This window comes from Granulosicoccus sp. 3-233 (assembly GCF_052681095.1).
Genome location: NZ_JBQYLE010000002.1, coordinates 765,486 through 823,156, shown reverse-complemented (window position 1 = coordinate 823,156; position 57,671 = coordinate 765,486). Strand labels below are relative to the sequence as shown.

Genomic DNA, 57,671 nt, shown 5'->3' with positions numbered 1-57,671 from the left:
CCAGGAGGTGTCAAGCGCAGTGCCATTCACTCGGAAGGACACGACATCCTGTTGCACCGCACTCAGGAAACCGAGTGTGGATGGAATGTCCTCTCCGGTAGCCCGTCCGTAGCCGGTAGTGACATAGCTGCCATCGCTCTGTCGCGAAGCAGCATAGGCTTCGGCAAATCCACCATCCACACGAAACGGATTGAATACTGCAACTCCCGGCTGCGCGGCAAGACCAAGTTCGGTCCCGGTGCTTTCCGGCACGATGAAGTTGCCGAAGTTGCTGTCCAGTGTACCGTCTGCATTGAGCTTGAACAGGATGACGTGATTGGCGAAGCCATCACCCAGATTGGTATAGCCCACGCTGAGCATGGATCCGTCAGATTCGACCAGACCACGACGGCCATTGTCGTTGAAATCGGCCGTGCTGTGATACGCGAAAGCCTGACCACCGTTGAAGGCATTATCCGGTGTGCCATCGGCTGCATTGAGGCGCATGACGAATCGATCCCGATCGATACGGCCGGAATCTGCCTTTGCGGCGCCATAGCCGAACAAGACGACCCGCTCACCACCGCCGGAGCTGTCCAGCAGCAGATCAAAGGCAGTGTCTTCCGGAGCATCTTCGCCAGCATAGGCTGCGTTGTCGGCATTGGCCCAACCGAAGACCACTTCCACCTTGCCCTGCTCATCACCCCAGCCTGGCGATACCACCTGCGTTCCCGTGTTGTCGAATCGGAGCAGATAAACGGATTGTCCACCGTCTTCATCAACGGCATTGACGGAGACCAGAACGTCACCATTGCTCAGTTCGACCACGCCCAGTGAAGCCTCTTCACGACCAGCAGCGACATCCACGCTGGCAATACCGGCGTCACCGAAGGTGGTGTCCAGCGTGCCGTCGGCATTGAAACGAGCGAGCACGGTCGTCTTCAATGCATCCTCGACGCCTGCGTAGCCTGAGGCATACAGCTTGCCATCCGCGGCAAAGACCAATCCGCGCAGGTCGTTGGCACGATCGGTGTCGATATCGACAATGCTGCTGAACGCAGCGTCATCATTATCGGTGCTGTCTCCACCTGTGTTGTCCGGCGTTCCCGAGTTGTCATCAGCCGGTTGGTCATTGTCGTCGTCCGAGCTGCAGGCAGCCAGCTGCATGCCGCTGAGCAGCATGACCAGCAAGGTCAATCGCCGAATCTTCATGAATTCTTTCTCCTTGGGTTTCAGGTGAGAGCGCTGACAAGGGTTGCCAACGCTGGAAGGCTGCACTCTACATCATTCAATAAGGGTGATGTTAATAATAATGTAAATGCTAATCATTACTGTTTGAAAACGCAACAAGGGATAGCAAGATCGCTTGATGGATGCGCCTCAACCGGCTCGAATCTCGGGATCCAGCGCAGGTACCGATCCAACTGGTGACGGGTTGATCAGCCTCCTTTCAACGCAACACAGGACAAACAGAATCCGGTCTGCGTCGCCCGCAGAGGATTGTCACGCAGGTTGGCTTGCGTTCAGCCCCGGCTCGATGGTTCCGGCAGTGTCTCTCGCCAGTATTCCCGCAAGACCAGCACGATACCCACCACACTGAGCAATGCCAGTGCAAACCAGGTAATCGCATACACCAGGTGAGTGTTGCGGAATTTGACGACAGTCAGGCCAGCGCGAGGAAAGCCGCCCACCGCTGCCGCATCGTCACCAGAGGACTTTGCGCGATCGACGGCATTGGTGTGCAATGGTATTTCGTCGGCAGCATCAATGAAGAACGGCGCAACCGGAGTTGGCAGGCCTGTGGCCTCGGCGATGGCATCGACATCCCGGGAATACCAGCGGCCGGCAAGTGGGTCATTGTCTCGCAGAAATCCCCCTTTCGGCTCACTGGCTCGCAGCAGTCCGGTCACCCTGACCTGGCCGGGAGGTGCTGCCGCAGGCCGCTCGGCCGGGTCTCGCATTGGCTGCGGTACAAAGCCTCGATTGACCAGCACGCTACCCCCGCCCTCGAGGCGCAAGGGTGTCATGACCCAATAACCGCTTCCCAGCTCGGAGACGGCCAGAGACTGGATCTCGGCGGAATGGTCAAACTGCCCGGTGACCGATACAGGCAGATAGACCAGTTCCGATACGTTCAAGGTGTTCCAGTTGGCGACTGCTGGTATGGGGCCAGGCTGGGCATGAATGCGCTCATCCACAGTCGCCATCAAGGATTCTTTCCAGGCCAGTCTCTGCAACTGCCAGACACCCAGTGCGCTGAACAGCAACACCAGACTCGATAGCAACAGCAGCATGGCTGCTCGCTGCCACAGGGGCCTGGTAGCTAGCGCATCAGGCTTCGCTGATCGCTCGGACACGACAGCCTGCCCTTGACCTCACTTGCCCGGTGACATGTCCTGCCCAGGCACGGCGGACTCACCAGACCCGGCAGCGCCCTTGCCTTCCATGAGCTCGATCATGTCCGGCATCATGTTACTGTCCATGTTGTGCATGACCCAGATGGTGCCTGCCAGGCAGATGATGAGAACGATCAGCGTGAACACCAGCGAAATGACGGTCCATCCGCCTTCCGCATGCAGATCCATATGCAGGAAGTAGATCATGTGTACGACGATCTGTACCACGGCAAACAACAGGACGACGAGTGCGGTCACTGCGCGGGATTCGAATCCGCCGGACATCACGATGGCGAAGGGAATGGCCGTCAGAATGACTGACAGCACAAACCCCGTCATGTAGGAACGGAAGTCACCGTGCGGGATATGACCGTCAGTTGGCGATGCGTGTTCTGCGTTGGCCATCAGATAGTTCCCATGAGATAGACAATGGTAAAGACGCCAATCCAGATGACGTCGAGAAAATGCCAGAACATCGACAGTGTTTCAACGCGACGCCTGTTCGAATTGGTCAGGCCATGCTTCTTGATCTGTGCCAGCAGTACGAACAGCCAGACGATGCCGAAGGTGACGTGCAGACCATGCGTGCCCACCAGCGCGAAGAACGAGGACAGGAAGGCCGATCGTCCCGGTCCGTAGCCGGCATGGATGAGGTGATAGAACTCATACAGCTCGATCACGAGGAACGCAGCCCCGAATGCGGCGGTGATCAACAACCACTTGCGCACACCCTGCTGATTACCCTTGTCCATCTGCAACATGGCAAAGCCATAGGTTATCGATGACAACAACAGCATGGCCGTGTTCAAGGCAATCAGCCACAGATCGAACAGTGCTTTCTGATCAGGCCCTCCGCCATAGCGATCGCCCAACACCGCATAGGTGGCAAACAGGATGGCAAAGATGAGGCAATCGCTCATCAGATACATCCAGAACCCCAGCGGCGTGCTGTGACCTTCCGCGTGATGTGGCTCCTCTTCCAGATGCCAGACGCGAGGCTGATCAGGACTTGTATCAATCATGCTGCTCATTATCTGTCCACCTACCCTTCAGACGACACGCCTGCGGGCGCAAGTCGGCTTGTTTCAGTGCGGATGACCGTCTCGACCGGGATGTGATAGTCGCGATCGTAGTCGAAGGTATGCCGGATTGCCGTGGCCACCATGCCCACGAAAGACACCACGGCCAGCCACCAGATGTGCCAGACCAGGGCAAACCCGAGCACCAGGGCGATGCCGGACAGAATGACACCCGCACCGGAATTTCGGGGCATGTGAATCGGCTTGAAACCGGAGGTTGGCGCACTGTAGTCATGCGCCTTCATGTCCGACCAGGCATCCACGTTGTAGATGACCGGCGTGAACGCGAAGTTGTAGTCCGGCGGTGGTGAGGTCGTGGCCCATTCCAGTGTGCGTGCATCCCAGGGATCACCGTCCACCGCCAGCGCCTTGCGATTCCTGATGGACACGAAAATCTGCATCAACAGGGCAAACACACCAGCAGCAATGAACAGGGCTCCGAAGCCTGCGATGATGAACCAGATATGCAGTGACGGGTCATCGAACACCCGCATGCGCCGGGTCACACCCATGAGACCGACAATGTAGAGCGGCGTGAATGCCACCCAGAACCCGATGACCCAGCACCAGAAACTGACCAGTCCCCAGAACCGATCCAGCTTGAACCCGAATGCCTTCGGAAACCAGTAATTGATACCGGCAAACACGCCGAACACGACCCCGCCAATGATGACATTGTGAAAATGCGCGACAAGAAACAGCGAGTTGTGCAGGATGAAATCGGCAGGTGGTACAGCCAGCATGACACCTGTCATGCCGCCGATGGCGAATGTCAGCATGAACGCCACCGCCCACATCATCGGCAGTTCGTAGCGAATGCGACCACGGTACATCGTGAACAGCCAGTTGAACAGCTTCGCGCCGGTGGGTATCGAGATGATCATGGTCGCGATACCGAAGAAGGAATTCACTGTCGCCCCCGATCCCATGGTAAAGAAATGGTGCAACCAGACCAGATAAGACAGGATCGTGATGCAGATCGTCGCATAGACCATTGACGAATAGCCGAACAGGCGTTTGGCCGAGAAGGTCGCAACGACTTCGGAGAACACACCGAACAGCGGCAATATCAGGATATAGACCTCGGGATGACCCCAGATCCAGATCAGGTTGATGTAGAGCATCGGATTGCCACCCACCTCATTGGTGAAGAAATTGGCACCGACGTAGCGATCCAGAGTCAGCAGGGCCAGAGTGGCGGTCAATACCGGGAAACTGGCCACGATCAGGACGTTGGTGCACAGCGACGTCCAGGTGAAGATCGGCATGCGCATCAGGGTCATGCCTGGCGCCCGCATCTTGATGATCGTGGCAAGCAGATTGATGCCGGAGAGTGTGGTACCGACCCCGGCTATCTGCAGCCCCCAGATGTAATAATCCACGCCGACATCCGGACTCGACGACAACTCGGACAATGGCGGAAAGGCAAGCCAGCCGGTCTTGGCATATTCACCGACAAACAGCGAGACCATGGTCAGTCCGGCACCACTGGCTGTCATCCAGAAACTGAAATTGTTCAGAAACGGAAACGAGACATCTCTTGCGCCTATCTGCAATGGCACGGCGTAGTTCATCAGGCCTGTCACGAATGGCATCGCCACGAAGAAGATCATGATGACACCGTGAGCGGTGAACACCTGATCGTAGTGATGCGCGTTGAGGTAGCCTTCCGAGCCATTGAACGCCATGACCTGCTGTAGACGCATCATGATGGCATCGGCAAATCCCCGAAGAAACATGACCAGCCCCAGCACCATGTACATGATGCCGATTTTCTTGTGGTCGACGCTGGTAAACCATTCTCGCCACAGATAGCCCCAGAGCTTGTAGTACGTCAGTGCGCCGACCAGCACGGTGCCGAGCACAACCACGCCGACAAAGGTGCCGAGGATGACGGGATCGTACAGCGGTATCGAGTGCCAGCCCAGCTTGCCGAACAGGAAAGTCGGATCGTGGATTGCCTCAGTGGCCATGTTTGCCATTCCTTCAGTTCTGTTGCCCGGTTAGCGATTCACGCGAGTTGTCGTTCAGGGAGACCGGCTCCAGTTCCGACGCCGGTGTCTCGTCTGACTCCAACTCGCTTGCATCCTGACTCTCGCCACCCGAAAGTGTTTCGATATCGTTCTCTTGGCTCTTGCCCTGCACTGGCAATTCGTCCTGCTCGGCTCCATGCGCACCCGCATGATGAGACCCGCGGACACCACCGTTCTTGCGAGCATGCTCGTTCATCATCTGCTCATCCATGCATACCTCGCCCGGCAGCAGGCAGCGATTCAGGATGGCGTGATACAGATCCTCGTCGGCCAGTTCGAAGAACATGGGCTCGACATTTTCACTGGGTTCTGCCAGTTCCAGATAACGCTGTCTGTCCAGCGCTTCAGCCTGTGTGCTCTTGCCGATCCAGTCTTCGAACTCTGTCTGTTCGAGCACGTGGAAATCGAAGGACATGCCTGAAAAACCTGCGCCACTGTAATGCGACGAACGGCCTTCGTAGACTCCGGGATCATTGCCCACTGCCCACAAGGTCGTCTGCATTCCGGCCATGGTGTAGATCATGCCCGCAAGCGCAGGAACATGAAACGCGTTCATGACCTCGGTGGATGTCATTTCGAACTTGATGGGCCGATCGATCGGCGCTGCGACCTCGTTGATCGTTGCGATACCGTACTGGGGATAGATGAACATCCACTTCCAGTCCATCGACACGGTCTGGATGATGAGTGGCTCGACATCCGGATCGACAGGGGTACGCGCGTCGATCTGCTCGAGTGGACGGTAGGGGTCCAGCTGATGAGTCCCCACCCAGGTGATGGCACCCAGCCAGACGATGATGGTCAACGGAGCCGCCCAGGTGAGCAATTCCAGCGACGTCGAATGATGGAATTCGGGATCGTATTCGGCACGCTTGTTCGACGCGCGGTAGTGCCAGGCGAATATGCAGACCGCCACCATGACCGGAATCACGATCAGCAGCATCAGAAAGGTACTGATGCCCATGATATTGCGCAATTGCACGGCCACATGACCGGCAGGCGACATGACATCCGAACTGCACCCTGCCACCAGGCTGGCAAGTGCCAGCACGCCGACACGTCGAACCCAGGTCAGTGGCTGCCGCAGAAACGGTGAATGACTGTTTGTATTCTGAATCATATCGATCTTCATTCAGCGCCAGGAGGCGTCTAGCTCACGACGCTCGGCGTTGCGACGTGTGAACAGGGTCAGTGCCAGCAATGTACCGATGGCGCCGGACAGCAGATAACCACCCGCCAGCCAGAGGCCGTAGTACTCGCTCAGATACAAGGCTACAAAAGGTGCGAAACCGGCGCCGAACAACCAGGCAAGATCGGTGGTCAGGGCCGATGCCGTATAGCGATTCTTGAGCAAGGTCCCCGAGGCCGTCGCGCCAGAAGATTGACCGAATGACAGTCCCAGCAGGATGAAACCAACCAGTACATAGATGGATTCACCGATGATGCCGCCACGCCCCAACAGGAACGGCGACACGATGGCAAAGACGGCGATGGCGATGGCCATCTGCCAGAGCAGTCGTCGCCGCCCGATACGATCAGCGATCGGACCGGAAGCAAGAATGGCCGCCAGACCGAATGCTGCGGCAATGATCTCGATGATGATGAACAGCTCGAGATATTCCTTGGAGTTCAACACGATCCAGCTCAGAGGAAAGACGGTCACCATGTGAAACAGGGCAAGACTGGCCAGCGGCGTGAAGGCACCGATGATGATCTGCAACCATTCTTCGCGAACCACAGTGAGGGTACGCTCCGGCGCCAGCTCGTTCTCCGTGTAGAGCGTCTTGAATTCATCGCTCTCGGCCAGCCGCAGTCGCGCGAACAGGGCCACGACATTGATGGCAAAGGTTACAAAGAAGGGATAACGCCAGCCAAAGGCCAGGAAGTCTTCTTCCGAGAGGGTGATGATCAGGAACAGAAAGAGAGACGCCGACAGAATCAGCCCCAATGGCGCGCCGATCTGCGGCAGAGTGGCATAGCGGGCACGACGATCCGGCGGTGAGTTCAGGGCCAGCAACGAGGCCGTTCCGTCCCAGGAGCCTCCCAGTGCCGCTCCCTGGCCACAACGAAACAGACAGAGACTGGCGATGGTCAACCAGCCTTCCGCCTCGTAGCTGGGCAGAAACGAGATGGCCACCGTGGACAGTCCCATCAGGAACAGGGCCAGGGTCAATCGTGTACCTCGTCCATAGATACGATCGATTTCGGTGAAGATCACGGTACCGACCGGACGGGCCAGAAACCCCAGAGCCAGCACCGCAAAGGCATACAAGGTGCCTTCCACCGGAGACACGAAGGGGAAGATCGTATAAGGGAAAACCAGCACACAGGCCAGCGCAAATACGAAGAACTCGAAAAATTCAGAGGCTCGACCGATGATGACGCCGATGGCGATATCGGTCAGGTGCACGTGTTCTGACGATTGCCCCGCCTCGTGTTTCTGCACACTGGCTTGCGCAGGCTCTGTCTCCGATACCATTGTGCTGACTGCTCCTGTACGGCTTGCTTGCAAATCGATTCAATCAGGATCCAACGACAACCAAATCGCCAGATATGCAATAAAACCCTTCGTATACACAAGGGTATTTCCGCTTCCTGGGTTCACGCGTTTTTGTGACGCAAATGTATCATGTCTGAGAGCCTGAATTATTTACCGCTTGGCATCAAAGATCCATGAGCTTGCATCATGGGTACCTGCGCAGGCAACAATGCGCTTCGACATGATGCCCACGCACGACAACGCTCTGGCATAATGGATCATCATGGTGAAAAGAAAACGATGCAGTCTGACAGTACTCGCCGCTGCAGCCTTGTGGTTTTCCGTGACTGTCGCGCGAGCGGAAAACATGGTTCTGCCGCAGGCCGAAGAGGCCAGTCTGTCTCAGCAGTTGTTGCAAAGCTACTTCGACACGGCAGGCGTCTGCACCACCAGCGAGATCGACAAGCTGCATGACAACGGCGATGTCGTGACCGTCGAGATCACCATAGAGCCCGATACCCGCAGCGGTCTGGCGCAAGTGCTGGAGCATGAACGCGACAACTGGTTCAGTCTCCATTGCCCTCCCGAAATTCACGGTGTCTGGCGCCAGGCACAGCCGCCCCGGGATATACTGATAAGCGGCCTGATCAGTGACGACGAACCCTACACACTGAGTTGCGTCGACTACCAGAGTGCCAACCAATGGGGCGTTCGCAGAGTGACCATTCGCGAAAAGATCCAGAACTGGCTTCAAGACAAGTTACAGATGCAGTAGCGCAGCACCAGACTGCTCGCTGGCAACCGGCAAACCTGAATGTACACATTTCGCACGGGAACCCCCTCGGACGCGTCCCGATGTCACGACATCGAGCGCTCGGCCTACGAAGGCGACGAGGCGGCGACTCTGGAAAAGATCACACAGCGCCTCGAGACATACCCGGAGGGTTTTCTGGTACTGGAAATCGACGGTGAACTGGCTGGCTTCATCAACTGCGGATGCGCCCACGATGTCGAAATGGCCGACGAAGCCTTCAAGGAACTCATCGGCCACTCTCCCGAGGCCCCCAATGTGGTCATTCTGTCAGTCGTGGTTGACCCTGCGTACCAAGGCCAGAGCCTCTCCACTGCCCTGATGAAGGAATTCATCGGACGCATGATCGACATGGACAAGCAGAGCATTCACCTGATGTGCAGGCAACGTCATGTGCCTCTGTACGAGAGATTCGGCTTCAGCTACATCAGGCCATCACAATCCGACCACGGCGGAATGACCTGGCACGAAATGCTCATGACGCTCTGATCTACGGCGTCATCTCGACGTTATCGATCAGACGAACCTCACCGAGAAAAGCGGCGACAAAGCGTCTGCCCCAGCGCTCTTCACAGTAGTCCACCCGAAACCCCCAGCTGTTCAGTTGATCGGCAATCTCTTCGGTCGACAGACTCCCGTCCCGGAGCAAGACATTCATCCGTCTGGCCAACACCAGCTGTTCGTCGGAAAGCCGTCGGTTGCGAGAACTCAGGGCAAGACCATGCTCATCCCTGACAGTGTCCATGCCGATGATCCGGGTTGGCATGAAATAGGCCTCTACCATCTTGCTGACAAGACGGTACTGCTGAAAATCCTTCTTGCCGAAGTACACACGTCGCGCCTGTGTCAGGTTGATCAGTTTCATCACGACCGACAAGACACCCTTGAAATGCCCCGTCCGGTTCTTGCCGCACAGAACTTTCGAGTCCAGTGATTCATCTACAAACAGAGTGAAATCAAACGGATACAATTCCTTGTATTGAGGCAGGATCAGATCGCTCACGCCCAGACTCTCCAGATAATGGATGTCATCCTGCAGACTGTCCGGATAATTGCCGAGATCGTCCGGATTCTCGAACTGAGTCGGATTGACGTAGATGGTCACGATGCTCTGCGTGTTCTCAGCGACACATTGCCGGATGAGTGACCCGTGACCCTCGTGCAGAGCTCCCATGGTCGGCACCAGTCCTCTGCCGAGGACATCTCCGCCTTCGCATGCGGCCAACCAGGCAGCAACACCATGATGAATATTCATGATGGGTAGCTTTCGTCCGTGTTCGGGTACTGTTCGGTCCTGACATCCTCGGCAAATCCGTCGAACGCCTGCTGCAGTGTCTCCTGCAGATTGCAGTAGGTTCTGACGAAATTGGCATTGTGCTCGAAGGCACCCAGCATGTCCTGCATGACCAGGACCTGGCCATCGGTATGTACGCCGGCACCAATACCGATAACGGGAATGTCCAGAGACTGGCTGAGTGACAGACCCAATGATGTCGGTACACATTCGATGACCAGCGCAAAGCAACCTGAGGCCTGCGCCTGCAGCGCCTGGGCGATGATCTCATCCGCCTGTTGCTGGCTCTTGCCCTGCACCTTGTAACCTCCCAGCGTGTTGACACTCTGCGGCATCAACCCCAGGTGTCCCATGACCGGTACGCCGGAATCCACCAGATGACTGATGAGTGTTTCATTTCCCTTCACACCTTCGATCTTGACCGCCTGGGCACCGGCCGTCATCAGCCGGTGAACGTTTTCCAGACTCTTGTCCAGTGAACCTCGGTTGCTCAGAAACGGCATGTCACCGACGATGAATTTCGATGGAGCACCCTGCACCACGGCCCGAGTATGCAGCTCCATCATGTCCATAGTGACCGTCACGGTACTATCATGGCCATGCATCACCATGCCAAGACTGTCACCCACCAGCAGGCAGTCCACATCGGACTGCTCAACGATGCTTGCAGTCCAGTAGTCGTAGCAGGTCAGCATGGAAATCTTTCTGCCCGCCTGCTTGTATTTCCCGAAATCTGTGATTTTCACGTGCTTGCTCGCATGATTGGATGTTATGAGCGGCTGTCAGGCAATTGCATGAATCGAACGAAACTCCGATACAACTCTTTCTCGGCATCACTGTGCAATGACTGGATATTCTTCTCGATGGTCAATGCATCGTTTCGCGCCAGTGGACCCGTCACACTGCCACCCGGAATATTCAGGGAGTTCTCCAGTGTTACCGACAACAGGGGCGACAGGGAATCGGCCGAGACACCCAGCTGCTTGAATCGGGCAACGGTATTCTTCCAGATGATTTGGGGAAAGTTGCAGGACATGACGCACAGTGCATGATAAAGCGGTTTGCTCTGAGCCGGGATGCTGACCACAGGATTCGGAAAGCCACTGAACAGGCTCGGGCCATCGGCATCTTCCGACTCCAGCACCAGAGTCAGGGAACGATAGACGTCAGGCTCGTGGAGCTCGGTACCGAACGTCATCAACGGATGACAACTGCGCATTGTCGGTGACAGATGGCAACCGCTGAAATGGTAGACAGGCCCTGCAAAATATTTCAGATGCTCATCATGAAAACCTTCGAGGCTGTCATCTGATATGGCCAGGAATACCTGATCCGCATCCGCCAGACGGGATGTCAATGCGGCAGCATCATCGCTGGCACGAGCCCACTGGCTGCAGTTCATGCCCAGCATACCCAGATAGGCCGTCCAGTGAGTCGCCATTCTGCCGCTGCCAACAACAAGATACCGGGTATTGTGCTGCGTCACTGTACGCTTCCACTGTCATGTCAGAGCTCACCATGGAGCGCAAGAGTAGGCAGATGATAACCGAATCTGCCTGTCACGGCTCGCTTGACCGGTTTGGTATGACAGTGCGCTCGCCCTGACCCGCGGAAAGTCTGCGGGGACCTTGTCCGGGGTTACGGGAAACGATCGTTCAATGCTGCGCCGTTCAAAACCACTGCCACGACCATGACGAGGAATGCACGTGAACTCCCTGGTTGGTTACAAGTATCGAGGATCATCCAGAGTCAGTGCAAATGAATCGGGTACCAGGGCCTGATGAAACCAGTGAACGAAGGAATAGATGGAGAACACTGGAAGTCCGGTAGCCTTGCGAACATCTGCCGCGTAGGGACTCATGTTGGTACATTCGAACAGAATGGCACCAATGTCGTCATGGTTCGAGATCAACTCACGAGCCGCATCCAGCATATCCAGTCTGCAGTCCGCAAAATCGATGGATGGCTGGTCGTCCAGAATACCGTGTGTGAAGGCACGACCATTGTCGGTACCCACGACAGGCACATTCTCCGGGTTGTCGATACCTGCAGCCCTGAGATGCTCGGCAGTCAATGTCCTGCTCGAGATCGTGATGATGCCCACACGTTTGCCGGCGGGCAACAGCTTCTGAATCATGGGCAATTGCATGAGGGAAGATGTTGCCACCGGTACCGGCACCTGCCTGGCAATCTCTTCCTGAATGAGCGCCAGAAACCCACAATTGGTGGTGATCCCATCACACCCGGATGCAACCAGATCCCTGGCGGCGGCAACAAACTCCTCCATCATGTCCCGCGGGTCCTGACGAACCACCTTGTCCGGACTTGCACCGCGCACCACTCTGTATTGAACCGGGAAAGGCCAGGTCGTGGCATTCCCCATGTCACCCTTGATGCGTGGAAAAGTGGCTTCCAGCATGATGATACCCAGAGTGGCACCGTAGACAGACTTACCACCGTGTTCCATGGACATGTTGCTTTCTCTTGTCAGAATTTGAATTCGGGTACGTACATTCTCGAACAGGCTTCACGGACTGTCTCACCGGAAACAGGGAAGATTGCCTGCCTTGCCGGCTTCTAACAAGATGGCACAAACGGAACAATCTTGCTCCTGTGGAAGAAACAGGATTTCAATGAAGATTGTTGCCCACTTGCGGCTCTTGCATACCGGGATGCATGAATGCCCTGAAACCGAGGTCACCATGGAGCGTCGGGCGCTCCGTGGCTGCACTATCAGTATTGGAGCCGATGAAGAAAATCGTGTCGGCATCCAGCACATGCGGGTGGGAATACTCCATTGCTTCACGACCGCCAATGACCCTCAGGGCCGAAACGTGCTTCCAGCGTATCGTACCCTTGCCGGGACTGGGGGTTAGATGTAGTAGTGGAACAAATGTAGCCCCAGAGGCAGCAATGCGCCGAACGCGGTCACGGCGAGACCAACCTGACCGGGCCTGATCAGGACACTCTTCGATGGCTTTCCCGGATTGTAGAAAACGCGCACCTGATCATCACCAAGCAGCTCCACGCCACGTGATTGCCAATCCAGAACACCTTTCGCGTTACGACTGGCGATCACAATCCATGCGGAGACACGATTGCCCTGATACGTCCTTCCGTTCACTCCATACTCGTACAGGGCATTCAGCCTGTAGCTTGTCTCCGAACGCCCGGTGTGAACCTCGAACACCTTTTTTCCGATGGTGGCCAGATGGCCGATTGTGCTCGGCCATCGCCGCATCCGGATCTGGTGAAGGGCTGAATAACCCAGCATCAGAAAACAGTACATCGAGATCAGCAGGAAAATGGATTGCCGCTCACCTTCCATGATGCGGGAACAGAATGCTGCAAGCTCGTTGACCAAGGCGTTCATGGCTGGCAATGCCATCAATATTCATACCATACGGAAGTCACCGACAGGTCTGCCAGACAGGCATGAAACAGGTTCAGGAAGAACCGGCACGCTTCAATAGAGCTTTCTGATCGTGGATGATATGGCTGTGACGATTCCAGGTGATCAAACCTTCAGCTTCCAGCAACTTCAATTCGCGTGAAACCGCTTCGCGATGGGAGCTGATGCGCTCCGCGAGTTCCGCCTGCGTAGGGACAGATCGAAGCACTACAGGGGAATGTACTTCTCCCGCCTCCGAAGCCAGTCGCAACAGTTCGAAACGAATGCGCTGATTGACACTGTATGTCGTGTACTCGAATACGCGCTGCAACTGCCGGCGCACCATGCCAACCAGACGTAGCAGAACCCGATCCTTGACCTCCGGAAGATCATCCAGCACCTGCAGAAACTGCTGCTGCTCCAGACTCAGGACAAGACTGTTCTCCATGGCAATGCAATCACTGGATCGATCGCCATGATCGAGTGCCGCCAGTTCACCGAACATCATGCCCGGGACAAGGTCCTCGAAGTAGACCTGCCTGCCCGAGTGATTGTAGGCACACGCTCGTACCCGACCGCTGACCAGGAAATGGACCGTGCGCAGCGTCGTACCTGCTGATATGACGCACTGCCCGACCGAGTATTGTCGAGCGGTCATTTGCGCAGCGACTTCGGCTCGCTGCGCAGATGACAGGCCCTGGAATATGTCAAAGACACTCAAGGTCAAGGCCGCAGGTTTCATGAGTGCTCTGTCATCAGTGACAGTCCTGGCATTGTCGTTTTTTCAACTGTTCAAAACCGGGTTTCCAACCTGAGCAGTACCGTGCGCTCATAGGCCACCCTCGGGTCAAGCGGATCCTCGTCTTCGAACCGGAATCGCTCATCCAGTACGTTTTCCACGCCGATGGACAACCGTGTTCTGAACCCTGTCTGGCTCAAGCCACTCAGCCTCCATTCGAACAAGGCATCGAAGGTCAGAAAGCGGGATACCCCCTCGCGGTAGAAATTGCTGCTGAAGTTGTAAAAGCGCCCATCCTGAGCTCGCCATCTTGCCACTGCCGACAGCGACAGCGAATCCGACAGAAATTGCTTGAGACCCAGATCAAGCCGGTGAGTCAGACCAACGCTCCTCTGGCGAGTCTTGATTTCGTTTGTTGGCAGCCCGATCGCCTCGCGCCAGGCCCAATCGGATACGGACCATTCCATCGAAAGCGCCGTTGCAGACCAGGGTATATACAGGAACATCTTGAGTTCCTGCTCGACGGACTGCGGCTTGCGTACCGCTTCACTGGCCACGACGGTTTGTCGATGTGAATACTCTACTCCCACCCTCGTCCGGCCGATAGCGGACGCCCTCCGCCTGGCAAAGGAATGGTCGACTCCCCAGGCAAGGAGTCGGGAATGATCGACCCAGGGCTGATCGAGCGTCTGGGAAAAACCCATCACCTGGCTGGGTTCCAGAGACCGCCGGCTGATCAGGGTGCGCTTCACCGTCCTTGCCGCCGTCAGTCTCACGCGAGTGCCATGCCGCTTCCATGACAGGCCCAACTTGGGGTTGAGCGATTCGCCATCCCGACCCCGACGACCGGAACCACGATCGATACTCAAGCCCAACAGCGCGTCCAGGCGGGTATCCAGGCCATCGTACACAGGCTTGTACCAGTAGGCGTACAGGGATGATTCACGCACATCCCGGCGCTCCTGCGCCAGCAAACCCTGAGCATCACCAGCGCCAATGCCAAACTCTCTGAATGTCTGCTCTTGCTGGCTCAACAGGATCCCTCCCACGATATCGCCGCTGAGCAGACTTCGGGTGTACTGGACATCCATCACCTCCCCTTGCAGACGATCCCGCGTCCGGATAGCTCCCTCACGGTGCTCATCCGAATCATCCCTCACTCGCCCATGCTCCAGGTTGACCAGCCAGGAACTGGCCGCATCCGGACGCAGATGTGCGCTGACCCGACTGGCAGATTGACTCTCTCTGTTTCTTGCTCGCTCATCATGGACAGCCCGTTCGAAACCGAGATAATCATCCCCGCCTTCGAAGTCCGAGTATTGGTGCTCCGCTTGCCATTCCAGCCTGTTCGTCAATCGACGTTGGAGAAAAATCGAGGTAATGCCAAGCCGCTCATCCCGGTTCCCCCTCAGCCCCTCGGTAGACGCTTCATACGCACTGAGTGCTGCCAGAGTTCGCCGCCCCAATACAGTGAACTGTCCTTCGATACCACGGGTACCATGAGACCCCACCACGCCTCCCAGATTCCCCGACATGCCTTCGCGAGAGAACAGGCGTGTATATTCATTGAAAGACGACGCAAACGGCCCCACATCTCGCAGCGCATCCAGGCGTGAGTCGTACAGACGATACTGATTCGGGTTGTTGTTCAATGGCTGACGAAGTTTCGCCTGCAACAGTTCACTTTGCCGTGACAGTTCCTGACGCGGGCGCTTCAGGAATGCATCTGCCATCAGGCGATGACCGACATAGGAGCCGGGATCCTCCTGCAGGGATTCAGCACCATCGAGCAAGGTGAGATTCCCGAAGCCCATTTGCTCATAGATTCGCGCGCGGGAACTCAATACGACAGCCATGTCGGCGTCTCTGTCGATACTCGAACGATAAGCTGCACGACGCTCCACCCGATCGATCGAGGCATCCAGTTCGGCCAATGCCGCCGGGACGCGCCCCTGCTGCTGTTCCACGAAGGCGTTGAACAAGCGTGGAATCGGATCATTGGCGTCCAGTGCCACAGCCAGTTCCAGCTGTTCGGCAGCCTGTTCGCGGAGCCCCAGTTCGAGATAGATTCGCCCAAGGTAGCTGCGCAGCATGGACTGCAACGGACTCAGATTCACGGCAATTTCCAATTCCTGCCTGGCTCGGGAATAATCACCCTCCCGCATATGACTCAGACCCAGCCCCAGACGTGACAACGGGTCCCTCTGATCCAGCAGCATGGCGGCTTCGAAAGATCGTTTGGCAGATGGCAACTCATGATCATGCAATTCCAGAAAACCGGCGGCACTGTGGGCCCTGGCTATATCGGGGAATCGCCTTACCAGGTATATGGCTTCCTCTCTTGCCCGCCGGTGAAAACCATTTATCTGCAGAAGCTCTACCTCTCTGATCCACAGATCAGCCCGCAGGGGTGCCAGGTCACGTGCCGAGCGAATACTGTCCAATGCCTGCCCCAGCCTGAACCTGGCCTGCTGTACGTAGGACAGGGCCAACCATGCCGATGGCTCCTGGTTGTCGGACGACAACGCCATCGTGGCGTCATCTGACGCACTCTCGGTGTCATTCAACATCAGCTGCATGATGGCTTTCACTGCCAGTTCGAACGCTGCATCACTGTCGGCAATCAGTTTCAGCCCCTCCTCGACCCGGCCAAGTCTGGCGAGCTCGATGGCCCGCCGTGTAGCCGGTGCAAGTGCGTGGTCCACGTTGATCTCCGGGAAAAACACAGCCCACTGTGCAGCATCTTGCGGACTGATCAATTCGGGAGCCGCCCCGCCTTTCGAGCGCCCTGACTCACCGGATTGCAAAGATGGGGTGTCCGGCCCCTGTGCGTTGCAGATCGCCACCTCCCCCTGAACCACGTCGACCCGTGTCAGCTCTTCAGTGACAAGCACCGAAAATTCCGTGCCCTCTATGGAGGCGTTCATGAATTCGGTATAGATGTCGAGATTCTGTTCCTGCGTGGTGAACAGGCGCAAGGCCCCTTGACGCAATCGCAACCAGCTTTTCGACAGAACCTGCAGGCACAGATCGACAGGGCCGCTGGCCTCGATGGCCGCCAGTACCTCACGATAACCTGCCCGCTCTGTTCTACCCAGCACGAGCACCGAGCTTTCCGCCAACCTCACCAGCGAGTTCAATTCGATCAGCAACAGGAAGGCATGACTATCCGAACCCACTCGGACCTCGTCTCCGCTGCAGATGATGCCTGCCTCTGCACGGAAATTGGCATCATCGCCACTCAACTGCCTGGACGCAGTTGTACGACCATCCACGATACGTACATCGTTGTCGAAAGATTGCACATGACCGATATACTCTCGTCCCCGGCATTGCTCGGCGTGGGCCATGCTTGCCAATCCGGCCCACAGGAAGATTGCCGATAACCATTGCAATACGATCTTCACGGCACCGCAAGCTCCAGTCTCGTTCGGTGGCAAACAGGCGATCTACTGCCTGCTCAATACATGTCTACAGCCCGTTTCGGCTCACTACTGACGTTGTTCGACACGGCATTCTGTCTCAGTCCGATTTCGAATACTTCCACCGCAGAATCAAACCCCTTCAATTCGTGCAAGCCTCGTGATCGGACCTGCTGATTGCGCAGGAGCACCTTTACATCGGCGGTTACCAGAAAACGCGTTTTCAGCACTTTGTTCAACTGTTCAAGCCTGGAGGCCAGATAGACCGTGCCACCGGTGATTTCAACCGTCCTGCGCTTGTCGCTACCGACAAAACCGATGGCCAGATCCCCTCGGTGCATCCCGATATGCGTTTCCAGGCCTGGCGTGTTTGCATGAAATCCACGACCTGTTGTCGCCAGAATCTTCAATCCGGCTCTGACGGCACGGTCGACTGCCTCCTCCGAGCCCGACATCCAGACCGCCGTCAAACTGTCACCGTAGGTCTTGACGACATCAACCCCCTCACTGGATACGCAATCGAAGAGATGAGTAAAATAGGCGTCATTCATCAGGTGCAGATTGCCCGGTGCCATTGTCTTGCCCATCTGTGTGAAATTGCGAATGTCCGTCACCAGACAGACCGCCTTCTCGACCTCATGGTTGTGATCCGTATCCAGTTGCCTGACCACCGCGTCGGAAACAAATGCATTCAGATGGTTGATGGCACGATCACGTTCCAGGCTGGAGAGTCTGAATCGCCATACCACCGCAAGCATCATCATGAGGGCCAACAGAGTCAGGGTCGTCGCCAGGGGCAGCAATAGATGAAAAACCGTGAAGAGCCAGCTGGCAACAAACACCACGACAGTGACCTCCAGAACAGCGAACAGCGCAAACCAGACAACGCTCAGTCGTGAGGCAGCAAACCACAGAATGCAAGTGGAGCCGAACAGCATCAGGAAGCTTCCCCATCGGCTGACGAAATGCAATCCCATGCCGGACTTCAGGTTGGCAAACGCCGTGGCATTGATTTCGACACCGGACATCATCCGGCCACCGTCGGTATAAACGGTCCGGTAGCCGTCCTCCTTCTGATCATCGACCTCCTTGAACGAACCACCCAGAAACACCGTTCTGTCCGTGACGCGATTTCCGGCAACGGCCTGACGCATGTTCATCACTTCGGCATAGGTCAGGGTTTCAATGCTCCCTGGTGGTCCGAAGTAGTTCAGGTGTAGCGTGGCAAGACCACTCGCATCATTCTCCCTGATACGTTTTTGCTCACTCAGAACCTCACGCCAACGCATCAGATACTGTTGACTGTCAGGCTCGACAAAGTCGGGGAAACCCGTCATCCGCCCCTGTCTGTAGGCGCTCCTGAGTGAGTTCATCAAATCACAAGCAGGCCTGGACATCAGGCTCTCACGCAGATGTGCCTGTGCCCATTGACGATGCCGATCACTTGCCTGCATGGCAAGCAACAGGTGTTGCTCCAGAACCGTGAATGCCAGGGTTGGCGCAAGACTGACCGCCATGACGGATTGCTTCGCCGAATCTCGGCCATCGTCCTCGACTCGAGCGGGATAGGCATAGCACTCATGTTGAAGGGAATCGTGCCAGATGACATTGAACAGCGGGACTCTGTTCACTTCAGCCGATTCAGCCGACACCGCAGGAGACGCCATGAGAGACGCATTTTCCGGATAGGGCCTGACCGGGTTTCGCAGTGAATAAGCCTTGTCCCCCGCACGGTTCAGCGATCTGGATTGTGCATTCTGTATCAATACAAGCCCCTTCGACTTCATCATGGCTGCAACCAGAACCTTGTCCTCCTCCGGTTTCGCCAACGGAAACTGAATGTCCACGACTATCACCCTCGCCCCCAGTTCCACCAGTCGCTCCATGACTGCGGCGTGGTGACGTCGATCCCAGAAGCGCAATTTACCGGGATCATTGAAATCGCTGAACTCATAAGGCGTGACGACCACAATGTCATCGGGTATGGCGGGTTTCTCCCGGAAATCTCTGGCGTGGTACAGCATTGGAAGACTGATTGCCTCTTCGTACTCGAACACGACCGGTCCGGACAGCATGAAGAGAATGCCGGGCAGTAGAAAGACAGACAGCTTCCACAAGGCCCCGCATGAGCTGTTCCCGTGAACAGGCAGGCTGCCAGAATGCCGTGGCGCCGGTGACGTGCTGTTGCTACTGCTTTTCAAATGGACGAATCAAGTTCAATCTGTGCTTTTCTCCCATGCCAACAGTGCCGCATCCCCAGGGTCAATTGCCTCTCCCGCCAGCACACTGTCTTCATCGAGCCAGTACATCGTGTTGTCATCTGGGAAATTCACGTAGACGTCGAATCCATCCCCTGCATCATCAGCCGCATTGTCATCACAATCCTCCTCCAGATTGTCCACGAGAAAATTCATCTGCAGATAAACCAGATCGTCTCTTTCCGGTACGGGCGACAGTGTGTAGTTTCCGGTTACGCGTTCCTCCTTGGATGACCAGGTGTACGTTCTGTCTTCAACCAGGTCGAGACTGGTTTCACAAGCAATGCCGCCATCGTCACGAACCCATGTACCCACGAACCTGCTTGCCACTTCAGGTGAGACTTGTGGAGTCTTGTCCGAGCTGCAGGACGACAGCAGGAGACCCAGCATGCAGCAACAGGAAATCCTGCTGCAGGGTCTTTTGACTCTGTTCTTGATACTCATGAAATTTTCTCCTGGCTAATAGTACTCATCAGCACGGCTATGGCCGCGAAGCGAACCTGATCGGCGAAAAGGCTTGTAAACAAGGGGGATGTTTGTCAAGGGGGGTAACGCATCCGCCACCTTGTCTGAAGAGTAGTAGTCAGACGGCTGCCGGTAGATAAGGCTCACGGTCGCATAGCCTGACTCTTCATCATCAAACGTGACCGGCGAAGCGCTGAAATTCGGCAAGATGTATTTCCCATATCCCAGCTCGGCTCTCAAGGAAACGGAGGAGAGTGGCGTCTTGGCTTCATAAGCGACGTAGATGTCGTAGGCATTACCGTCATGATCACTTCCCGAGGCATCCAGCCAGTTGTAGCTGTATAACGCCCCCAACTCCCTGAAGCTCTCCCGGCACAGATTGGAACAGGAATTCGTCCAACGCCTTGCCGCGCCGAAGCTGAGTGACTCACCCGATACGCCGCTATCACTATGACGACTGGTAAAACCGACAGACCAATCGCTGATAACGCTTTTGCTGTAAACAGCACCCTTACTGCGTTCACCATCTTCGCTGCCTTGAGTACCATCATCGGACTTCCTGTTCTCGATCATGCGCCAGCCAAGATCCAGAAAACCCTTGATTGCACTGTGCCCCCCACCTTCCAGAGCGACACCAGAGACAACACTGACCCCGTCAAACGGAGCCTGTGATCTGTATGCATGAGGCCTGAAACCATGGTTCTCGTACGCTTTTGAATCAGATGCGTGAGGTTTGTCTCTGGACAGAGCGAAGGACAGACTTGCCGAATGATCCGAAGTGGTTTCTCCACCGAATTCATCATCGACACCCAGAGCGATCTCTCCGAATAGAGTGACATCACTCAATGAACTCAAATCCGACAGAAAACCTACATCGTGCCAGTGCTGGAAGATATTGTTCGCATAGAAGGAGGATGCGATTCCTTCCTCGTCTTCTTCTCCGGCAATCCATCGGCGATACGGGCTGAATCGCACTTCATAATAGAACCTGGAGAGGTCTTCCGCTGATTCACACAGATTGTCGTAGCTGAGTGAAAATGCGATCCACAGCCGCAGTGTCATCTCGAGTTCACTGGCTTCACCAGCCTCGGATTTCCTGTATTCAGGTTTTATATCCAGATCAGTCTCTACAAGTGCCTGCAACTTCGACAGGAGAACGCTCACATCATACGTACCATCATCCTTTCTGGAATTTTCTGCCGCTTCCTTCATCAGCTCGGCCATGGGCCCATATCCCGTGCATAACAGCTGCATTGGAACATGCTCGGTGTTCTCGAGCCTCCAGATATCCAGCGCTTCCTCCAACCCTTTGATACCAGACGTCCCATCCGCGCCGAATGCGTGGTTCAACGGAAGCAGCAGCATGGCAGCCGCAACTCCAGACATGACACGTTTTCCGAAACCACTCATACTGTTCTCCCTGACAGATGATGATTCACCGCCCGTGCTGCAGGGGCAAGATCAAGCCAGCTCATGCCCCGCTTCAGACACGTACCGAACTGCAAGCACAAGAATACAAGTCGTTCGTTTTCAGCGATTGCCATGGCACCATAACTCAACTGAACTCGTTGTAAAACAGTCAATTGATTGACCCTCCCGAAGCACCTGACCATGGAGGTACAAGGCTATTCTTTTGTCTAATCGAAAACCGACAGAAACTGCATGTGATTCACCCCAGAACGCCCCAGCGAACCGCAAGCATGGTTGCCTCGGCAATCGATCCGATGTCGAGTTTTCTGTAGATACTGGCAATATGCGTCGCTGCCGTATTGCGCGTGACTCCCAGCGCGGCAGCCACTTCAGGTCTCGTATAGCCACTGGCGATCAAGGTCAGCACTTCCTGCTCGCGAACGGTCAGACAATGCAGGCCTTCTGCGTCCTTCTTCCGCGATGAGTCACCGGAAAAGGCATTCAACCCTGCTATTCGAGACGTCAGCAGTGCGTTCAGTTGATGGAGCTGTTCTTCTGTCAAACCGCTTATCCGGTTTTCGAGTGTTTCTGATGAGTGGCAAACCTGCGAAACGGATGCGGTATTGCCAAATCTGCTGTCGGCAAGCTGAATCACGGTGTATCTCCATCACATGGGTTTCAGGCAGAATCTCATCGCATGACTGTCAAGGTTGTGGGTTTTCTCACACAGTGTCGATAGTCGGTGCTGTCCTTTGCAGGTGGCGTCCCTGCCACCGGGTCCGATACAAGCTGTAGATGGCAATCAGCGAGCGTCGCTCTTCAGCAGTCGCAGTGTGGATTCCGCCAGCGCCACAGGCGCAGCGGAAAACGCCAGATTGTCGATATGAACCACCGCCATGGAAGCTCCGGATGCACGTGCCTGGGCTCCCTGATAGCCTTCGGCCAGGGGAATCGTATCGACGGCAATCGCGTAGAACATTGACTCGGAACCCAGCCTGAACTCCAGCGTGGCGGAGTCCTTGTGGTAAGCAACACTCAGTGGATAGTAGGTATCCCACTGAATCGAGGTGGCAAATCGCGGACAGGCATTCTCATCACCGCCAAGCAGCTCCACAGCATTGTCGAACTCACTGTCCAGTGATTGAAAGGCACAGTACTCGGCAAACAGTTCTCCATCATCGGTGGCCACCAGAGAGGCTAACGCAAACACACTGCCGGTATCTCCCTGTGGGTTGTCAACCAGGGCAGCACGATACATCAAGCCGCCAACCCGAGCTGAAATCCGGCCTTGCACATCAGCGTCAGCGGATACCACCGATTGCGATGAGAGCTTCAGATCGGCCCCCACATGATCCGACACTCCGCGCGCAATGACCCGCGCAGGCTGGCTGTCCGGGATGCGTGCATCGCTGGACAGATGCAAGCGCCCGTCGCTGATCCGGACCTCCTGGGAATGGAATCTCGCTGCAAACAACGGCCGGTAGGGACCGATCAACGGCAATGGTTCACTGAATGCCTCCAATACCGAATCGGTTTCAACCTGGTACACCCTGCCCACGGCTCTTCCCGATGTCCCCTGGTGCGATACTTGTACGATCGCATCGTTGCGAGCTGCCGTATACGCCTGCCAGGGCAGCTGGAATTCCCGGACCTTGTCGTCAACCGAGAAGACCAGCATGTTGCGCCCGGCATCCAGCTCGATACCCAGCTCGTAGCTGGTGTCCAGTTCCGGCACGATGTCCTCGAAATGGCCACCGTTATCTCCGTCCAGGATTGCCAAGCGCTCATCGTCAGCTCCCTGTACTCGACGGCTGACGTAGAACTGGACACGGCGCCTTCCATCACCTCTCACATTGATTTCGATACTGGTATAGATATCGCCCGTGGTGTCATTCAGCGGGTAATCCTGATTGTCTCTGAACAGCGTGCCCTGCAGTCGCATCTGCGCACTGGAATCCGGATCCGACGGCAGGTCCGTCTCGCTGGACAGACTCACTTTCGCCTTGATGCGCCTGGTATTTCCGCCCAGGTATACCTCGCTGTAGCTGCTGTTGTCCGTACTCTCCTGATGGCTGGCCGTACGCAGCTCCAATGCGCCTTCGGAATAGCCGATGCCTGCATACCCGCGCTCGACATTGCTGTTGAAGGCCAGCGTCATGCTATCCGTGCTGAAGTCATCGACAAAATCAAGGCGTTGCCCATGATCGTATACCGGCGAGACATCGGACTCTGCCACGCGGGGCTCTTCAGGCGCAGGAAAACGCGGTGGGCTCAGTAGCCCTTCACTCAGTTCCGATGCCGTCAGGGCGGTGGGTGATGTTCGGATATTGTCGACAGAGATCACCACACTGGCCCCATCATCAACACTGAGGATGATGCGCGCTGACGGTTCACTGGCAGCATTGATCTCGCTGCCGATCTCTTCGCTGAACACCTGACCATTCACCCGGAATATCACGGTCGATGTGCTGCGAATCAGTGCGATGGCCACGCGATACGGTGTATCCACCGACACATTCATGGGCAGAGTCTCACACCGTCTGTCTCCGCCGCCCAACAGGCCTTGCCTGTCATCGAATTCGCGGTCCAGGGATTCCACCAGGCAAACCAGTGCTTCCCGTGTTCCATCGTGGCGTGCGATCAGTTCAACAGAGGCCTGTACATCGCCTGTACGACCGTCTCTGGCATCCAGTGGCAACGCGTTGTACATCGTGTTTTCCAGTCTTGCCTGCACCCGACCTCGCTCACCCAGGGTGATACCGGACAATGTCAGCACGGCTTCCAGGTAATCCGATGGGTGCAGAGGCTGCACGGAGCCTTCCCGGTAGTTGCCATCCGGGGACGCCAGCTCGAAGCGCAATTGCCCATCTGCCTGCAGGGGTTCTACCGGTCCTGAACCGCTATCCTGTGCAATGGCCAAGCGATCCAGAACGACATTGTCCGCCGCCAGTTCGTAGAGCTCATCATCCAGTTGAAAACGTGTCAGGCGAACGACAGATTCCCCCTCTCCCCCTTCCTGGATGGCCTGAACGCCAATCCGCTCACCGGGTACTTCATGCAGTTCATGAGGCAGATCGATGATCATTTCGTCCTGATCATTGAAGTGCACCAACAGGCTGCGACCCGCGCGGTCTAGATCATAACCGAACCGGAATTCTTCGCCTTCAGTCAGATTCAGACTACTCGGTGCCTGCCAGCAGTGAGCACCCTCTTCCCCGAATACGTAAGGCTCATAACCAGTCTCGCCGTAGATGTCCAGACACATCAGCGCGACGGATTGACCGGCGGCGTTGATCGATACGCTATAGAACAGACTGACGTTACCGTCGGGTGAACGATTCCCTTCAAGGCCGGTGTCCGCGGAGGTTCGGAACAGAACGGCATTGATCGATACCGACGCCGACGAATCGGTGCCCGGCGACAGGGAGGTACGCTCGTCAAAGGCCGCCGTCAGAACCGCCGTTTCCGGCATCGTCGAGAAACTCGCATATCGATTCGCATACCCACTACCATCGCTTCGAGCACGCAGTATGATACCTTCTTCCTCCATGGCCGCCCCGGAGCTGCCGGTGGATTCGGCGAAACTGAACGTGTGCACATACAGACTGTCGCCATCAAAACCCTCTGCAAGAGGATTCTCGAAGCCTTGCAGAAAGTCGTCGGGATAAGTGACCGCGTCGGCCATCTGCTCAGTGTCCTCGCCGGCGCCACCGGTTCCCGGATCGACCACAGAGTCATTGCCGCTTCCCGAGGAACTACAGGACTGCAGAACAAGCACGGCCATCGGCAGTAGCAGCGGCAGACAGCACCGAGACGGCACAGTGAAAACAGGTCGGTGGATCTTCATGAAGAACTCCTGGTCGAATGAAACTTAATCCTTGCCCGGTCCATGGCCGACTGCGATGGCTGCTCACCCGCAAGACGCGGAGGTTCAGCCAAGCCGATGGGACCTCGAGCGGGAACGACGGTGAGATGGGATGAGACGGAACGCTGTTGTCGGCAGCTCGCTACGCTGTGCAAGCTCGAGAGGCTCGAGCCTGCAGACAACACACTGTGCAGATGGACAGCAGACATTCAAAGCTCGGCAGTGCTCCTGCTCACCACATCGATATCCGTACGCAAACCTTCCTTGGTGTCATGCCGTATGAACTTGATCTCTCCGGCATCCGGCGACCAGTACCAGGTGCGGGTTTCGGTTGCCCAGGGATCTTTCCTGACGCACTCGACACGGAACGCATCCATCTCGCCCTGAGCAACGACAACTCGTCCCTGACTGGCAACCTGGCACTTGATATTCTCCACTCTGGTGTTGCCACTGCTGGAATCCAGACGATAGCGGTACGTCGATTCCCTGCCGACCTGCAGGGGCCAGAGTGTGCCTTCCGACTCGAGCAGTGTACGAGTACCGTCAGAGCCCCCGCAGTTCTCCCAACGCTCCACACCGGCAAACCATTCCCCCGGAACCGTCCACTGACAACCATTGCTGGATCTGGCCGTCACACGATCCAGCTCATCGACTGACACAACCTCCCAGGAGGATTCCTCTCCAGACAGGTTGTCCCGGGTAATCTGCTTCTGACCTACAGACCAGACAGGCTTCTCGACAGGAGGCAGGTCCGCATCCAGCGGTATTTCCTCGAGTAACGGGCCGGTGGCACAGGCGCTCAGGAACAGGCAGGAGGCCACCAGCGTTGTACCTTTCAACAGTGCGTTCATATCAACAACTCCTTTATCAGAAGGGAACGGGGCACCAGCGTTGTCCGACCAGCATTCGTCGACTTCAGGCTGTGGCGAACAGATGTGACGCCGGTGCTGACACACACCCTAGGACGGGCGCTGCATCCTGACCATCCCCCAGCGGGGTGATATCAACCATGCAATCAAGCCCGCTCAGACAGGATGAGCTGACGATTGACCGGAACCGACCGGGGTCGGCAACCAGTCAGACAATGCAACTCGGAATGACCGGCCCGTCAGCAGGGTCTGTATCCCTGTGCATGAAACTGCTGGTATCTCGCCATCGAATTGGTTACCCTCATTCTCGGTCGATGCAGTTCATGTCCGCAGGCATGTCGAACCCGCGCTGCGGTGTTGCTCACCAGGCATTCGGATCCGACATACCGGCCCCGATGCTGCCGCCCTGAATGGCTGAAAATACAGCCACGGGCCGTCAACGTATCTCGTTGATGCATGGTTTGCCACCTGGTCTGGGGACTGTTTCATCAACCGCGTAAACGATAAGGTCTGGAGCAATTTTCAACAATCTGGAGGGATCAATGAAATATCTGATTGGCGCAGTCACCACAGCATGCACCTTGATGGCGGGAGTCAGCAGCGCTCAAACCAACCTTGAAAAACTGGGTGCCTTCAAGGTAACCGGCACCAAGGAGCACACGGTTGTCGAGCAGGACGGCAAGTCAGCAGACTCCTTGCGCAAGGTACTGGAGGGTATTTCCCTGCCTCCGGGATTCAAGATAGAGCTCTATGCTCTGGTGCCTGACGCCAGACACATGGCGATGGCCCCTCAAGGCACCGTTCTGTTCGTCGGCACCAAGAAGAACAAGGTGTGGGCAGTCATGGATCGCGATCGGGACAGAGTCGCCGACGAAGTCAAGGATTTCGCACCGTCGCTGGAGCTTGATGTACCCAATGGCGTGGCCTTTTCCAGGGACGGTTTTCTGTTCATTGCCGAACGCAATCGGGTCATGATGTATCCGGCAGCCGAATTCTTCCACGAAAGCCCGGACGTTGTGGCGGTACCTATCGTCCCGCAGGGGACACTCATCCCGGTTGAAGAGGAAAGCTACAACCACACGGCGAGAGTCATCAAGGTTGGACCGGATGACAAGCTCTACATCTCACTGGGCCAGCCCTTCAATGTCTTCCCGCCGGAAAAGATGGATCTGTACAAGGAAACCGGCATTGGCGGCATCATTCGCATGAATCGTGACGGGACAGATCGCGAAGTCTATACCTACGGTGTCAGAAATTCGGTCGGTCATGACTTTCACCCGGTCACCGGAGAGCTGTGGTGGACCGACAATCAGGTCGATGGCATGGGCGATGACATTCCGCCCGGAGAGATCAACAGACAGACCGAGATGGGCCAGCACTTCGGATTTCCCTGGTATGGAGGTGGATCCGTGCGCACGACGGAATACGAAGGCCAGGAAGTTCCCGTTGACGTGGTCATGCCGGCCTCGGAAACCATTGCGCATGCAGCCGATCTGGGCATGAGCTTCTACACCGGCAACATGTTCCCGGAAAAGTATCGCAATGCCATATTCTCGGCTCAGCACGGATCCTGGAACCGGACGACACCCGTCGGAGCCAGGGTCATGGTGACATTCATCGATGAAGAAGGTACGGCAACGACAGAGCCTTTTGCAGAGGGTTGGATCGATGAAAACGGTGAGTACGATGGCCGCCCTGTCGATGTCGTCCAGATGAAGGACGGCTCGCTGCTGGTCTCCGATGACTTCGCCAATGCGATTTATCGAATCAGTTATTCCGAGTGAGGCTCTCTGACCTCGAAACATGACGGTGAGGCAGGCGCACCCATTGCGGCGCTGCCTGCCCCACCGGCGTTCCGGCACCGAGATTGCCGTCAGTATCTGCTGATCATCCACAAGCACATGAAACTGTCTCTATTGTTAACGTCGTCCCTGTTCCTCGGTTCGGCTCTGACTCACGATCAGGCACAAGCGCAGGAGCCGTCTTCCGGTCAGACCTTGGCCAGACAATGCAGTGTCTGCCACGGCAAGACAGGCATGGCTACCGACCCCGAGGTTCCGAACCTGGCTGGGCAGTCAGCACTGTACCTGGAGAAGAGCATGAAGGATTATCGATCAGGAGCGCGCCAGGATCGTCGAATGTCACTGATCGCGCAGCCTCTGTCCGATGAACAGATTGCACAACTGGCAGCCTGGTATGCAGCCTTCATCGTCGAGGTCACGCCGCCCGAGTGATGATGACAACTTGCGCACCGGATGACTCCTCAAACGGAGAGGGTCGCAGCCTCCAGTTGCACGTCCACTTCGGCAACGATGTCGACTGCCGAGATTCCCAGCGAAACAGAGAATGCACCTGCTTCGATTCGCCAGCAGCGCGAGACGACATCGTAGAAAGCAAAATCACGCATTGACAGGTCGATCTGTACATCTGTCGACTCTCCCGGCTCGAGCACGACCTTGCGAAATGCCTTGAGTTCACGAAGCGGGCGTGGAACGCTGGCCTCCTTGTCGCCAACGTAGATCTGCGCCACCGTACTGCCTGATCTGTCCCCCGTGTTGGAGACTGCAAATGCCACTCTGACGCTATCAGGACGACTGGCAACAAGCAGATCGGACAGCGCAAACGAGGTATACGACAAACCATGACCAAACGCGAATAGTGGCGCGATTCCGGCACGTTCGTAGTGACGATAGCCGATGAACACACCTTCGTCGTAACGGACGTGACCGTCACGTCCCGGATAGATCTCGGAATCCTCGCTATAGGTCGGGTTGTTGCACCACTGGCGCGGAAAGCTTTGTGGCAGCCGACCGCCAGGCTCCGCATCACCGTACAGGACGTCCGCAATGGCGTTACCGCACTCCTGCCCCGGATACCAGGCTTGCAGGATTGCCGGTACATCGTCTACCCAGGGCATTTCGATCGGGCCGCCCGTCTGAAGTACGATGACTGTTCGAGGATTGGCCGCGAGCACCGCCGACACCAGTTCGTTCTGCCGACCGGGCAAGGCGATGTCTTCCAGATCGGAGCCTTCGGTATCCCACTCGCCCGAGCGGCCGACAAACAGCACAACCTTGTCTGCCTGAGCGGCAACCTCGACTGCTTGCACAATGTCGGCATCTCCCATGGGATGGCCGATGCCCAGTCGGAATGCATGGGTTTCCATATCAATGAATGGCTTGGATGCGAATTCGATCTCTATCTCATACGACTGCGCTGCATTCAACGTCACCGTACCCACGACCTCATCACACCCCTCTTCAAAGAAGGTCCGACCTCTGCTCCAACCATCCCAGGCATTGGCAACCAGCTGCCCATCGACCTTGACACGTGAATACCCGGCCGAAAAGAGACCGACCCTGTGCAGCCCGGTCTCCTTTGGTACAAAGGTTCCACGGATACGCACGGAAAAATGGCCTTGCCTGACCTTTCCCGCGGCGATAGGCGTCATCCACATGGCATTCGCATTCTGCAACTGCTCGCTATGCACGACGGGACCCGAGAAATCGGTAGAAGCAAAGAAATCGCAGGTGAATTCCCCTTCGAGCAAGGGCTCCCAACGATGATTGGAACATCCCGCTGCGTAGCTCAGATCATCCTCTCCCAGACGACCAACCAGACCCTCCCACGGCGTCACCTGATAGTGAGGGTTGAGCTGTGAGGATCCGCCGCCCATGATCCGTGCCGTTCTGGCATTCGGACCAATGACGGCAACACGTCCATCGGCCTGCAGTGGCAGGATACCCTCGTTCTTCAGCAGAACCATGCCGGCGGCACCGGCACACCGAATCAAGGCTCGATGTTCCGGACGGTCATCGACTCGTTCCTGATGGTGTTGCAGATTACCCAATGCCCCGGTTCGACGCATGAGACGCAGGGCATTGAGTGCCCCCTGGCGCACGGTCGAACTTGCCACCTCACCGGTTTCGACAGCATCGAGCAGTTTCTGACCACGATCGCGCGTCGGCCCCGGCATCTCGAGATCCAGCCCGGCATTTACCGTGGGCGCAGTACTGTGGGAGCCGGACCAGTCAGACATGACCAGTCCATCGAACCCCCAATCACCGCGCAATACCTCGTTGATCAACCACGAATGCTCCGATGTATACGTTCCATTGAGTTGGTTGTAGGAGGTCATGACCGCCCAGACACCCGCCTTCTTCACGGCATCCTCGAATGGACGAAAATACACTTCACGCAAAGTCCGTTCGTCGACTCTGGAATTCATGGTGGTACGCTCGATCTCGCTTTCATTACCCGCGAAATGCTTGATTGTTGCTGCAATGCGTTTGGCTTGCAGACCTTCGATATAGCTGATTGCCAGGGCCGCCGTCAGTTCCGGATCTTCTGCAAAGCATTCGAAGTTGCGACCATTCGTGACCGAACGATGGATATTCACCGTTGGCGCCAGCGCCACATGAGCGCCCTTGGAGACGACTTCGTCGGCGATGGCGCTGCCAATCTCGCGCGCCAGTTGCGGATCCCAGCTGGCCCCTATACAGATGCCCACGGGAAAGGCCGCTGCGCTGAGCCCACCGATGAGTGACCCTCCCCCACGCGCACCATTGGGCCCGTCTGTCACCCGCAACTTGCCGATTCCAACTCTGCTGACTGCGGGCAACGACCATGAGTCTTCACCCGACAACAGGGAAACCTGCTCCTGCAATGTCATGGCATCGACCAGCGCTTCGAGGTCCATGGTCATGTCCTCCTCGTTCAAGTCGTCAGTAGCGCGCATAATCTTGAGAATTCCAATGGTCTGTAGAGGCGAGCAAGACCTGCGCTCGCTCACGTGAGTGGTCAAGCTGGTCGCCTGCTGCGTTTCACCAGCATGAGGCTGAAAAGGCGTCAAGGTAGTCATGACCGAGAAGGCGGTTTGTCTGCCAGGTTTCCCCGCTCCGGCATCTACATCCGCAGTTCAGTGGCAGGATCAAATAGCGAGGCGCGCGCAGGTTCGATTCCGATGGTGATGCGATCTCCAGGAGCAACACGCGCCTGGCCGTCCATGCGGATATGAAACGGAATATCCTGCAATTGCGTATAGATCAGCGTATCGGAGCCCATGGGCTCCACCAGATCGACGGTGACTTCCCTACTGACCGGCGCGCTGCCGACCAGATCGCCGGTGATGACGTGTTCGGGTCGGATACCGATGATTGCCCCGCCCACGCGCGTTGACTGCTCTGCAAACTGGTAGCCTGAAAGAGGCAGTTCCAGATCCCCCCGCCGAAACCTGCCATTCGAGATCTCGCCATCGAGAAAATTCATCGATGGCGAACCGATGAAGTCAGCCACGTACAGGTTGCGAGGTCGGTTGTAGATTTCATCCGAAGTCCCCAACTGCATTATCTGACCCCCTTTCATGATGGCTATGCGATCCGCCAGGGTCATCGCTTCCACCTGGTCATGGGTGACATAGATCATGGTGTTCTCGAGCTGCTGGTGCAGACGCTTGATCTCGACCCGCAGATCGGCACGCAGCTTGGCATCCAGGTTCGACAACGGTTCATCGAACAGGAACACATCAACGTCACGCACCAGGGCGCGGCCAATGGCAACACGCTGTCGCTGACCACCCGACAGAGCCGCCGGCTTGCGCTTGAGCAGAGCTTCGATCTGCAGGACCTCTGAGGCGCGTTTCACCCGTTTGGCAATTTCGTCTTTCGGCATCTTCGCATTGCGAAGACCGAACGTGAGATTTCCCTCGACACTCATCTGAGGATAGAGCGCATACGACTGGAATACCATACCGATACCCCGCTCGGACGGCTCCGCCCAGGTGACGTTCCTGCCATTGATGTGAATCTGACCCGAGGTCGGTTCGAGCAATCCGGCGATGCAGTTGAGCAAGGTGGACTTGCCGCAACCCGATGATCCCAGCAAGACCAGGAACTCCCCTTTCGGGATGGTGAGATTCAGATCCTGCAATACCTTGACTGAAGAGAATTGCAGATCGAGGTGCTTGATTTCGACAGAGTTCATGGGTTCACCCTTTGACGGCGCCTGCGGCGATACCGCGTACGAATAATTTGCCGGATACGAAGTAGAGAATCAGTGGCACCGCGCCGGTCAGGAGCGTGGCGGCCATGTTGACGTTGTATTCCTTCACGCCCTGCACGGTGTTGACAATGTTGTTGAGTTGCACCGTCATGGGATAGTTTTCCGGCCGGGTATAGACGACCCCGAAAAGGAAATCATTCCAGATACCGGTAACTTGCAGAATCATTGCGACGACGAAGATCGGCAGCGACATGGGCAGCATGATCTGAAAGTAGATACGCCAGAACCCTGCGCCATCCACACGTGCCGCCTTGAACAGATCCACCGGAATCGAGGTGAAGTAATTGCGGAAGAGCAATGTCAGAATTGGCATGCCGAAGATGGAATGCACGATGACCAGACCAGTCAGCGAACCGTAGAGTCCTATCTCGCGCAGCAGAATGACAATCGGATAGATCAACACCTGGTAGGGAATGAATGCTCCGATGATCAGAATGGTGAAGAACAGGTTGGCACCCCGAAATCGCCAGTTGGCAAGGGCATAGCCATTGATCGACGCTATCGCGATCGATATCAGGGCGGAAGGGACGAGGATTTTCACCGAATTCCAGAAACCCCGCGACAAGTCATCGCAATTCAGACCGGTACAGGCTTCGGACCAGGCCTTGGTCCAGGGGGCAAAGGTGATATCGACAGGCAGGGAGAAGATGTTGCCCAGACGAATCTCGTCCATGTCCTTGAGCGAGGTGACCAGGTCCTTGAGCGAGGTGACCAGCATCACGTATAGCGGCAAAAGGTAGTAGGCCGATACCAGAATCAGAATGCCGTAGACAAGGATATTGCGACTCGACAGTATCCGCCTTGGTTTGGGCCCATCGGGCTCCAGCGAATCTTTCGACCTGGTTGCAGCCGGGTTCAGTGAGTTGGTGTCAGCCATGCTGTTTGCCTCCGAATTCCAGGTAAGCCCAGGGAATGATGATTACCACGACAGCCAGCAGCATCATGGTCGAGGCGGCGAAACCCTGGCCAAGATTCTGGCTGAGGAACATCATGTCGTAGACGTATTTGGCCGGCACCTCGGAGGACAGGCCGGGACCGCCGCCAGTCTGCGCCACAATCAGGTCATAGAGTTTGATGATTCCCGAGGTAATGATGACCAGTGTGGTGATGAACACGGGCCGCATCATCGGGATGATGATGAACAGATAGGTCTTCCATGCCGGAATGCCATCGACTCGCGATGCCTTCCAGACGTCTTCGTCGATGCCACGCAGCCCGGCGAGCATCAGACACATGACAAGCCCGGTACCCTGCCAGATGCCTGCGATCAGCACTCCATAGATCACGATATCCGGGTTGTAGAGCGGATCGAAGATGAAGTTCTCGAAACCCAGGCTGCGCACGATATTCTGCACGCCGAATTCCGGATTGAGTATCCACTGCCAGACCAGACCGGTGACGATGAAACTCAAGGCAAAGGGATACAACAGAATCGAACGAAAGGTGTTTTCGAATCGAACCTTCTGGTCGAGCAAGGCAGCCAGCAGGAATCCGATCACCAGCGACAGAATCAACGCCAGTATCCCGTATATCGCCAGATTCTCGATGGAAACAAGCCATCGCCGGCTGCCCCACAGACGCTCGTACTGAGCAAGCCCGACCCAGTTCGTGTTTGGCAGGAGACTCGAACTGGTGAACGAGTAGGTAATGGTCCAGATCGAGCATCCCAGGAAGACGACCATCGCGGTCAGTACCATGGGAATGGCTGCAATCCTGGACGCCATGTTCTTGAACATCCGGGGTGGTCTGGTGTCTGCATTCATGCTTCAGTCTCCGCCTGACGAAAGAGGATCAAGCGGGCCGATACGATGGCCCGCCCGCATCCCGGCTAGCGCTTATCGAGCGTCCGCAATGATGTCAACGAAGTACGACTGAACGTCGTCGACCGACATGCCCGGATCGTTGAAGAATTCCGAAAACAGGTCCTCTATCCGGGATCCCGTGTCAGGACTGACCAGCTGCGCAACATCGCTTACCGTGTTGCCAGCGGCCAGTATCTCGAGCCCTTTGCGCATGCAATCATTGGCCGCTTCCAGATCGACGTCACCGCGTACCGGCAGAGAGCCTTTCTTGAGGTTGAACGCTACCTGCGTGACGGGGTCCAGCATGGTTGCTGCAAGCACGTCCTGCGCTCTGGACTTGTCTTCATCATCCATGACTGGAAAGTAGAAGGCATCGCCCGACGTCGAGATGATCTCGTTCACACCCAGACCCGGCAGGCAGCTGTAATCCACGCCCGCTACCTGGCCGGCAACCTGGAACTCACCTTGCGCCCAGTCGCCCATGATCTGCCCACCGGCCTGTCCGGCAATGACCATATTGGTGGCCTGATTCCAGTCTTGCACTCTGGAATTCTTCGACATCTCCCGGGCGTTGGCTGCCGCCTCGAAGACTTTTCTCATCTCCGGCCCGGCTGCCACCTCGGCATCATGGTCGGCAAAGACGGTGTTGTAGACATCCTTGCCGGCGATCGCTACCAGCAGCACGTTGAACGCGCCAGCATTCTGCCAGGCTTGCTGGCCCATCGCCAGCGGAGTCTTTCCGGCTTTCTCCAGTGCAGAGGCAGCAGCGACGAATTCATCCCAGTTCGACGGTACCGGCACGCCTGCATCCTCGAATGCCTTGTGCGAGAGCCACAGCCACTGCCACGAATGAATGTTGATCGGCGCGCAATAGATGCGGCCTTCGAAGGTACAGGAGTCGATCAGTGACTGGGGATGAATCACATCTTTCCAGCCACCGGCCTCGGCAGCATCGGTCAGATCACGCATCAGGCCCGCCTGAACCAGCTCTTCGGCCTGACGACCATGATTGAATTGAGTTGCTGCCATGGGGTCTCCCCCGGTGATACGACTGATCATGATGGGTCTGGCGGTTCCCGCAGAGCCTGCAATGGCCCCATCAATCCACTGGTTGCCCGTTGCGTCGAACGCCCTGGCCAATTAGGCAACCGCTGCTGCCTCACCGCCGGATGTCCACCAGTGGGTTACTTCCAGATCCGTGGCACTGACAGCCGCCGCACCCACGAGGGTCGCAGCCCCCAGCAAAGTCGTTGAGAATTTCATCGTTTAGCACCTCCTAAAGCGTTGTAGGGCGAGTCTACAGCGCTTTAGAAACGATTTTCAATACATTTCCGAAATCAATGCATTATTATTCTGATGTCCATCAATCAGTCGCCCGATGGTGCTGATACCGAGGTAAAGCGCGGTACAAATGAATCAGGAAGCAAATGATGTATGCTGAAAGACATAGTGAATCGACAACACAACGAACCCGACTTGCCAGCTGACCTTTCGACGCGACCGACCCTCAAGACCATCTCGCGTCTCAGTGGATTCGCCGTACCCACGGTATCCCGAGCTCTCAAGGGCGCTCCTGACATCAGCCAGAAAACCAAGGAAACCGTGCGCCGGATTGCCGATGAAATAGGCTATGTACCGAACCGTGCCGGTGTACGTTTGAGCACAGGGAAGACGAACGTTGTCAGTCTGGTGATTTCCACCGAACACGATGTCATGAACCATACGGCGCGGCTCATTTCCGGCGTGGCGAGCGAACTGCGCGATACTCGCTACCACCTGAACGTCACGCCCTGGTTTTCCGGCAATGACGCAATGCACTCGGTACGCTATATCGTCGAATCCGGCTCGGCTGACGCCATCATTCTGAACGCGACAACCCCACGTGATCCACGCGTTGCCTATCTCATGGAAAAGCGATTTCCTTTCGCCACCCATGGTCGTACCGACTGGTCTGACAGTCACGCCTGGTTCGATTTCGACAATACCGCCTTTGGCCGTATCGGTATCTCACAGCTTGCCGCTCGCGGACGCAGCAACATCTTCGCCATACTGCCTCCCGCCGATCAGTTCTATAGCCGCTGCATGGCGGATGGTGCCCGGCAGGCTGCCCTGGAAACAGGCGTTACCCTGACGATCTGTGACAAGATCAACAGTGACCGCCCAGCACTTGAAATACGCAATCGTTTCGCTGAAGTGCTGGCCGAGGATCCGACCATTGACGGTATCTTTGCAGACTCGCCCGTGGCCAGTCTGACTGCGCTGGATGCGGTCAAATCCGCCCCATCTCGATCAGGCCGCAAGATCGAGATTTTCGGCAAGGAACTCATGCCGTTTGTCAGCCTGTTTCACGAGGAGTTTCTGTCAATGCCGGAGGATGTACGACGCGCAGGTCGGTTTCTCGCACGCGCTGTCTTGCAGGCCATTGAAGAGCCGGAACGACCACCGATGCAGGAACTGGAAGTTCCGGCGGACCGTTGGAATTCGCAGACGACGGCTTGAAACACGCGCCAGGCACAGCGATCGCAACAATGCTGCCTGCTTTCCTGGATACGCGTATCGGGAACCGGCCAGCCAGGCACTGATAAGAAGAGTCTCTGCCTCAGTTTGAGTACCTCAACGACCCCTCATCTGATCCCGTCGACGTGCTGACACGTGAAGTCAAGGCCTGGAATTATGAGTACGAACATAGAATTATCACTACCGACAGTCTTTACAACGTTGTTGGTCGCGTGACAGCTGTATGTATGCCTCGGCACTCATGTCAGCAACGGTCACCGAGATTTCTTTGATTCTATCAGTCTGAACGTGTCTGTCAGACAGACTCTTCTTAACAAGGTCAAACTAAAGGTGCATATGCTCGGCGATGACGGAAAACCATTAAGGTAATACAAGCCTAGACAAATCATAATCGCTGATACCACCACGGTGAACTTCATCGTGACAGACATTGCAAAGTGATATCAGATTTTCCACTGTATTTTCTCCACCATCGACATGGTGCTGTACGTGGTGAAGCTCTATTTGCGTTCGGTATTTATCTGACGCATCTGCGCTATTACGACTCCAGCCGCATGATCTGCAAGCAAACCTATCCCGCTCAAGCACTTTCACTTTCACAGGATCGGGAATGCTTCTGTCATGTACTTCCGCCTGCTTGTCCGCTTCTAGAAGATAGACGCCAATCGGCAATTCCGGCATACCAGTCCCACGAGTCAAGATAGGCCACCCTTGTTCTGTCCTCAATTCGCGCACACGACGCGCCCACTCCGTGCTCCCATTGGCTACGTAACGAAGTTCCTCTCCCGTGATCTCCTTACCCACGTTGCGACGGAAGAATTCAAGTATTTTTGCCTGCGCTCCCCCCTTACCTTTCCGGATCTCATTTGCAACATGCCAACGGTGGGCCCCTTCGAGATCTTGCCTGTCGCTGAGCAAGACATAAGAGTCCGTCGTTAAAGAATTCTTGTCACCCGCAAAAGACAGAGTACTGTCTTCTCTCTTCATTTCTACCAACGTGGTGCCGCTGGCAACGGCCCAGCCATGCTGCACCCTCAACTCGCGTATCCGGCGGCCATACTCACTGATGCCAGCCACCACCATCAGCTCATCACCCTGGAGAATTGTCTTGGGATACTTCAACAGATACGCAAGAATCCGACCTCTCGCTGAATCGGTGCTGTCATCTGTTATCAGCGAGCTTCCCAGATCGCGAAGTGTGTGATTGGCCGGTATCAAGGCCACTACCTGCGATCTCAGATCTTCGTCTTGCAGCTTGATCTCGAATTCCTCGATAAGTTGCAACAATTTCCTTCTAAGAACTTCCGGTGCATCACGACTAGATCGTCTGGCCATCTCAAGCTACCTGTGCAGCCCGCTTCTTGTTAGCTCTCTTTGCCACTCGATGACTCAGCAACTCATCAACGAACGTCGCCAGTGCATGTGCAAAGACAGGTGGCACAGCATTTCCAATTTGCTTGGCAACCTGAATCTTGGTGCCGCTGAACATGAATTCATCGGGGAACGTCATCAGTCTGGCGGCCTCTCTGTGTGAGATTGGGCGGTGTTCATCCGGGTGCAGGTATCTGCCTTTCTCTGGCTTGAAAAACTCGGTTCTGATAGTCACCGACGGTCGGTCCCACCAGAGACGACCGAACAGATCAGTACCTCCCGATGTCTTTCGTATCCAGCAGCCCGGGGTGATGTCCGGCCGATTCTTCTGCAGGTCAAATCGATTTCCACCTGGCGGAACAGCGCGGTATCGTTCTTTGCTCACGTCAGTGGGTGTCCGACCGAAATGTAGATCGAGCGGAGGCTTTTTTCCAGGGTTTATCTCGATCCCGCTTGTCCGGCTAGGCAAGTCCCCTATCGCATCGCGGACAGTCAACCAAGGAAGCGTAGACACGCCGTCACCACCCACACCATGAGTAGCACGAGGTGGAAAAGTTGGCAGTAGGTTCCTACCAAAATCGCTGACACGCACGCCAATCGCAATAGCTCTCTTTCGTGTTTGCGGCACGCCGTAGTCCGCCATGTTGAGCACAGCGGGGCTTAGCATATCGAAACCAAGTTCCAAGGCCCTGCGCGTAATGTCCTCGAACTCGGCACTCTTGAGCAATCCCTGTACATTTTCCATCACAAACACAGACGCCCCCGATCGCTCCACCACATCCATATACGGCTCCCACAAAGCACGTCTACGATCACCCGTGCGATTCTTGTTCAGAAGACTGAAACCTTGGCACGGTGGACCACCGATAACCACATCGGCTGAAGGGATATTATTCTGAGATACCCACTCTTCAATATCGCCCGCTACGCAATGCGGAGAATCCGGACAAAAGTTCTGGTTGTACGTGTCTACTGCAGGCTCGTCATTGTCAATGGCAAAGACGCTTCTGTAGCCACCATGGAACCTGTCATCGGCAAATCCGAGAGTCATTCCGCCCGCGCCACTAAAGAGATCAATGAGTGTGTGCTTTTTCGTCATGTTGGCATTGTACGGCAGAGGACGACACAAAGCACTTGCAAGACTAGAATTATACTGAGAATCCGTACAGTACAGCACATTCCTCCACTATCGTAAGCCCGCAGCCACAAGAAGTGTTTAGTACACCGCACACTCATACATCCTTACCAAGAGCAAATCCCAGCTGCATAAAACCTTGATACTGATCGCAAACTGGGCATCCATGCTGACCAACGTACGCCCGCCCATGTGAACATCGCTCGACATGAGCCGATATCTCCTAGCAATGTGCCCCCCTCATCCGCTGCACAAAGCCAAACCCCTCGCTGATGCCTCGCTGATGCCTCGCTGATGCCTCGCTGATGCCTCGCAAGTTCAGTGGGTGTCCTTGCCCGAGATCTTGTCAATCATCGCCCAAGACACCGGCACCACGCCCGCTACAGTTGGCCGATTACTACTGATGCTCAGGCTTCAAGCGCTGCGCCCCATGCGCATCAGTAGCGACACTCAAGTCGATATCGTTCGCGCTGATGAATCCGCTGCAGATCTTGGCACTGTCGGCATGGCCACCGCCAGTAACCTGCTTGACCCTCAATCTCACGTAGATCATGACTCTCGGGAAAGATTCCGAACAACTATTATTGAATGGCCTTTTGCCGCCATACTACATTGGCTCGACAACACCCTAGACGATGCTCTTCCTTTGGCCGAATGGCGTGATTGGGTTCCTCGGCACGGTCTACAACTAGAAGTAGAGAGCCTGCTAGAAGGAGCACCAACAAGTTCTGCGCAGTCCAACCCTGCGGCCCACAACATCACTCACTCATTAACACTCACCCCTGAAGAATTCGCTGAAATCACTGGTAAGTCACGAGGCTACGCGCAACGAACCCGACTCAATGAGCTAGGAATATCGTCGCGGCTACGCAGTGATGGGCGCATCATCGTCTTCCGGGACGATCTCACAAAAAACGCACAGGGCAAGAGCAAGGCCAAGCAGCATCCCAACTTTGGCGCTCTGGACTGATGCCCAAGCCGAGAAACCCCGAGAATAAAGGACTCCCCTCCCGTTGGCAGAAGCGGCACAACGCCTATTACTATCAGGTGCCACCTGGACGAGAAAGCCTATGGGAGGGTAAGAAGCTATTTAGGCTCGGTAGCACTCTGCCCGAAGCATACCGTGCGTGGTCATCTCGACTGGAAGAACTGGATACCGCCCGCACAGTCGAGCAACTGGCAGACCGTTACACACTCGAACATGTAACGACCCTTAGTCCCAAGACCCAAGAGTCATACCGCCCTGCCATTGCCCGCATTCGCGCAGTGTTCGGAAACATGGACACAATCGACATCGAGCCGCACCACTGCAACACCTACTTCGACCGAGTCAAGCGCAAGCACTCGCTGGCAACAGCAAGAACCGACATTGGAGTCTTGCGAAGCATGCTCTCGCAGGGGTTGCGCTGGGGCATTATCCGCAGCCACCCAATGGCGGGTCTTCGTTTCGAGCGCCTCGCGGCCGCCACCGACGAAGTACACCAATGGCAGATTGACGCGATGCTATCGATCGAGCCAGACACACGGGCCGTACTTGTTGGTCAGCTATACACGAGGCTGAAACTCATGCTGGGGCTACGCCGTGGCGACATGCTCCGCCTCCAGTTCAGTGACTTCGACAGCGAGGGGCTTCGTGTGACCCTACACATGACGCAGCACACGTCAGGTGTGAGGTTATTCGTACCTTTCAACGACCCCGAGTCAGGCGAAACCTTCGATGAATTTATAACCCTGCTTGAGGAGATCAAAGCCATACCGCCAAAACGATCTGGCAGCCGCTATTTGTTCTGCACCCAAGGTGGAGAAGGCTTCATTGATGAAGAAACCGGCAGAGCAGACGGATTCGATTCTCTCTGGCGCCGGTTCATGAGCAAAGTCATCGAACAGACTGAAGTCGCCACACGGATCAAGGAGAAATCGCTCAGAGCATTTATGGCAGACGAGTCTGGCACCCTTGAACAGGCAGCCCATCGATTGGGGCAAAGCAACACAGCAACCACCGAGAGGCACTATCGCAAGCGTCCGCGGGTAGTGTTGCCGTTGAGGCCGTCAGGGGCAAACGAAACCACTATTCCTTGAATCTATAGGACAATCCAGATTCTATAGGACAACTATATTGGTTCGTCACTCAGCGATGTATCGTAAATCACTGGTTTTAAAGAAAAAAATGGCGCGCCCGGAAGGATTCGAACCTCCGACCACCTGGTTCGAAGCCAGGTACTCTATCCAACTGAGCTACGGGCGCAGCACATACTCGTGCGTCGTTGCCGAGTGCGCGTAGTATACGATGTTGAACTTTATCTAGTCGAGCACTATCTGTAACTTTCGGCCATTTGGCCAATTTTTTTTCATCAACCAGGAACACGGCAGCACCATGAAATCACTGAAGACTCTGGCGAAGACAACCACACTGGCTGTCGCACTGGCCACCACCACAGCATTCGGCAATGCCTCTGCTGCTGATCTGAGTGCCGTACCCAGCGGCAGCTACACCGTCGATCCCACTCATGCATTCATTGATTTCACCTACAGCCATCTGGGTCTTTCCAATCCGACCCTGAGCTTTGACGATTTCTCCATCGACCTGAATCTGGACAGCGAAGATGCCACCAAGTCCATGATTCTGGTGGAAATTGACGCAGCCAGCGTTCTCACCGGCTCCGCCATTTTCAAGGAACACCTGACCGGTGGTGACTGGTTCGATGTCGCCCAATACCCCAATATCCTGTTTCAGTCCACGACGATCACGGCCGCCGACGACGGCAGCTATACCGTGGTTGGCGATCTGACCATCAAGGATGTCACCAAGCCTGTCACTCTGAACGTCACCGTCAACGCCGCCATGGATCACCCCATGACCGGCAAGCCGGTTGTCGGCATTGGTGCCACCGGGGAACTTCTGCGTTCCGATTTCGGACTAGGTGCGTTTGCACCCAATGTGAGTGATGAAGTGCAGCTGACCATCACTGCCGAGCTCAACAAGGAACAGTAATCTGCGAGGCAGATTTCAAGACCGTCATACAGGGTTTCAGACATGGGTCGTTCCATCGAACAGCGATACGGTGATACCGCTGTCATCTTTCACTGGCTGATAGCACTGCTCATCATCGGCTTGCTGGCCATCGGCAAATACATGAGCTCGCTTGATGAGAACGACCCTGTTCGTTACGCATTGACACAGTGGCACAAGAGCTTCGGCATCACGGTGCTGTTGCTCTCCCTGCTGCGCCTGGCCTGGCGGTTCACCCACAAGCCACCGCCCGAGCTGGATTCCATCCCGAACTGGCAGCAACGGGCTGCCTCCCTCGCCCATGGCCTTCTCTATGTGCTGATGATCGCCATTCCATTGACTGGCTGGATCATGGTGTCAGCCTCACCCCTGAATCTCGATACAGTGCTGTTCAATGTCATCGAGTGGCCACATCTGCCCCCCTTCGCATCGCTGGAGAATCGCGAATCCATCGCTCACAGCTTCCACGACTATCACGAGATAGCCGCGAATCTGCTGATTCTCATCTTGCTGGCTCACATCGGCGCCGCCTTGAAACACCACTGGCTCGACAAGGACGGTACTCTGCTTCGCATGCTGCCGGAACCCGGCTCCACAAGCTTTCGATGCAAGTCGGCTCTGCTGGCCGCCACTCTGGTGACAGCCGGTGGAGCGCTGTACATCTCGGCCAATGCCGACAACCAGGCCGCCTTGCTGGCAGCCGGAGACAGTGAGGTCAGCTTCCTGGCCGATGTCGCCGGCGAACAGACACCCGGCGTTTTTTCGGACACCACGGTCGAGGCACTGATCGACGCAGACAACCCCTCAGCCAGCACCATCGTGGCGCGTGTCCGTACTGCGTCGGTGTCCAGTGACAATCTTCAGGTGGCAGGCTCACTCCCCGAGCCCGAGTGGTTCGCCGCAGAGACGCATCCCGAGGCGCTGTTCGAGTCCACGAGCATTGCCTCTGCAGACGATGGCAGCCTGCTCGTCAGCGGCTATCTCACCATCAAGGAGACGACGCAGGAAATATCTTTCCCCATGTCCCTGTCTACCGAAGAGGACAGACAGGTCGCTCGTGGTGAATTCACGATTGACCGACGGGAATTCGACATCGGCATGGAGAGCCAGCAAAGCGATGATTTCGTCGGCTACCCGGTGCTGATCAGGTTCCGCTTCGACATTGCCGAAGCCGATGCCTAGACACCGTCCACTGAACTGGTCCGGAGCACGGTTGATCACCCCGGTCAGCTTATCCGATCAAGGATAGCATTCGCCCAGTTTGCGATAAGCTCCTGCTCAGTACAAACTCCTTGGCGATTCACCTGTGACGGTACGGGCCTATTCCGAGTAGAATTCTGCTCTTCCGCCATCATCAGGAGATCCACGCCTTGTCAATCAAGAAAATTCTTGTTGCCAATCGATCCGAGATTGCTATCAGGATCTTCCGAGCAGCCAACGAGCTGGGCATCAAGACCGTGGCAATCTGGGCGGAAGAGGACAAGCTGGCCCTGCACCGCTTCAAGGCCGATGAAGCCTACCAGGTAGGCGCGGGCCCGCATCTGGATCAGACCATGGGCCCCATCGAGTCCTACCTGTCCATCGATGAGGTGCTGCGGGTTGCAAGACTCTCCGGTGCCGACGCCATTCACCCCGGTTACGGTCTGCTGTCCGAAAGTCCCGAATTCGTGGACGCCTGCGATGCTGCCGGCATCACCTTCATCGGCCCCCGGGCCGACACCATGCGCCGCCTGGGCAACAAGGTGGCAGCACGCAACCTGGCTATCGAAGCGGGCGTGCCGGTTGTCCCGGCAACCGATCCTCTGCCTGACGATCTGCCCACCATCAAGAAAATGGCGGCAGACATCGGCTACCCCATCATGCTCAAGGCCTCCTGGGGCGGTGGTGGACGCGGCATGCGCACCATTCGCAGCGAAGAGGATCTCGACAAGGAAGCCAATGAGGCCCGGCGCGAAGCCCGTGCAGCATTCGGCAAGGACGAGATCTACCTCGAGAAGCTGGTAGAACGCGCCCGACACGTGGAAGCACAGATTCTGGGCGACACCCACGGCAATGCGGTACACCTGTTCGAACGCGACTGCACCGTGCAACGGCGCAACCAGAAAGTGGTCGAACGCGCACCGGCACCGTATCTGAACTCAGAACAACGGCAGGAACTGAGCGAATACGCCCTGAAAATTGCCAATGCCACCAACTACGTGGGCGCTGGCACCATCGAATTCCTGATGGACATGGACACGGGATCGTTCTACTTCATTGAAGTGAATCCACGGGTTCAGGTGGAACACACGGTTACCGAAGAAGTCACGGGTATCGACATCATCAAGGCACAGATCCATCTGGTGGAGGGTGCGGTTATCGGAACCCCTGAATCCGGCGTTCCTCCGCAGGATCAGATTCGCCTGAACGGTCATGCCATGCAGTGCCGTATCACGACCGAAGATCCCGAGCAGAACTTCGTACCGGATTACGGTCGCATCACAGCCTATCGTGGCGCCTCTGGCTTCGGTATCCGGCTCGACGGTGGAACCGCCTACTCCGGCGCCATCATCAACCGCTTCTATGATCCCCTGCTGGAAAAGGTGACGGCCTGGGCGCCGACGTCCGATGAGGTCATCAAGCGTATGGATCGCGCACTGCGCGAGTTCCGCATCCGCGGAGTAGCCACCAACCTGACCTTTCTCGAAAACGTCATCGGCCACCCGAAATTTCTCGATAACAGCTACACCACCCGCTTCATCGACACCACCCCCGAACTGTTCGAGCAGGTACAGCGCAAGGACAGGGCTACCAAATTGCTGCAGTACATTGCCGATGTCACTGTCAACGGTCATCCGGAAGCGCGTGATCGCCCACGACCCAGGGCCGACGCCCTGCCGCCACAAGTGCCCTTCTTCGATACGGAAATCACACCGGGAACCAAGAATCGTCTGGATGAGCATGGCCCGGAAGCCTTCAGCAAGTGGTTGCGCGACACCCCGCAAGTCATGGTTACCGACACCACCATGCGTGACTCGCATCAGTCACTGCTGGCCACGCGCATGCGAACCAAGGACATCGTTGCCATAGCCGATGCCTACGCGCATGGTTTGCCGCAGCTGTTGTCACTGGAATGCTGGGGCGGCGCCACCTTCGACGTCAGTATGCGCTTTCTCACGGAAGACCCCTGGGAGCGTCTGGCGATGATTCGCGAGCGTGCCCCGAACATCCTGTTGCAGGCTCTGTTTCGCGGCGCCAACGGTGTCGGCTATACCAACTACCCCGACAATGTCGTTCAGCATTTCATTCGCCAGGCGGCGCGTTCCGGGGTCGATCTGTTCCGCGTCTTCGATTGCTTCAACTGGGTCGACAACATGCGCGTGAGCATGGATGCCGTGCTCGAGGAAGGCAAGCTGTGTGAAGCCACCATCTGCTACACCGGCGACATGCTGGACGCTGCACGGCCAAAGTATCAGCTCAAATACTACCTGGACATGGCCCGCGAGATCGAAAAGGCCGGTGCGCACATCCTGTGTATCAAGGACATGGCAGGCCTCATGAAGCCTGCTGCAGCTACCGTACTGTTCAAGGCATTGCGCGAAGAGATTTCATTGCCGGTACATTTTCACACGCATGACACCTCCGGTATTTCGGCTGCGACCGTGCTGGCAGCGGTTGACGCCGGAGTCGATGCCATCGATGCGGCCATGGATGCACTCTCCGGCAATACCTCACAGCCTTGCCTGGGATCCATCGTGGCAGCCCTGCGCGGCACCGAACGTGATACCGGACTGAGCCGCGAGACCATCGAACAGATCTCCTTCTACTGGGAGGCCGTACGCAACAAGTACGCGGCCTTCGAAAGCGATCTCAAGGGGCCGGCCTCGGAAGTCTATCTGCATGAAATGCCCGGTGGCCAGTTCACCAATCTGAAAGAGCAGGCTCGCTCCATGGGGCTGGAGTTGCGTTGGCACGAAGTGGCTCGCGCCTACAGCGACGTCAACCAGATGTTTGGGGATGTGGTCAAGGTCACCCCTTCATCGAAGGTTGTTGGTGACATGGCTCTGATGATGATCAGTCAGGACCTGACCATCAAGGATGTCGAGAATCCGGCAAAGGATATTGCCTTTCCCGATTCTGTCGTCTCCATGATGCGTGGCGAACTCAGTCAGATGCCGGGGGGGTTCCCCGAAGGCATCCAGAAAAAGGTACTCAAGGGAGAGAAACCACTGGACGGCCGTGCCAGTGCAGAAATGGAGCCCGCCGATCTGGACGCCATTCGCTCCAGGCTGACCGAGCTGCTGAACCGCCAGCCATCGGAGAACGAACTGGCCTCCTACAATATGTACCCCAAGGTGTTTACCGATTTCGCTGCCACACAAAGCATGTATGGCCCTACCAGCGTATTGCCGACACCCGTCTATTTCTACGGTCTGAAGGTAGGCGACGAGATATTCGTCGAAATCGAAAAAGGCAAGACGCTGGTCATTCGCTGTTCTGCCATCGGTGACGTCAACGACCAGGGCATGGTACGGGTGTTCTTCGAGCTCAATGGTCAGCCCCGGTCCATTGCCGTGCCAGACAGACTGCATGGTGCCGCCGGTGCAATGGCGCGACCCAAGGCCGAAGCGGGCAATGCCGAGCATGTCGGCGCACCAATGCCGGGGGTTGTCTCGACGGTCAACGTGAAAGCCGGCCAGTCGGTTGAAACCGGCGACATCCTGCTCTCCATCGAAGCCATGAAAATGGAAACCGCCATCTACAGCGAAGTGGACGGCGTTGTTGAAGAGCTACTCGTCAAGGCAGGCGATCAGATAGACGCAAAGGACCTGATGGTCCGCATCGTTGCCGGCGACTGAGCCGGCATTACTGACACTCCCGTGCTGCATCGCAAGATCAGCCGGGAGTGGCTTCAGCGTATACCGGGGCGAAGGACCCCGGAGCAGTCAGTCCACTGAAGGCAGTTCAATCCTCGTACAGGTCGTCGTCCTCACCATCGAGATCGACGTCCAGCCAACCGTCTTCATCATCGGCAAAAAGCCTGGGGGCCGACTTCTTCATCGTCGCCTTGTGGGCGGCCTTCTTGTGCCTGGTGGGAGTGCGAATCTCCCCGTAGTAATAAAGCTCATCCAGCTGTTCATCAGACAGCTTGTCGTAGTTGGGTTCAGCAAAGTAATCATCATCGCTGAAACGGTCTGCCATTCGTTTTCCCATCTGCTTCTACCTCTACTTTCCACCAAGTTGCCAGGACGATCCCGTACCGCGAATTTGCGGCCACCGGCCGGTCGGTATCAAGTACTTTTTCGGTCCGATTTGCCTGAATGAGACATGCATGGCGCTTGCGGATAACTACACCCCCCCTCAGGCCAGGCGACGCAGAAATTCGGCCACCAGTCGCTCGTACAACGCCATGCCCAGATGCTTGTCCTCGACCCCCGCATCCACACTCGGGTTGTCATTGACCTCGATGACGACCACATCATCACCCCGTTGTTTCAGGTCCACGCCATAGAAACCATTGCCGATCAGACGCGTGGCCTCTACAGCAACGCGTGTGACCTCCTCCGGCACATCCTCGACGGCCATCGTACGAAAATTGCCCGATGAAACGCGACCGTCGGAGGCATGTTCATAAATCTGCCAGTGGCCACGGCTCATGAAGTACTGGCAGGCGAACAACGGCTCTCCATTGATGACTCCAATTCGCCAATCGAAGTCGGTCGGGTAGAATTCCTGAGCCAGAATCAAGGCTGAGCGGGAAAAGAAGTCCTTTGCGATGGCCTTGAGAGAAGTCATGTCGCTGGCCTTCTTCACACCAACCGAAAACGCGCCATCGGGAATCTTCAGGACCAGCGGGAACGAGAGTTCTTCTGCCGCAAGTTCCAGGCAATCCGTCTGATGACGATTCAGTACACGGGTGCGCGGCGTGGCAATGTCGTTCACCTGCAACAGATTCGCCAGGTAGATCTTGTTGGTGCAGCGCAAGATGGATTGGGTGTCATCGATGACCACGCAACCCAGGGATTCGGCCCGCTTGGCAAAGCGATAGGTGTGGTTATCGATACTGGTGGTTGCGCGAATGAACAAGGCGTCATATTCGGCCAGCCGCGAAAAGTCCTTGCGGGTAATCAGATCGACATCCAGACCCGCCGCACGTGCCGCCTTTTCGAATCGTTTCAGTGCTCGGCCATCCGACGGCGGCATCTTCTCGTCCGGATCCACCAGAATGGCCAGATCGTGCCGATAGCGGCGGCGGCTTTTCGGCTTGCGCCAGATATTGCGGCTGAAACGGTCCAGCGCATCCGCGAACTCGGTCTGCTCCTGCTCGTTCAGCGAGTTGATGCCGCGCATGCGCAAGCGACTGATGTACCAGCGATCCCGCCGCCGGAACTGCACTTCCAGAATGGGACAGGGAAATTCATCGAACAGCACCCTGGCCAGTGACTTCAGATCGGGATCGCTCGTTTTTCCGAAGAATATGCGACAGCTGTATTCCTGCATGTCCTCCCCGGCGAGCCGGTCCCCCAGGCGTTCCAGAGCGACTCCCGCAGCATCCAGATCCAGCAGATACAGAGACTTGCTGCTCAGGCTGTTGATGGTTCGTATGGATGGAATGACCTGCTGACCCCGTGACTCCGCCAGCAATGAGCAATAATATCCGTGACTCAGGTAGCGATAACTGCGACAAAGGTTCAGAATCACGCGCTGGGCCTGGGGCCCTTCCCGAGCAGCCAGGTATGCGTCGACTGACGTGACATCCTGGCTGGGATAATATGGCTTCCAGTCATCGGCGTCACTGATGACAATGGATATTCTGGGCATTATTGAACGCGATCCTGAGAGTAGATGAAAAGCACGGAATGGCGGCTTTGCGCAAGCCGATAGAACTGCGTAGTGATAGCACGTCGCGCTATTCTGCACCGAACCGAACCTGTCCATGAGCGCCATTTCATGCCCGGAAACGACACCGGAACGAGTAATACGTACCGCAACCACTGACGATATCGATCGCCTGGTGGAGCTGGAATCGCTGTGCTTCACCAGTGACCGTATCAGCCGACGCCAGTTTCGCTGGATGATCACGCGTGCCAACGCCGAACTGAGACTCTGCGAATCGGCCGGTCAGCTGCTGGGCTATGTGCTCGTGCTGTTTCACAAGGGAACATCGCTGGCGCGGCTCTATTCCCTGGCCATCTCACCGGCACATCAGGGTCAGGGCATCGGTCGCCAGCTGCTGAACGAGGCCGAGAGACTGTCCGAGGCACACCGCTGCGTCTACCTGCGACTCGAGGTTGATCCACGCAACCATACGGCCGTGGCGCTCTATGAAAGCCAGGGCTTTCAACAATTCGGTACCCGCGAAGACTACTATCAGGATCATGCCGACGCACGGCTGTACCAGAAACGGACGCTGCACACACCGCCGCTTGTTGCCTGCCAGGTTCCCTATTATGAGCAAACGCTGGACTTCACCTGCGGTCCGGCCTCGCTGATCATGGCCATGCGTGCCTTGCAACCGTCCCTGCCCGCCGACCGAACCCTGGAAGTGCAACTCTGGCGGGAGGCGACCACGATCTACATGACCTCGGGGCATGGCGGCTGTTCACCCTACGGGCTGGCACTGGCGGCCCACCGGCGCGGCTTTCAGGCACGCCTGCTGGTCAATGATGACGGCCCCATGTTTCTGGATGGCGTGCGACGCAGCGACAAGAAAGCCGTCATGGAGCTGGTTCACGCCGATTTCGTCTCGCAGATAGCCGGCACCGACATTCAGGTACGCTGTGCCGACTTCAGCACGCAGGACCTTGTCACCGCATTGTCACACGGCTGTGTCCCACTAGTGCTTATCAGCTCCTGGCGATTCAACGACAACAAGGCCCCGCACTGGGTGGTACTGGTGGCGGCCGATGACACCTTCGTATACCTGCATGACCCTGACGTGGACACTCAGTTGAGCAAGGCTCCGGGCGATACATTGTCGGTACCCGTGCGCATTGACAGCTTTGACCGTATGATTCGCTTTGGACAATCCAGAATGCAGGCCGCACTGTGCCTGTGCCCACCCGCTAATGAGCCCCCCAGCAACAATGACTAAAGAAGGTGATCAGGCTTTCCGTGCCACCACCAACAAGGAACGATGGCCCGATGCCGCCTATGCCGGCGCATTGAGCTACCTCAGACGGCGCTACAGCCGCGATCTGGAAGGCGTTGATGTCGTGGTCAGCGGCATCCCCTACGACTGTGCCGTTACCTACCGTTCTGGTTGTCGGCTGGGCCCTCGCGCCATTCGAGCGGCATCCGTGCAATTGGCCGAGCTGCTTTCCTTTCCGTTCGGCTTCGATCCCTTCGACACGCTGTCCGTGATCGACTATGGCGACTGTCTGGTCGATCCGCACCATCCGGACACGGTCATCAACGACATTGCCGACCATGCCGCCCATATCATTGCATCCGGTGCGCTTATGCTGACCTTCGGTGGCGATCACTTCACCACCTACCCTCTGCTCAAGGCCCATGCCGAGAAGTACGGACCGATCGCCCTGGTGCAGTTCGATGCGCACTGCGATACCTGGGAAGATGACGGCAAGCAGCTGGATCACGGCACCATGTTCACCCGTGCCGTCGCCGATGGCATCGTGGATCCGTCGCGCTCCACGCAGGTCGGACTGCGAACCTTCAACGATCACGACGCCGGGTTCGAGATACTGACGTCCCCCTGGATTCACCGCAACGGTATCGATGAGGCCCTGAAAGTGGTGATCGAGCGCGCTGGCGATCAACCGGTGTATCTGTCGTTCGATATCGATGGACTGGACCCGGCTTTTGCTCCGGGCACCGGCACCCCGGTTGCCGGCGGGCTGAGCAGCTGGCAGGCCCTGGAATTCGTTCGCGGGCTGGAACCTCTGCACCTGATCGGCATGGACGTGGTCGAAGTGTCCCCCGCCTACGATCATGCGGAAATCACCGCCCTGGCTGCCGCTACCGTGGCCCATGACTGGCTATGCGTGCTGGCCAGCCAGCGCGGCGCCGTTCGTCGAGGCATCGGCCGACTATGAGCAAGGAAGACACGATGACTGACAGCAACACAGGCTGGACGGTACAGGACTCGGCCGAGCGCTACGGCATCAATGAATGGGGCGCCGGGTATTTCAGTGTCGGTGACAACGGCCATGTGGTCATTACCGATCCTGACAATCCCGATGGTCCACGCGTATCGCTGCTGACAGTCATGGAAGGTCTGCGCGAACGCGGACTGGAGGCACCGGTGCTGCTGCGCATCGAGAACATTCTCGACCACCGTATCAAGGTGATCAACGAAGCCTTCACGCGAGCAATGCAGGATGCCGGCTATCTCAACCGCTATCGTGGCGTCTTTCCCATCAAGGTCAATCAGCAACGCCATGTCATCGAAGAGATCGCGCGTGCCGGCAAGGCCTTCAATCATGGTTTCGAAGCCGGCAGCAAGGCTGAACTGCTCATCGCCATGGCGTCTCTGGAGAGTCATGCCAGTCCGATCATCTGCAACGGTTTCAAGGATGCAGAATTCATTCAGCTGGGCCTGTATGCACGAAAACTCGGTATCGACTGCTTCTTCGTGGTGGAAAACCCGACCGAGGCGCGCATCATCATCGAACAGAGCCGCCTGCTGGATATTCGTCCTCTGATTGGCGTGCGGGTGAAGCTCTCCACTCGCGTTGATGGACACTGGCAGGAGGACAGCGGCGACCGCAGTATCTTCGGCCTGTCCACCACCCGACTGCTGGAAGTGGTAGACCTGCTCAAGGAAGCAGACATGCTCGATTGCCTGAAACTGCTGCATGCCCATATCGGTTCACAGATTCCCAACATCATGAACGTGCGCGCCGGAGTCTCGGAGGCCTGTCGCTACTATGCCGACCTGGTGCGTGAAGGCGCCCCCATGGGACACATCGACATGGGCGGTGGCCTTGCGGTGGATTACGATGGCAGCCAGAGCAACTGGACGCACAGCATGAACTACCAGCTGAATGAGTACTGTGCAGATATCGTCGACAGCATCATGGAAGTGCTGGACCCGATGGAGATTTCCCACCCAGAGCTCATCACCGAATCCGGGCGTGCCACGGTTGCATATTCATCCGTACTGCTGTTCGATATTCTGGATGTCACCGATAGCAATCCGCTGCCGAACGAGCTGCTGAAGCAGCAGGCCGAGTGGCAGGATCCCAGTGCCGACATCGACGAGCCCAGAGCGCTGGGCGATGACCCGCAGATCTCGCGATTGATCGAGGTCCGGGATATCGTCAACCCGAGCAATCTGCAGGAATGCTTCAACGACGCCAATTTCTATCGTGAGGAACTGCGAGATCGTTTTCGCCGTGGCCATTGCACCTTGCGGGCAATGTCGCTGGCTGACAATACCTATCTGCAGATCATCGCCCGGATACGCGAAGAGTTGCCCAATGCCGCCAGGGTGCCCGCCGTACTGCAGGACCTCTCGGAGAGTACCTCCGATATCTACTATGGCAATTTCAGCATTTTCCAGTCGTTGCCGGATACCTGGGCGATCGATCAGGTCTTTCCGATCACCCCCATTCATCGTCTGGACGAGGAGCCGAACCGTACGGCCTTCATTGCCGACATCACCTGTGACAGTGATGGCAAGATTGACCATTTCGCCGATCCCGGTGGCCAGTACCCGACACTGCCATTGCACCAAGTGCGCAAGGGCGAGGACTATTTTCTGGCCGTGTTCCTGGTAGGCGCCTATCAGGAAACGCTGGGAGACTTGCACAATCTGTTCGGTGATACCAACGTTGCCAGTATCCGGGTTCGCGACGACGGATCAATCCATTTCGAGCGCGAATTGCACGGCGACACCATTGCCGATGTCCTGAGCTACGTCGAATACCAGCCGGCCAGCCTGCTGGAATCCTTCCGTCATGTTGCAGAACGAGCCGTTCGTTCGGGCCACCTGACAGTGACCGAACGACGCACCATCGTGAAGAGTTTTACCGAGAGTCTCGCCGGTTACACGTATTATGAGAACATCTAGATTTCACGGTTGCCTTCCCGGCACCCAACACCTAACAATCAATCAGGAGTCAGCATGTCCAAGGTTGTAATAATAGGCGCAGGCGGTGTCGGCGGCGTAGTCGCTCACAAATGCGCTCAACTCGCAGACGTTTTCCATGACATCGTGCTGGCCAGTCGCACCGTGTCCAAATGCGATGCCATTGCCGCGCAACTGGATCGTCCCATTCGCACGGCCAGTGTCGATGCCGATGATGTGCCCGCCATGGTCGAATTTCTCAAGGCGGAGAAACCCGATCTACTGATCAACGTCGCACTGCCGTATCAGGATCTGCACCTGATGGATGCCTGTCTGGAGGCCGGTGTGCATTACATGGATACAGCCAACTATGAGCCACCTGATGATGCCAGGTTCGAGTATCACTGGCAGTGGGCCTACCAGGACAAGTTCAAGGAAGCAGGTCTGATGGCACTGCTGGGCTGCGGATTCGATCCGGGCGTCACCGGTATCTTCACGGCTCACGCCAGGAAGCATCACTTCGACCGTATCGACTACCTGGACATCATCGACTGCAATGCCGGTGACCACGGCCAACCGTTTGCAACCAACTTCAATCCGGAAATCAATATCCGCGAAGTATCGGCCAAGGGACGGTACTGGGAAAACGGTGCCTGGCAGGAAACCGACCCATTGTCAGTTCGTCATGTCTTCGACTTTCCGGAAGGCATTGGCGAAATGCCCATGTACCTGATGTACCACGAAGAGCTGGAGTCGCTGACCAAGCACCTGCCGGAAATCAAGCGTGCACGCTTCTGGATGACCTTCTCGGACAACTATCTGAAGCACCTGGAAGTGCTGGAAAACGTCGGCATGACGCGCATCGATCCCGTCGAGTTCAATGGTCAGGAAATCGTGCCATTGCAGTTCCTGAAGGCTTTGCTGCCTGATCCCTCCAGCCTGGGTCCACTGACCAAGGGCAAGACCTGCATTGGTTGCCTCATTCGTGGTGAGAAGGACGGCAAACCCAGACAGTACTACATCTACAACATCAGTGACCATGAAGCCTGCTATGCCGAGGTGCAGTCACAGGCCATCTCCTACACCACCGGTGTGCCTGCCATGATCGGTGCCAAGATGATGCTGGAAGGTCACTGGATGCAACCGGGTGTCTGGAATGTAGAGCAGCTGGACCCCGATCCGTTCATGGCCGATCTGAACAAGTACGGTCTACCCTGGGTCGAGACGACACCGGAATCGGTCAGCCTCGACTGACGCGATGTCGCAAGGCAGGTTCACACGCGTGACGGGTGAACCTGCCCCGACTTCCAGAGCCCTACACGGACAAGCTTCCCACCTTGACAGACAATCCCTTCCTCAAATTCGACAGCCGACGCGTGCCATCACCCTGTTTCGTGGTGGACAAGGCTGGTATCGAAGCCAATCTGGCCATCCTGAAACACGTTGCCGATGAAAGTGGTGCGCATGTACTCTCTGCGTTGAAGGCATTTTCCATGTGGCATCTGGCGCCGCTTGTATCGCAATACCTGCACGGCATCTGTGCCAGCGGTGTTCACGAAGCGCGTCTGGGTCGAGACTACTACGACGGCGAAGTCCACGTGTTTTCGGCGGCCTACTCGCCCAGCGACATGCGCGAGCTGTTACTGCTTGCCGATCACCTGGTATTCAACTCCTTCAACCAGTGGCGCCGCTTTCGGGATGACGTCAAGGCGGAACAGAAGCAGCGCCCACAGCTGAAGGCAGGCCTGCGAATCAACCCGGAGCACTCCGAGGGTACAACCCCCATCTATGATCCCTGTGCACCGGGTTCGCGGCTTGGTATCGCGCGGGCCCAGTTCGAACCCGACGAGTTGGACGGCATCAGCGGCCTGCACTTTCACACGCTTTGCGAGCAGGATGTACCGCCTCTGGCTCGTACCCTGGCAGCAGTTGAAGCCGGTTTCGGCGATGTACTGCCGCAGATGGAATGGGTGAATTTCGGTGGCGGCCATCTGATTACCGAACCCGGTTATCAGGTGGAGGAACTCATTCGTCTCATCCGTGAATTCTCGGCACGTCATCAGGTGCAGGTGTACCTGGAACCTGGCGAGGCCGTGGCCATCCATACCGGCGTGCTGGTCTGTGAAGTGCTAGACATTGCCGAGACCGAATTTCAGCAGACCATCCTCGACACCTCCGCGACCTGCCATATGCCCGACACGCTGGAGATGCCCTATCGACCTCATGTACTCGGTTCGGGAAAACCCGGAGAACTGGCGCACACTTACCGACTGGGCGGCATGACCTGCCTGGCAGGAGACGTGATTGGCGACTACAGCTTCGAACGTCCGCTGAAAATCGGCGATCGTCTGGCATTCGACGACATGTCGCACTACACCATGGTCAAGACCAGTACCTTCAATGGCATTCCGCTGCCAGCGATCGCTGTCTGGGATTCACGCACCGACGAACTGGAAATCGTCCGTGAATTCGGTTACGAGGATTTTCGCCAGCGTTTGTCCTGATCGCACCGTTACATCCTTGCGTTCAGATATCCGCATCCGCCGCCGCTAACAGGGCGTGGATGTGCATGAGTTGCATGCCTCGCGTAACCCCTGGCCTGGCAAAGAGTCGATATACCGCCGCTTGATCGAGGCAGTTGCCCGATCAAGCCGGATGCAATGGCGCTGTTGCCAGATCTCACCGACCCGACAGCTGTCGACCGGCTCTGGCAAATGGCATGAAAGACAAGTTGAACAACCGCCCGCAAAGGCAGAATGATGCGTTCCGGCTGGAAGCTCTGGAGCCGCGCCTCCTGTTCTCCGCCGATGCTGCCAGCCTCTTCGCCACCACCGATATTCTGGCTGCCCACGAGACATCCGCCGGCAATCTGCTGAGTACTGTCGAATCGCAAGCCGCCAACAGTGCCTCCACAAGCGCATTGGAACACAGCGAGTCCCCGGCTGTAGAACTCGTCATCATCGATCGTGGGGTGGACAATGCGGAATGGATCGCACAGCAACTGTCCGTCGAGAACGACAGTGAGCGTGCCGTGCATTTCATCGATTCGCAATCCGATGGTGTGGATCAGATCAGCTCGGTACTGGATCAGTACCAGAATGTGACCAGCGTTCGCCTGTTTTCGCATGGTGGCGACGCCAGACTGCAGCTGGGCAATACGACGCTGGACATGAATGAACTGTTGCAGCGAGCCGAACAGGTCAATCAATGGTCGACGTCACTGAGTCAAGGTGCCGACATTCTCATCTATGGCTGTGACCTGGCGAGCTCTGTTGAAGGTCAGGCCTTCACATCCTTGTTCGGCGAGTTGACTCAGGCCGACATTGCAGCATCAGACGATCTGTCCGGCAACGCGGCGCTGGGCGGCGACTGGAGTCTTGAATTTCGTGCTGGCCTGATCGACACGGAAACCGACACCACCGCAATCGCATTACAGGACTATGCCAGCGTACTGGGCGAAATCATGGTGAAGAATCTGGATGACTCGGGCACGGATTCCCTGCGCGAGGCCATTGAAGAAGCCAATCTGGATGGCGGACCCAACACCATCGTTTTCGAGGTGACAGGCACCATACAACTGACCACGGCGTTGCCAGGCATCACCAGTCAGCTGGACATCGACGGTGAGAACAACATCGTACTCGACGGTAGCGCCATCGGTTCCGGCAGCGCCGTCGGTTTGAGCCTGGTTGCCGGCAGTGACAACAGCACGATCAGCAACCTGCAGATCATTCATTTCCCGAGCCATGGTATCTCCTTGACCGACACTGACAACGTCACCTTGATACACAACTTCATCGGCACCGATGGCACCGACAACTATGGCAATTCGGGTCACGGTATCGAGAACAGGAATTCCTCGAATACCGCGATCGGCGACGGAACGCTTGCGGGTAGCAATGTCATTGCCGGCAACGGCAACCATGGAATTCTGCTGACGGGCGCAGGCTCGACCAACGTCAGCGTCAACTACAATTTCATCGGTACGAACAATAGCGGTACAGCTGCCATTGCAAACGGTCAGAACGGCATCTACATCATCGATCATGCCTCCGGGTCGCAGATCAACGCCAACATCATTTCCGGCAACGGCTCGAATGGCGTCAGCCTCACCGGCTTTTACACGACCTACCATCAGCTGACAGCCAACAGGATCGGTACAACTGCTGATGGCACAGGCATTCTGGGCAATGCTGACAGCGGTATATCCCTGACGAGTGGTACCTACGGCAATTCGATCGGTGGTAGCACGGCCGGTAGCGGCAATCTCGTGTC

Annotated in this window: 46 protein-coding genes and 1 tRNA gene (2 of these 47 cut by a window edge); 16 read left to right on the top strand and 31 right to left on the bottom strand. The window is 56.5% G+C overall.

The genetic code is table 11. From position 1 onward, the window contains the following. From ACUNV4_RS08410 to ACUNV4_RS08380, 7 genes are all read right to left on the bottom strand, one after another. A protein-coding gene (locus ACUNV4_RS08410; RefSeq protein WP_430878064.1) for a delta-60 repeat domain-containing protein crosses the window boundary here: on the bottom strand, positions 1–1,191 show its 5' portion. Its footprint begins 327 nt before the window's first position; the window shows 1,191 of its 1,518 coding nt (coding positions 1–1,191); the start codon lies at positions 1,189–1,191; its stop codon lies off the left edge, out of view. Between the two features lie 311 nt (positions 1,192–1,502). Further along, positions 1,503–2,336: an SURF1 family protein gene (locus ACUNV4_RS08405; RefSeq protein ID WP_430878063.1), complete on the bottom strand. Its 834-nt coding sequence runs from the start codon at positions 2,334–2,336 to the stop codon at positions 1,503–1,505. An 18-nt stretch (positions 2,337–2,354) separates the two neighbouring features. Beyond that, on the bottom strand, positions 2,355–2,780 hold the full coding sequence (cyoD, locus tag ACUNV4_RS08400) for a cytochrome o ubiquinol oxidase subunit IV (RefSeq protein ID WP_430878062.1): 426 nt from the start codon (positions 2,778–2,780) through the stop codon (positions 2,355–2,357). Then, positions 2,780–3,397: a cytochrome o ubiquinol oxidase subunit III gene (cyoC, locus tag ACUNV4_RS08395; protein ID WP_430878061.1), complete on the bottom strand. Its 618-nt coding sequence runs from the start codon at positions 3,395–3,397 to the stop codon at positions 2,780–2,782. Before cyoC ends, cyoD begins: the two co-directional genes overlap by 1 nt. A 20-nt stretch (positions 3,398–3,417) precedes the next feature. Then, on the bottom strand, positions 3,418–5,427 hold the full coding sequence (gene cyoB / locus ACUNV4_RS08390; RefSeq protein WP_430878060.1) for a cytochrome o ubiquinol oxidase subunit I: 2,010 nt from the start codon (positions 5,425–5,427) through the stop codon (positions 3,418–3,420). Between the two features lie 13 nt (positions 5,428–5,440). Then, a complete protein-coding gene (gene cyoA, locus ACUNV4_RS08385; RefSeq protein WP_430878059.1) occupies positions 5,441–6,607 on the bottom strand; it encodes a ubiquinol oxidase subunit II in 1,167 nt (388 codons plus the stop codon). Between the two features lie 12 nt (positions 6,608–6,619). Then, positions 6,620–7,966, bottom strand: coding sequence for an MFS transporter (locus ACUNV4_RS08380; RefSeq protein WP_430878058.1), 1,347 nt, complete (start codon positions 7,964–7,966; stop codon positions 6,620–6,622). Between the two features lie 286 nt (positions 7,967–8,252). Here ACUNV4_RS08380 and ACUNV4_RS08375 point away from each other — a divergent pair, with 286 nt between their 5' ends. Beyond that, positions 8,253–8,741 (top strand): hypothetical protein, encoded by a 489-nt coding sequence (locus ACUNV4_RS08375; protein ID WP_430878057.1) that lies wholly within the window; start codon positions 8,253–8,255, stop codon positions 8,739–8,741. Between the two features lie 39 nt (positions 8,742–8,780). Further along, complete coding sequence (locus ACUNV4_RS08370; protein ID WP_430878056.1) at positions 8,781–9,266, top strand: GNAT family N-acetyltransferase; 486 nt, start codon at positions 8,781–8,783, stop codon at positions 9,264–9,266. 1 nt (position 9,267) lies between these two features. On the opposite strand, the gene ACUNV4_RS08365 is transcribed toward ACUNV4_RS08370, so the two are convergent. The 13 genes from ACUNV4_RS08365 to ACUNV4_RS08305 all read right to left on the bottom strand — a co-directional run bounded on the left by ACUNV4_RS08365 (position 9,268) and on the right by ACUNV4_RS08305 (position 26,472). Continuing rightward, entirely contained in the window at positions 9,268–10,032 is a 765-nt protein-coding gene (locus ACUNV4_RS08365; RefSeq protein WP_430878055.1) for a pantoate--beta-alanine ligase, read from the bottom strand. Continuing rightward, on the bottom strand, positions 10,029–10,817 hold the full coding sequence (gene panB, locus ACUNV4_RS08360; protein ID WP_430878054.1) for a 3-methyl-2-oxobutanoate hydroxymethyltransferase: 789 nt from the start codon (positions 10,815–10,817) through the stop codon (positions 10,029–10,031). Before panB ends, ACUNV4_RS08365 begins: the two co-directional genes overlap by 4 nt. Positions 10,818–10,840: 23 nt before the next feature. Further along, entirely contained in the window at positions 10,841–11,557 is a 717-nt protein-coding gene (locus ACUNV4_RS08355; RefSeq protein WP_430878053.1) for a DUF2520 domain-containing protein, read from the bottom strand. A 237-nt stretch (positions 11,558–11,794) separates the two neighbouring features. Then, positions 11,795–12,544, bottom strand: coding sequence for an aspartate/glutamate racemase family protein (locus tag ACUNV4_RS08350; protein WP_430878052.1), 750 nt, complete (start codon positions 12,542–12,544; stop codon positions 11,795–11,797). Between the two features lie 399 nt (positions 12,545–12,943). After that, on the bottom strand, positions 12,944–13,444 hold the full coding sequence (locus tag ACUNV4_RS08345) for a DUF3592 domain-containing protein (protein WP_430878051.1): 501 nt from the start codon (positions 13,442–13,444) through the stop codon (positions 12,944–12,946). A gap of 73 nt (positions 13,445–13,517) precedes the next feature. Next, positions 13,518–14,204, bottom strand: coding sequence for a Crp/Fnr family transcriptional regulator (locus ACUNV4_RS08340; RefSeq protein WP_430878050.1), 687 nt, complete (start codon positions 14,202–14,204; stop codon positions 13,518–13,520). A gap of 50 nt (positions 14,205–14,254) precedes the next feature. Further along, positions 14,255–17,608, bottom strand: coding sequence for a hypothetical protein (locus tag ACUNV4_RS08335; RefSeq protein WP_430878049.1), 3,354 nt, complete (start codon positions 17,606–17,608; stop codon positions 14,255–14,257). A gap of 53 nt (positions 17,609–17,661) precedes the next feature. After that, complete coding sequence (locus ACUNV4_RS08330; protein ID WP_430878048.1) at positions 17,662–19,740, bottom strand: CHASE2 domain-containing protein; 2,079 nt, start codon at positions 19,738–19,740, stop codon at positions 17,662–17,664. 99 nt (positions 19,741–19,839) lie between these two features. Further along, the gene (locus tag ACUNV4_RS08325) at positions 19,840–20,325 is read right to left on the bottom strand and encodes a hypothetical protein (protein ID WP_430878047.1); all 486 of its coding nucleotides are present in this window, start codon (positions 20,323–20,325) and stop codon (positions 19,840–19,842) included. Positions 20,326–20,340: 15 nt separating this feature from the next. After that, the gene (locus ACUNV4_RS08320) at positions 20,341–21,711 is read right to left on the bottom strand and encodes a hypothetical protein (protein WP_430878046.1); all 1,371 of its coding nucleotides are present in this window, start codon (positions 21,709–21,711) and stop codon (positions 20,341–20,343) included. Between the two features lie 304 nt (positions 21,712–22,015). Then, positions 22,016–22,318, bottom strand: a complete 303-nt coding sequence (locus ACUNV4_RS08315) for a LuxR C-terminal-related transcriptional regulator (protein ID WP_430878045.1) — start codon at positions 22,316–22,318, stop codon at positions 22,016–22,018. Positions 22,319–22,558: 240 nt separating this feature from the next. Further along, positions 22,559–25,603: a hypothetical protein gene (locus ACUNV4_RS08310; protein WP_430878044.1), complete on the bottom strand. Its 3,045-nt coding sequence runs from the start codon at positions 25,601–25,603 to the stop codon at positions 22,559–22,561. A gap of 227 nt (positions 25,604–25,830) precedes the next feature. Continuing rightward, on the bottom strand, positions 25,831–26,472 hold the full coding sequence (locus tag ACUNV4_RS08305; protein WP_430878043.1) for a hypothetical protein: 642 nt from the start codon (positions 26,470–26,472) through the stop codon (positions 25,831–25,833). Between the two features lie 560 nt (positions 26,473–27,032). Here ACUNV4_RS08305 and ACUNV4_RS08300 point away from each other — a divergent pair. Together ACUNV4_RS08300 and ACUNV4_RS08295 are read left to right on the top strand one after the other, a co-directional pair. Further along, on the top strand, positions 27,033–28,274 hold the full coding sequence (locus tag ACUNV4_RS08300) for a PQQ-dependent sugar dehydrogenase (protein WP_430878042.1): 1,242 nt from the start codon (positions 27,033–27,035) through the stop codon (positions 28,272–28,274). 117 nt (positions 28,275–28,391) lie between these two features. Next, a complete protein-coding gene (locus ACUNV4_RS08295; protein ID WP_430878041.1) occupies positions 28,392–28,724 on the top strand; it encodes a c-type cytochrome in 333 nt (110 codons plus the stop codon). A gap of 29 nt (positions 28,725–28,753) precedes the next feature. Here the strand turns inward: ACUNV4_RS08295 and ACUNV4_RS08290 are convergent, their stop codons facing one another. The 6 genes from ACUNV4_RS08290 to ACUNV4_RS08265 form a co-directional block, all read right to left on the bottom strand. Next, positions 28,754–31,189, bottom strand: coding sequence for a beta-glucosidase (locus ACUNV4_RS08290; RefSeq protein ID WP_430878040.1), 2,436 nt, complete (start codon positions 31,187–31,189; stop codon positions 28,754–28,756). Positions 31,190–31,395: 206 nt separating this feature from the next. Further along, positions 31,396–32,472 carry an ABC transporter ATP-binding protein gene (locus tag ACUNV4_RS08285; RefSeq protein WP_430878039.1) on the bottom strand — a complete coding sequence of 359 codons (1,077 nt, stop codon included), beginning with the start codon at positions 32,470–32,472 and terminating at the stop codon, positions 31,396–31,398. 4 nt (positions 32,473–32,476) lie between these two features. Next, entirely contained in the window at positions 32,477–33,427 is a 951-nt protein-coding gene (locus ACUNV4_RS08280; protein ID WP_430878038.1) for a carbohydrate ABC transporter permease, read from the bottom strand. After that, the gene (locus ACUNV4_RS08275) at positions 33,420–34,313 is read right to left on the bottom strand and encodes a carbohydrate ABC transporter permease (RefSeq protein WP_430878037.1); all 894 of its coding nucleotides are present in this window, start codon (positions 34,311–34,313) and stop codon (positions 33,420–33,422) included. Before ACUNV4_RS08275 ends, ACUNV4_RS08280 begins: the two co-directional genes overlap by 8 nt. A 72-nt stretch (positions 34,314–34,385) precedes the next feature. Next, entirely contained in the window at positions 34,386–35,411 is a 1,026-nt protein-coding gene (locus ACUNV4_RS08270; protein WP_430878300.1) for an ABC transporter substrate-binding protein, read from the bottom strand. 81 nt (positions 35,412–35,492) lie between these two features. Further along, positions 35,493–35,615: a hypothetical protein gene (locus ACUNV4_RS08265; RefSeq protein WP_430878036.1), complete on the bottom strand. Its 123-nt coding sequence runs from the start codon at positions 35,613–35,615 to the stop codon at positions 35,493–35,495. Positions 35,616–35,786: 171 nt separating this feature from the next. Here ACUNV4_RS08265 and ACUNV4_RS08260 point away from each other — a divergent pair, with 171 nt between their 5' ends. Next, complete coding sequence (locus tag ACUNV4_RS08260) at positions 35,787–36,851, top strand: LacI family transcriptional regulator (RefSeq protein WP_430878035.1); 1,065 nt, start codon at positions 35,787–35,789, stop codon at positions 36,849–36,851. A 378-nt stretch (positions 36,852–37,229) separates the two neighbouring features. Here the strand turns inward: ACUNV4_RS08260 and ACUNV4_RS08255 are convergent, their stop codons facing one another. Both ACUNV4_RS08255 and ACUNV4_RS08250 read right to left on the bottom strand, forming a co-directional pair. Next, positions 37,230–38,204, bottom strand: coding sequence for an HNH endonuclease (locus tag ACUNV4_RS08255; RefSeq protein ID WP_430878034.1), 975 nt, complete (start codon positions 38,202–38,204; stop codon positions 37,230–37,232). Between the two features lies 1 nt (position 38,205). Beyond that, a complete protein-coding gene (locus ACUNV4_RS08250; RefSeq protein WP_430878033.1) occupies positions 38,206–39,339 on the bottom strand; it encodes a DNA cytosine methyltransferase in 1,134 nt (377 codons plus the stop codon). 379 nt (positions 39,340–39,718) lie between these two features. Between ACUNV4_RS08250 and ACUNV4_RS08245 the strand changes: the two genes are divergently transcribed. After that, positions 39,719–40,345, top strand: coding sequence for a DUF4224 domain-containing protein (locus tag ACUNV4_RS08245; RefSeq protein WP_430878032.1), 627 nt, complete (start codon positions 39,719–39,721; stop codon positions 40,343–40,345). After that, a complete protein-coding gene (locus ACUNV4_RS08240) occupies positions 40,345–41,454 on the top strand; it encodes a tyrosine-type recombinase/integrase (RefSeq protein ID WP_430878031.1) in 1,110 nt (369 codons plus the stop codon). Before ACUNV4_RS08245 ends, ACUNV4_RS08240 begins: the two co-directional genes overlap by 1 nt. An 89-nt stretch (positions 41,455–41,543) precedes the next feature. On the opposite strand, the gene ACUNV4_RS08235 is transcribed toward ACUNV4_RS08240, so the two are convergent. Further along, a tRNA-Arg gene (locus ACUNV4_RS08235) sits at positions 41,544–41,620 on the bottom strand. Between the two features lie 129 nt (positions 41,621–41,749). On the opposite strand from ACUNV4_RS08235, the gene ACUNV4_RS08230 reads away from it, so the two are divergent. The 3 genes from ACUNV4_RS08230 (at position 41,750) to pyc (ending at position 47,223) form a co-directional block, all read left to right on the top strand. After that, positions 41,750–42,367, top strand: coding sequence for a YceI family protein (locus tag ACUNV4_RS08230; RefSeq protein WP_430878030.1), 618 nt, complete (start codon positions 41,750–41,752; stop codon positions 42,365–42,367). 42 nt (positions 42,368–42,409) lie between these two features. After that, complete coding sequence (locus tag ACUNV4_RS08225; protein ID WP_430878029.1) at positions 42,410–43,567, top strand: cytochrome b/b6 domain-containing protein; 1,158 nt, start codon at positions 42,410–42,412, stop codon at positions 43,565–43,567. A 188-nt stretch (positions 43,568–43,755) separates the two neighbouring features. Then, positions 43,756–47,223 carry a pyruvate carboxylase gene (pyc, locus tag ACUNV4_RS08220; RefSeq protein ID WP_430878028.1) on the top strand — a complete coding sequence of 1,156 codons (3,468 nt, stop codon included), beginning with the start codon at positions 43,756–43,758 and terminating at the stop codon, positions 47,221–47,223. Between the two features lie 106 nt (positions 47,224–47,329). Here pyc and ACUNV4_RS08215 read toward each other — a convergent pair whose 3' ends face one another. Then, positions 47,330–47,566 (bottom strand): hypothetical protein, encoded by a 237-nt coding sequence (locus ACUNV4_RS08215; protein ID WP_430878027.1) that lies wholly within the window; start codon positions 47,564–47,566, stop codon positions 47,330–47,332. A gap of 159 nt (positions 47,567–47,725) precedes the next feature. Beyond that, positions 47,726–49,186 (bottom strand): RimK family protein, encoded by a 1,461-nt coding sequence (locus ACUNV4_RS08210; protein ID WP_430878026.1) that lies wholly within the window; start codon positions 49,184–49,186, stop codon positions 47,726–47,728. 115 nt (positions 49,187–49,301) lie between these two features. Between ACUNV4_RS08210 and ACUNV4_RS08205 the strand changes: the two genes are divergently transcribed. The 6 genes from ACUNV4_RS08205 to ACUNV4_RS08180 all read left to right on the top strand — a co-directional run. Continuing rightward, complete coding sequence (locus tag ACUNV4_RS08205; RefSeq protein WP_430878025.1) at positions 49,302–50,459, top strand: peptidase C39 family protein; 1,158 nt, start codon at positions 49,302–49,304, stop codon at positions 50,457–50,459. Beyond that, positions 50,452–51,420, top strand: coding sequence for an agmatinase (speB, locus tag ACUNV4_RS08200; RefSeq protein ID WP_430878024.1), 969 nt, complete (start codon positions 50,452–50,454; stop codon positions 51,418–51,420). Before ACUNV4_RS08205 ends, speB begins: the two co-directional genes overlap by 8 nt. A 14-nt stretch (positions 51,421–51,434) precedes the next feature. Continuing rightward, the gene (speA, locus tag ACUNV4_RS08195; protein ID WP_430878023.1) at positions 51,435–53,399 is read left to right on the top strand and encodes a biosynthetic arginine decarboxylase; all 1,965 of its coding nucleotides are present in this window, start codon (positions 51,435–51,437) and stop codon (positions 53,397–53,399) included. Positions 53,400–53,453: 54 nt separating this feature from the next. After that, positions 53,454–54,650 carry a saccharopine dehydrogenase family protein gene (locus tag ACUNV4_RS08190; protein ID WP_430878022.1) on the top strand — a complete coding sequence of 399 codons (1,197 nt, stop codon included), beginning with the start codon at positions 53,454–53,456 and terminating at the stop codon, positions 54,648–54,650. An 83-nt stretch (positions 54,651–54,733) separates the two neighbouring features. Further along, entirely contained in the window at positions 54,734–55,900 is a 1,167-nt protein-coding gene (nspC, locus tag ACUNV4_RS08185) for a carboxynorspermidine decarboxylase (protein ID WP_430878021.1), read from the top strand. A 215-nt stretch (positions 55,901–56,115) separates the two neighbouring features. Beyond that, positions 56,116–57,671: the 5' end (the start) of a cadherin domain-containing protein gene (locus ACUNV4_RS08180; RefSeq protein WP_430878020.1), read on the top strand. Its footprint extends 12,088 nt past the window's final position; 1,556 of the gene's 13,644 nt are visible here — the first part of the coding sequence; it begins with the start codon at positions 56,116–56,118; the stop codon falls past the right edge of the window.

What these genes read in the sequence shown, in the direction of transcription:
- speA (WP_430878023.1), top strand. Translation starts at nt 51,435, where the DNA reads ATGACTGACAGCAACACAGGCTGGACGGTACAGGACTCGGCCGAGCGC.
- ACUNV4_RS08210 (WP_430878026.1), bottom strand. Translation starts at nt 49,186, where the DNA reads ATGCCCAGAATATCCATTGTCATCAGTGACGCCGATGACTGGAAGCCA.
- ACUNV4_RS08215 (WP_430878027.1), bottom strand. Translation starts at nt 47,566, where the DNA reads ATGGCAGACCGTTTCAGCGATGATGATTACTTTGCTGAACCCAACTAC.
- ACUNV4_RS08290 (WP_430878040.1), bottom strand. Translation starts at nt 31,189, where the DNA reads ATGGACCTCGAAGCGCTGGTCGATGCCATGACATTGCAGGAGCAGGTT.
- ACUNV4_RS08250 (WP_430878033.1), bottom strand. Translation starts at nt 39,339, where the DNA reads ATGACGAAAAAGCACACACTCATTGATCTCTTTAGTGGCGCGGGCGGA.
- ACUNV4_RS08240 (WP_430878031.1), top strand. Translation starts at nt 40,345, where the DNA reads ATGCCCAAGCCGAGAAACCCCGAGAATAAAGGACTCCCCTCCCGTTGG.
- cyoC (WP_430878061.1), bottom strand. Translation starts at nt 3,397, where the DNA reads ATGATTGATACAAGTCCTGATCAGCCTCGCGTCTGGCATCTGGAAGAG.
- ACUNV4_RS08260 (WP_430878035.1), top strand. Translation starts at nt 35,787, where the DNA reads ATGCTGAAAGACATAGTGAATCGACAACACAACGAACCCGACTTGCCA.
- ACUNV4_RS08225 (WP_430878029.1), top strand. Translation starts at nt 42,410, where the DNA reads ATGGGTCGTTCCATCGAACAGCGATACGGTGATACCGCTGTCATCTTT.
- ACUNV4_RS08345 (WP_430878051.1), bottom strand. Translation starts at nt 13,444, where the DNA reads ATGAACGCCTTGGTCAACGAGCTTGCAGCATTCTGTTCCCGCATCATG.
- ACUNV4_RS08380 (WP_430878058.1), bottom strand. Translation starts at nt 7,966, where the DNA reads ATGGTATCGGAGACAGAGCCTGCGCAAGCCAGTGTGCAGAAACACGAG.
- ACUNV4_RS08255 (WP_430878034.1), bottom strand. Translation starts at nt 38,204, where the DNA reads ATGGCCAGACGATCTAGTCGTGATGCACCGGAAGTTCTTAGAAGGAAA.
- ACUNV4_RS08275 (WP_430878037.1), bottom strand. Translation starts at nt 34,313, where the DNA reads ATGAATGCAGACACCAGACCACCCCGGATGTTCAAGAACATGGCGTCC.
- ACUNV4_RS08280 (WP_430878038.1), bottom strand. Translation starts at nt 33,427, where the DNA reads ATGGCTGACACCAACTCACTGAACCCGGCTGCAACCAGGTCGAAAGAT.
- cyoB (WP_430878060.1), bottom strand. Translation starts at nt 5,427, where the DNA reads ATGGCCACTGAGGCAATCCACGATCCGACTTTCCTGTTCGGCAAGCTG.
- ACUNV4_RS08370 (WP_430878056.1), top strand. Translation starts at nt 8,781, where the DNA reads ATGTACACATTTCGCACGGGAACCCCCTCGGACGCGTCCCGATGTCAC.
- ACUNV4_RS08350 (WP_430878052.1), bottom strand. Translation starts at nt 12,544, where the DNA reads ATGTCCATGGAACACGGTGGTAAGTCTGTCTACGGTGCCACTCTGGGT.
- ACUNV4_RS08230 (WP_430878030.1), top strand. Translation starts at nt 41,750, where the DNA reads ATGAAATCACTGAAGACTCTGGCGAAGACAACCACACTGGCTGTCGCA.
- ACUNV4_RS08320 (WP_430878046.1), bottom strand. Translation starts at nt 21,711, where the DNA reads ATGCTGCTGCTTCCGTTGAACCACGCATTCGGCGCGGATGGGACGTCT.
- ACUNV4_RS08340 (WP_430878050.1), bottom strand. Translation starts at nt 14,204, where the DNA reads ATGAAACCTGCGGCCTTGACCTTGAGTGTCTTTGACATATTCCAGGGC.
- ACUNV4_RS08365 (WP_430878055.1), bottom strand. Translation starts at nt 10,032, where the DNA reads ATGAATATTCATCATGGTGTTGCTGCCTGGTTGGCCGCATGCGAAGGC.
- ACUNV4_RS08285 (WP_430878039.1), bottom strand. Translation starts at nt 32,472, where the DNA reads ATGAACTCTGTCGAAATCAAGCACCTCGATCTGCAATTCTCTTCAGTC.
- ACUNV4_RS08325 (WP_430878047.1), bottom strand. Translation starts at nt 20,325, where the DNA reads ATGAGTATCAAGAACAGAGTCAAAAGACCCTGCAGCAGGATTTCCTGT.
- ACUNV4_RS08300 (WP_430878042.1), top strand. Translation starts at nt 27,033, where the DNA reads ATGAAATATCTGATTGGCGCAGTCACCACAGCATGCACCTTGATGGCG.
- ACUNV4_RS08310 (WP_430878044.1), bottom strand. Translation starts at nt 25,603, where the DNA reads ATGAAGATCCACCGACCTGTTTTCACTGTGCCGTCTCGGTGCTGTCTG.
- ACUNV4_RS08265 (WP_430878036.1), bottom strand. Translation starts at nt 35,615, where the DNA reads ATGAAATTCTCAACGACTTTGCTGGGGGCTGCGACCCTCGTGGGTGCG.
- ACUNV4_RS08295 (WP_430878041.1), top strand. Translation starts at nt 28,392, where the DNA reads ATGAAACTGTCTCTATTGTTAACGTCGTCCCTGTTCCTCGGTTCGGCT.
- cyoA (WP_430878059.1), bottom strand. Translation starts at nt 6,607, where the DNA reads ATGATTCAGAATACAAACAGTCATTCACCGTTTCTGCGGCAGCCACTG.
- ACUNV4_RS08205 (WP_430878025.1), top strand. Translation starts at nt 49,302, where the DNA reads ATGAGCGCCATTTCATGCCCGGAAACGACACCGGAACGAGTAATACGT.
- ACUNV4_RS08305 (WP_430878043.1), bottom strand. Translation starts at nt 26,472, where the DNA reads ATGAACGCACTGTTGAAAGGTACAACGCTGGTGGCCTCCTGCCTGTTC.
- ACUNV4_RS08270 (WP_430878300.1), bottom strand. Translation starts at nt 35,411, where the DNA reads ATGATCAGTCGTATCACCGGGGGAGACCCCATGGCAGCAACTCAATTC.
- cyoD (WP_430878062.1), bottom strand. Translation starts at nt 2,780, where the DNA reads ATGGCCAACGCAGAACACGCATCGCCAACTGACGGTCATATCCCGCAC.
- ACUNV4_RS08190 (WP_430878022.1), top strand. Translation starts at nt 53,454, where the DNA reads ATGTCCAAGGTTGTAATAATAGGCGCAGGCGGTGTCGGCGGCGTAGTC.
- speB (WP_430878024.1), top strand. Translation starts at nt 50,452, where the DNA reads ATGACTAAAGAAGGTGATCAGGCTTTCCGTGCCACCACCAACAAGGAA.